Below are 50,385 nucleotides of genomic sequence, written 5' to 3' on the forward strand. Positions count from 1 at the left end.
TTAAATCCCAATTCCATGCCGGCTGCGATTCCGCCCGCCGTGGCGATACGTCTACTATCCACGACCCGTGCACGACTGATGCGGCAGACCACATAAATTCCTCATCACGATGGTTCCTCCTTGAAGATGTTGTTGGCTTGAGAACATCTTCATGTTATCATCGGTTTATCCATTTTAAAAACGAAAAGATATGATAGAATCCATTTGTTTTTTCGATACCTAGGAGGAAAAATCATGTTGGAGACCTTGGAAGGACGATCGTTGCTTACTTTTTTGGCAGTATTAGAAGAAGGAAATTTCAGCCGTGCCGCTGAAAAGCTGGGATATGTACAATCGACGGTTACTTCACAGATCCAGTTATTGGAGCAAAGCTGTAATAAAAAACTTTTTCACCGACTTCCCCGTGGCGTAAAACCGACTGAAGCGGGCGAACAGTTTGCACGTTATGCCCGAAAATTTGTACAGTTGGGTCATTCGCTCGAAGAAGCATTGGAAAATTTGGATCATCCCCGAGGCACGTTGCGTTTGGGATCATTGGAATCTTTTTTGGTGACACGAATGTCCAATTTTATGCATTCTTTTTTCACGGAATATACAGAAATCCATCTGCTGCTAGAAACGGGATTTCAAGCCGACATTGTTGAACAGGTTCAGTCTCATGTACTCGATTTCGGAATCGTACCGATGGACCCCAAAAAAGAAGATTTGATATTTGAACCGCTGATCGAAGAGGAAATGATCGTTGTCGCCTCCAAGAATCTGGCTCATTTGATCGAAAACGAAGGATGGGAAAATACTTCGGGGATTCAGATGATCGGTTTCGGTTCCCGCTGCGTATATCATACGGAAGGACTCAAACTGTTAAGCGAAATGGGGCTACCCCCCGGAATCCGTTCGACCGGATTTGCAAGTACCGAACTTGTACGACAGGTCGTGACTTGCGGACTTGGCGTTGCTCTTGTGCCGAAAATCTCTGTGGCGCAGGAACTTGCGGAAGGCAGCGTCATCTCGCTCCCGCTGCCTCGACAAGTCACCTTCGTTCACGGCATCGTCCGGCACAAAAAACGTGTATTGAACACGCCTTCCAAAGTGTTTTATAGGGCATTGATTGAATATTTTTCCAATCGAACTTCGATAGAATCGATCTGATATAAAAATGTCGCATAACGAACCGGAAAAATCGTTCCCAGATATGTATTATGGTATTTAATTAAGTTGTAAAATACTGTTATTAATGTTTAAATATGCACCTAATCAGCAATCGGACTATGTTCTTGTCCATTCCGGTAATCGGTATAAGTTCTTGTCTTTTGCTCGGGACAAGAACTTGTACCTTAAAATAAAAAAGCCACTAAAATAGCGACTTTAATAGGAGTATGTTCTTGTCCCTCGACACTTATTTATTTGGTCAGATCTAATGTTTTCTAAATTGATTGGGCGACATTCCCGTCTGTAATTTTAAAAATTTCGAGAAATTGGCAGGATATTCGAAGCCAAGCTTGTAAGCAATATTAGAGATCGGTTCTGAAGTACCGGACAGCAGGTTTTTGGCATGATGGATGATCTGATAATGAATATGTTCTTGTGTGTTTTTTCCTGTTTCTTTCTTCAACAGATCGCTTAAATAATTGGTGGAGTACCCCATTTCTTTGGCAAGCTCTTTCACACTGGGTATACCGTTCTCCCCAAGTTGCTGCAAGGTAAAGCTTTCTTTTAATAATTGCTCGAATCGATCCACCACATCATGATGAATCGTTTTTCGAGTAATAAATTGTCTTCCATAGAATCGCTGTGCATAATTAAGTAATACTTCAAGATTGGAAACAATTAAGTCCGTCGAGTATATATCTATATTCTGGCTGAATTCCTCGATGAGGATATGCACGATTTTGGTTACAATATCCTTCTCCTTCTCTGATACATGAAGCGCCTCATTCGCTGCATAAGAAAAGAAAGTATACTCATCCATTTTGTTTCCTAATGAACTTGTTCTAATTAAATCCGGATGAAAACACAGCATCCATCCTTCCGAACCATGATCACCCGGATCATAGTCAACCGTTAATCGCTGTTCCGGCGCCACGAAGATCATACTTCCTTCACTAAAATCATAGTAGCGACGTCCATATTTGATATCAAAATTCTCACCGTTCTTTAATGAGATCGTATAAAATCCGTTAATAAACTGTGTGTTCTGATATACCATGTTCGGATTAAATTTGTCTAGCTCTATACATGTGATCAGAGGATGTTTTGGTTTATCATACCCCAAAAGATCATGTAATGAAGAGATTGAATCAATCCGGATCATTTCGTTCATCGTATCACCCTCTTGTTATCACCTTTAGAATTTAATTCCTGTCATTTCCTCTGAACGTTGCCATAATTCTCTGGCAATGGTTTCATCATAGGATAGCTTGTTCGATGAGTGGGCAACGGGATATCCTCTCATATTCATTAATTTCGATGGTCCAAAAAAATCTCCGGCTTTAGCCTCTTCATCAAAAGCAGCTCGAAGGGTAGGTAAAACCCCCATATGCACACGCTGTGCAAAAAACCTATTCATTCCGCTCATAAAAGCTGAGTTTCTCTGTAAGTCTGTAGCTGTCCAGCCCGGATGTGCAGCCGTAATTCTGGGATGATCACCTTCTCTTTTGAGCCTTCTTGCAAGTTCATACGTGAAGTAAAGGTTTGCTAATTTACTATCACCGTAAGCTTTCTGTGTATCATATTTTCTCGCTTCCCAGTTCAAATCTTCAAAATCGAGTTTTCCCATCGTATGGCCTAAACTGGATAGTACGACAATTCTTGATCCTTCTGTCTTTTTCAAGAGGGGCATAAGTAAGCCAGTTAACGCAAAGTGACCTAAATGATTGGTTCCGAACTGATTCTCGAACCCATCAACCGTTTTAGAGTAAGGAGGAAACATAATACCCGCATTATTAATCAGTATATCCAACCGATCATAGTTTTCCACCATTACATTGGCAAAAGCTCGAATAGAACTCAGATTGGATAAATCTAATTTCCTAACGTCAATATCCGCATGTTTAAATTCCTTTTTGAGTTCATTAACAACTTCTTTACCTTTATCTACATTCCTTACCGCCATAATCACCTTTGCGTTCTTACCTGCAATGGTTTTTACGGCTTCTTTACCAAGACCGCTTGTTGAGCCGGTTACGATAATCACTTTTCCTTGTTGATCAGGTATTTTGGTTGCGTCCCAATGCTGTTTACTCATATTATTCTCCTACCCTTCTCTGTATCCAATGACTTCATCTCACATGGACTTCATTTGTTTCTTAAGATTAGGATACTACTGAGCTATAGCTTGGTACATATACGCATCCACTGTGGAATTATCCAAATCACTGTACTATTTTGCTTAATCTCAGAGATTTACTTAAAGAGTTAATACAATAAAAGAAGGCCCCGACAGAATACAGTCGACACCTTCTTTTACAACTAAATAATAATTTGAGATAACTTTCACTATTTTATAGGAATAGAGTTCTATTAATTGTTATCAAAACTTACCTCAGACTGGCCCATTTATGGGACGAGATAAAATACCGAAGTTTCGTCTTCCTGATCCAATCGTTCCCAACGATTAATCCACATTGTACGATATACTTGTTTTCACCAGCAACATCAACTGATACTGTCTCGCACTGCAAAGCAACTTGTTTATCCCTCCAAAGTCTCAGAATAGGTTTCTCGTAATTTTTTGAGCCATGTACTCCAGTTTGGGCAGGAATATTTGATCATCAACAAGATGAAGTTTTTCCGTTCGGAACAACTGGAATTTTCGAAGTTGATAATAATCGTATAGCGCTTGATAAACAGTCAAATTATTTTCCAGCAGAAATTGAGCATCTAGCATATATAACAATATTTCATCCTGCAGTGCAATGAGCTTGCCATTAACAGGATGAAAAATACCTTGACTCTGCCCTGCTTCATAAAAGCGAAGCTGCTGTTCATCTCTACGTTTCATCGTCTGCTTCAGCAGCTCATATTGCTCAGGATAGCCTTGTTCCAGATCCTGCAAGAAGATTCGGGTCAAAAATTCTCTTAACATAACCGATTTTTCGAAGATCTCCTGAAAACGGATACCCAGTCTTGTCGCCCCTTCTTCTTCGATTACTTCTTCAATGTTTTGCACAAATGCGTGGACCAAAAACTCAATAATATCATCCTTTGTAGAAAAATATTTATATAAAGTGGCACGACTGACACCAGAAATTTTGGATATTTCATCCATCGTCAACGATAGAAACCCATTCTTACGTACATAGGATAGCAACTTTTCAATAATTTTGTTTCGATTCTCATTACGACGTTCACTTATCTCTTTTTCACTCATTTCAGTTCAGGACCTCCCTCATCATCGCTATTATACTGCACAATACATGAAAAATACACATGAACGATTACAAAGTATACAAAATAGAACTTTTTTGTTTACTTTGTAATCGTTGCGTGGTATTCTCATCGCAGCAACACTAATCATAGACAATAAAGGAGGAGTCTTTTTATGAAGTATCGCAAATTAGGTGGACAAGGTTTGGAAGTATCAGCAATTGGCTTTGGATGCATGGGGATTTCCACGGCTTACGGTCCTACTACGGATGAAGATGGCATCAAGACTATCCAAAAAGCCTTTGATGTAGGAATTAACTTTTTCGACTCAGCCGAGGTCTACGGCGCAGGTCACAATGAGCAGGTTCTGGGTAAGGCGGTCAAGGGCTTCCGTGATAAGGTTGTACTGGCAACAAAGTTTGGAGTAGACATGGAGGCTGAGCCCTTCGGCTCTGGATTTAACAGTAGACCCGAGAACATCAAAAAAGTAGCCGAAAAAAGCCTGAAATATCTCCAGACGGACTATCTTGATGTATTTTATCAGCATGTTCCAGATCCTAATGTGCCTATTGAAGAGGTAGCAGGAGCCGTAGGTGACCTGATTAAGGAAGGGAAAGTTAAGTACTTTGGGCTCAGCAATGTCGGTTCTACAACTATTCGTCGTGCGCATGCTGTCACTCCTGTATCCGTATTGCAGAGTGAATATTCCGTTTTCGAGCGGGAACTGGATGAACGAAAAATTACAACTACACTTCAAGAGCTGAAGATCGGTCTTGTACCTTACTCCCCACTAGGCAGAGGCTTCCTGACCGATGCAGTCAAACCTGCAGAGGAGTATGCCGAGGACGATTATCGCCGCATTGATGAGCGCTGGAAGGGCGAGAATTTTATATACAATAAGCGTGCTGTAGAACAATTAAAGGCTCTTGCTGCAAGCAAAAATATAACCGTTGCCCAGCTTGCCTTGGCCTGGATCTTGGCGCAGGATGAGCAAATTGTACCGATACCAGGCTCACGCAGTCCTAAGCGTGTTGCTGAAAATGCCGGTGCTGCAGATGTCGATCTGACCACTGCTGATTTACAAGCTATCGCTGAGATCATTCCGAATGGATCAGCTGGTAGCCGCTATCCGGAGAGCATGCTAGGTGTTTTCACAACTGATTAAGAGTACTACATCTTGTATAGCATGAAAAAATCGTTGTGCTGGGCTCAGCTTTGCAATTCACATATATCGCCATTCGGAGCCATCAAAAAAACCGTTGAGCTCCATTGCTCAACGGTTTTTCTCATGATTAATTCTCGGAACTAATGCTAACCTGTTTATTGATTTACTGGATTAAATTAAATATATTACCCAAACGAAGCCTCGCTTTTGTGATATTTTCTTTTGTCTTCTTCCGTAATTTCTCTAAGCACTCTACAAGGGTTACCTACTGCAATCACACCGGAAGGAATGTCCTTATTAACAATGCTACCCGCACCAATAACGACATCATCTCCAATAGTTACTCCCGGTAATACCGTAACCCCAGCTCCGAACCATACGTTATTTCCAACTGTAATTGGATAAGCGAATTCAAGCCCCGCATTTCTTTGTTCAGAAACAAGTGGGTGTCCCGCTGTTGAAAAGCAACAGTTTGGTGCAATAAATACATATTTCCCGAAGGTTACTTTAGCTCCATCAAGGATAGTGCAATTATAGTTAGAGAAAAAACCTTCCCCTATCTCAATGTTATAACCGAAATCACAATAAAAAGGAGCAGTAACGACAAAATTCTCTGGTGTCTTTTCTAAAATTTCAGCTAAAATTTCTCGTTTCTTTTTCGTGTCTGATGGTTTTAATTGATTAAAGTCATGACATAAATCTTGGCATTTCTCTTTTTCTTTGAGTAGTTCCTGATTGTAATTAGCATCGTACAACCACCCTTTTTGTGCTTTCTCTTTTTCAGTGATGCTCATATTCTTCACTAACCTCCAACGCCCGATGAAACATTCCCCGGACATAATATTTTTCCATATCCTCTACATACACAAATGTTGGCAAATATTCTTCAGGAATACTATTAGCGCACGTTGTCTTTAATAGCTCAACTTCTCGCAAATTCAATAAATCACCACACAAAATCATTTTGTGCGGATTTAACGCTACAATAATAGATACAATTGATTTAGCCGTAAATTCCAAGTGAGAATCAGAAGAGAATTTGGTTTTTAATTCTTCTCTTGAAATCCCAAAGGGAAGGAAGCCGACAAGTCCAGCAATTTGATTAGCTCCGCGAATAATATGCCCTTTAACAATTGTGCTTGTCCCAGGCAAAAGATGTTCTGAGAATAAACCAAGGGTAACAATCTCGTTTTCAACACATTCTGCCTTAAAATAGCCGTATGCCTTCAGATGCATATCGTTTTCTATTGCTACTGGAAGTGAAAGTTCCTTAACAAAACTGCTGCCTTCAAGTTCCGGGATATCGCAGTATTTAATGATGTTATGTTCCGCAATACTCGGTGTACCGATACTAATTGAACAGATACGCGGATATTTAATTCTAATATCGGTAATGACTTTTAAAAGCATGGATTCGTCTAAAAAATCATGAGTTTCAACGCTACGCTCCAACACATGCTCATATATTGTCATAACATTCCATGTAAGCACCCGTTTTGTCTTAACAATAGAAAATTCAAGACATAAATAAAGTCCATAATGTTCGTTTAGTGAGTAAATAGATGTTGAACGTCCAACTTTACTTGTCAAGGATTTTTCAGAAATAACTTCTCCTTCGGACTCCATTTCATTTAGAAGTGTATTGCAGGTAGCAACACTCAAGCCAGTCATATTTGACATTTGCTGTTTTGAGGCTCTTATATTCTTACGAAGTTCTTGGCGAATCTTTTTCTTGTTATGTTTTCGAACTTCTGAATTATCGCGCATAATCAATGACCTCCCTTCTATAATTATAGATGTTATAATAATACTTGTAATAATTACGTTAAATCAAGTATTATATGACCAAGGACGCTCAAAATAACTGTAGGAAGAAGGAAACGTTCTATGACACAGCACATCTCATGGCAAAAGGGCAGTTGGTCCACTGAACCAAAATCTTCGAGTGAAACAGACAGCCATCTAGTTGTCGAAGCAGTGAAAGGTAGTGACTATTGGCAAAAAACAATGTATGGATTCCAGCATGACAATGGACATTCACTTTTGATACCTTGGGATACTGGACAATCGATGGAAGTGACTTTTATGTTTGAAGGCTTCTCAGAACTCTACGATCAGGCAGGCATCATGTTATGGCATTCTCCAAATCAGTGGATCAAGGCAGGGATTGAAATTAACGATGGGGTTCCGCATATCGGAGCAGTTGTTACTGATGAGTTTTCTGATTGGTCTTTATTCCCGTTGCCAGCTAATTGGAGTGAAAAAAAAGTGACTATTCGTGCTTCGATGTACAAAGATGCCGTTATCATCAGGGCTCGTGCCCAAGATAGCCATTGGCATACTATTCGTGTTGCACGTTTTCCTTATTCGGAAGGAAATCATGCAGGGCCTTTCCTGTGCGCACCTACTAGTGATGCATTTAAGGTTACCTTTACAAATTGGGTTATCAATGATCCTGATGAAGATATTCATACCGATCCTCCAATAACCGAAATTTAAAATAGATTTAATTTTCATAAAGCAAATGAAATTATATGTTTTAAGCTGCCCTTGGTACATTACCAGAGGCAGCTTATTTAATTGTAATCACTTTTTTCGAAAGACCCGATTGAATCACAGTTATAAATTAGATTTTTTCTGAAGAAAATCCGTCAAAAAAGGGGCTTAATTAAGCCCCTTTTTTTGACGGATAATTTATGAGGTCGATTCAAAACATGATTTTGCCCAAACATCTGAATCTCTCATTACCATTATATTAGTTGTCGATAATTAAATTGTCTGTTTGTATATCGTCCCGAAATAGTCTACAACCACCTTACGGAATTCGAGAGCAGCCCGTGAAATGTACCGACTCCTATGCCATAACAAAGCGATCTCCCTTACCAACTCATGGTTCTCTACTTTGAGATATTTGATATGTTCACAAAAATATCTTGCCGTACTTGGTATAAAGGCTATGCCAATTCCCGCTTCTACAAGAGAATTTAGCCTTGCGGGTTCATCCCCTTCATATACATAAGTAGGTATAAATCCAACTGATTTGCATATAGAATCAACCAGATCACGAGTACCGTAGCCTCTTTTTACACCAACAAAACTTTCATCTCTTAGCTCAGTCAAAGATATGCTGTTTCGGTCAGCAAGCCGATGCCCTTTTGGAACAGCTACAAGAATCGGGTCGATGAACATGATTTGACATTCAATGTCTTCCCCCCTTACAGGAGGTGAGGACAAGCAAAAATCAACCTCTCCTCTATGAAGAAGCGTAACCATTTCCTGCGTGGTGAGCATCTGCACATGAAATTGGATATCGGGTCGCTTGTTCCGAAACTCCCGAAGGATCTGAGGCAATGTGCTTGCGGTGGTCACCGCCAATTCGAGTATGTCATGTTCTGGGCTGGATAAATCACGAATCTCCTGCTTCCCCTGTTCCAATTCAAACAACGCTCTTTCTGCACGGCAATAGAATCTCTTTCCAAACTCATTCAATCGCAGGTTCCTCCCTATTCGATCGAATAACGAGACTCCCAAATCTTCTTCCAAACGCCCAATTGTTTTGCTTAGTGATGATTGAGTGACATGCAGACTTCGTGCCGCTTCGGTCATATGCTCCACACGAGCTACTTCGAGAAAATATTTCAGTTGAAGAAGTTCCATACTACACCCTCCACTCATTCCTTTGAGTCAATGAAATCATAACATAAAATGCATTGGAATAAATAAATGATTTCAAGTACGATGATGACACAAACATACAGATCGGGGGGATTGAAGTGAGTTTTCGCAATAAGTGGTTGATGATCTCCGTTGGACTAGGAATTCTATTGAACCCCTTAAATTCTTCAATGGTTTCAGTTGCAATTCCAAGGCTGCAAAATGAGTTCCAACTTGATTTTACCGTGGTATCTTGGATTATTTTTTCTTTCTACATTGCGAGCGCTATCGCTCAACCTATCATGGGAAAAGCAAGCGATTTATTCGGTCGGAGGAGGATATTTCTTACGGGACTTGTTATATCCTTCATTGCATCATTATTAGCTCCACTATCCCCAAACTTTGGGTGGCTCATCGTGTTCCGCATTGTGCAATCCATCGGAACAAGCATGATGGTTGCGGTTGGAATGGCCATTGTGCGAATTCATATTAAGGAGAAACAAGCGACTGCACTGTCATATTTGAGCATATTCCTATCCGGAGCAGCAGCGATCGGTCCCTTTATTGGCGGAGTCATCATTCACTGGTGGGGCTGGCCTGCTATTTTTTTGATTAATATTCCGTTCGTAGTGACAAGTTTTTTATTAGCTTGGAGGCATATTCCTAAGGATATTCCGTCTACGACATCCGTTGCTCGCAACATGTCCTTTCGTAAATGGTCTGATCTGATTGATGCGCCAGGAGTTCTCCTATTCACCGTGGGTCTGGTTGCTCTGCTCGTTGGATTATTGTCCACAAAAACGTCTGGTCAAATTACATTAAGCAACGTTATTGTGGAGCTGATTGGCTTCGTTGCACTGGGAGCTTTCGTGCGACATGAGTTAAAAGCGAAGGCACCCTTTATTCCTTTACGCACATTCGTTAAATATCCTGCAATGACTTGGGTCAATGTCGAATTTTTGATCGTTAACTTGCTTTTTTATTCTCTCTTTTTCGGGCTTCCGTCCTACTTGCAAATTGTTCGTCATGTCAGCGAGTTCCATACAGGGATGCTCATGCTAAGCTTAGGCTTGTGCTCACTCGTTACTTCACCAATGGCAGGACGATGGATCGATAAATCAGGTCCCGGGCCAGCATTGCTGATGTCCGGAATACTTATGACATTTGGGTCCGTGTGGATTGTAACACTTGATCAGACTTCACCAGTTATCAGTGTGTGTCTGGCTTTAGCTGCATTCGGTGTTAGCAACGGGTTGAACAGTGTCGCTATGCAAGCGGCCTTATTCAAAAGTTCACCAAAAGAAATGATAGGTGTAGCATCTGGAATATTTAATACCTCAAGATACCTGGGAACCATTCTCTCTTCTATACTGATTAGCACTGTAATGGGAGATAACTTCAGCTTCGAAGGATTTCGAGTGGTTGGGATGATCCTTACATTAATTGCTTTGTCTTTGGTATTTATAAATTGGCGGCGCAAGGAGCCAGGGCAGTCTCATGAGTTCTAGTTATCTAATAGATGTAAATTAATCCTCACCGAACTGTGGGACTATTCTTCTTTATCAAAGCTCCTCCGTACATGATCTTTGTTTTGTTTTTGTGATTAATCTTAAGATGTACATCTAATCGTTAATCGGACTATGTTCTTGTCCATTCCGGAAATCGGTACAAGTTCTTGTCCTTGGACATTCAACGTGTGACTGAACCTCGTCCTCTTCTTTCCATAGTTCTTTGAGCTCTTTTATGTATAAAGTATTTAATATCAGCATTAGCCTAAGCATTTCGTAAACAACATTTTTATAATTTAACGTTATCTCTTTCCTCTTTAAGCAAGGTTAGTCCCACTCAACTCTTCGACTTATTTGTTAAACTATCCTGCCCTTATAATGCGGTTCGGCGTAGTATCTTTAGAGCGAAATCGAAGGCACACAGAGGTGCCTTCGATGTTCTTATTGTCTCTCTTTGGCAAGTTGGATAAACGAACTCAAATCCATCAACCAACCTTGTTGGAACACTCGTTCATGGTAAAGAACGTGCAAGTGCTTCAACATAGCTGCGGAAATCGGATCTGCCATCAGCCGTCCACAAAAGCTCTGTCACAAATGTATGGCGATTCGGATCTTACAGCGGATCTCCTATAATGTTCTTGTACGTTCTTGCGTGAAACACAAATAGCGTCTCAGCGTCTTCCTCTGACACCATGAAGGAATTATGACCTGGACCATATATTGAGATGCTCTCATCTGTCGAGAGAACCGCTGTTAGCGACTTGAGCCATGAGGTGACATCGAGCAAATCAGCATCTATGTCGGCTTCAAATAAGCCCATGCAATAATTGAAATCGGTGGCGCTAGCCGAGTAAGAGAGGAACACCCGATGTTAATATATATTACCCTTTAACAGCACCGGCAGTCATACCGTCTATGAAATATTTCTGGAAGGCAATAAACAGTATGAAAATTGGAATGATGGAGAAGAAGGAGCCCACGATCAATAGGTCATAGTTATTGCCATATGGAGTTAACAACGTTTTCAAACCGATTGGAAGTGTATATTTACTCTGATCTCCGAGCACCATGAATGGCCACAACAGATTATTCCAGCTATTCATCCCATTCAAAATAGCCATTGCCGCAAAGGATGGCTTCATAATCGGCATAATTAGTCTGAAATAAATCGCATACTCGTTTGCGCCATCAACCCGCCCAGATTGAATAATCTCTTTGGGTATGCTTCTTAGATATTGCCTGAAGAAAAATATTGTCGCGGCATTAGCTATACCCGGTAGAATGATTGCCGAATAGCTATTCACCATTCCCAAATCATTAATTAGGCTGTACAAAGGAACCAGCAATATTTCGAAAGGCACCATCATAATGAGCAAAACACATATAAAGAGGAAGTTCTTACCTTTAAAATCATATGCAGCAAAACCATATCCAACAAATGCGCTTACAAAAAGTGTTAAAACCACTTGAACAATTGTTAGAATCATACTATTCCAAAACCACACAAAATAATCATGTTCTCCAGTAAACAGAAAGATAAAATTATCAAAACTCATGATTTCAAAATCCAAACTTAGGTTAAGACCATATCTAACTAATGATTCACCTGGTTTAAAGGAAGATAGGGCCACTGCATAGAATGGGATCATAATTATAACGAATAGTATAATGAATAAACAAATAATTACTATTCTAGAGATGAAATCACTCCCTGTCTGACTTCTGCCCACTCTAATCCTCCTCCCTTTTGAACATTCCACTAAATTTCAACTGCGTTAAATTGATAACCATAGCAATGACTAACAGAACGATACCAACCGCAGCTGCGTAACCCAGCTTATTCTGCTCAATCCCTTGTCTATACAGATATCCAACAATGGTTAAGCCAATATTTTGGGGTGATTTGTTACCGTTGAACATCATCAGACTCTCGGTAAACATGGCTAAACCTGCATAAACACTAATTGTGGTAACATATACCGTGGTCGGCTTCAATAATGGCATTGTGATCATTCTAAACTTCTGCCAAGCAGATGCCCCGTCAATTGAAGCAGCCTCATAATATTCATTGTCAATGCTTTTCAAACCGGATAGATAGTAAAGTATATTCACTCCCGTCCATCTCCAACATGCGAGGATTAACAGTGCTGTCATACTCCATGCTCCGTCTTTCAAAAATTTAATAGGCTCTACACCAAATAGACCCAGGAAACTGTTCATTAATGAACCTTCCATTTCACCGAATGTAAGACGGAAAATGGTCCCCGCAACTGCGACAGATGTCAAGGCAGGGAGAAAGAACGAAGATTTAAAAAACTCTCTTCCCACCATTAACTTACTGTTGATCATAACGGCGAATAACATGGGAAAGGGAATTAACAGCACTAAGGTTCCTAACATGTACACAACGCTATTTTTAATAGATATCAAAAACACTTTATCTGTAAGCAATTTCGAATAATTTGCTTCACCAATCCATTTAGGATCCTGCCCCAACATCCGATCTTGAAAACTCATTACGAATGAATTTACAAGCGGATATAACCAGAAGATCAAAAATATGAGTATAAATGGCAATACAAAAACATAAGGCGCAACTTTTTGAGAGTATACAAATTTCTTTATCATATTCTCAATCTCCCTTAACTATGGTTAAACCTGCCGACCACTATACCTGCCAACAGGTTTAATCGAATCATTTACTTATTATATTTATTTCAATTCTTGTTCAATTGCTGCTTGTGCTTCATCCAACGCTTCCTTCACGTCTTGGCCATCTTCAAAGATCGCATTCAAAGTAACCGTATTGAATATATTGCCGATGGTTGGTGAAGCTTTAACGGACTTTATCGCTCTAATTTCGTCCTTGATTTCATTCAAAGTATCAAATGCATTTGTTTTAAAGTATTGGACGTATTCATTTTCAGGGTTTTTCGTAACTGCATCATCTTTCCATACTTCCATGTTGATTGGGTCAAATCCAAGTGTATTCCAAATTTCAGTAGTAGCTTCTTTCGAAAGCTTAGCAAAGGCTACAAATTCTTTTGCCAACTGAACGTCTGTACCATTCTTAGTAACAACTGTGCCAGTACCGCCTAAGCCAACGGAACGAGGGTTACCTTCTTCGAATACAGGCAATGGAGCTATTGCATACTTCCCTTTAAGGTCTTTCATTTCGTTTACAAAGCGGGACATGTACCACTCAGGCATTAATGCACTTGCGTAGTTGCCTTTGTTATATTCGCCTTTTGCTTCTTCTGTGTCGGGTTGTCCGCCAGGGATCGTATGAATAACATTGTTCTTCTGTAGATCGACTAACATTTCAAGCGCTTTAATCATTTCAGGCGAATTCACTTTTGGATTACCATTTTCATCAGTAAAATCAGCATTTTGCTGAGCTAGTAGCAGCGATGCTTGGAACGAAGCTGACGTATCAGCAGTACCTAAGTACTTGCCAGTCTTTTCGTAAACCTGGATACCTGCTTGTTTGTAATCTTCCCATGTTTTGATGGTCTTGTAGTCAACACCTGCTTGTTCGAGAATTTCAGTGTTGTAGAAAGCAAGCGTAGCACCTACGTGATAATCAAAGCCATAAACCTGATCGGCTTTGGAGTAAATCTCGACACGTGAAGGAACAACAGCTTCTTTGTATGGTGCATATACATCATTCAAAGATTCCAGGGGAACGTTGTCACCTTCCAAGAATTTAGGGAATTTACCAAGCTCGATATCCGCGATATCAGGAGCACCTTTTCCGCTTGTAACTGCCAATAAGAGCTTGTTGTGCATATCATCGTAAGGCATAACCGTTACATTCAACTTAATCTGTTTGTCTGGGTTCTGTTGGTTCCATAACCCCAGCATTTTATCCAAATGCTTGCCGTGCAAATCTACGAATGTCCAAAATGACAATTCTGTTGCATTCTCACCGGCATTAGCGCCTAATTGCTTTGTTTCCGTTTTTGAACCAGAAGAATTACCACATGCAGTAAAAACAAGTGACATAATAAGGAGTGTAACGATGGAGATTAAAGCACTGCGTTTTTTCATTTGTTCGTCATCCTCTCTCTTTTGTTATGCATTTGAAAAGTCGGCTGACTAGTTAGTTCTGTTAATTTAAGCGGTAAGCGCTTTCCGTGCCGTATTATAATATATATGAAATAACCTTTATATAACCAATTGATTATAAAATCATAAAGTTTATGGGGAGACGCTACTCTTTGAAAAAGCTGGCCCTCTAACCTAAATGAAACAATGTTTTTGTCCGTTGACAAATCATGACTTACCAAGAACTTGTTAGTACTGATAAAATAAAAAAAAGCCGCTAAAAATAGCGACTTTAATGGGATCCTGTTCTTGTCCCTCGACATGATATGAGTGATGTTTTACAGCCCACCTATTCGAACCTTTTAATCTGTCTTTACTCCACTTCGCTGACTTTCATAATAATTCGCAATCTCCACAATTAAAGCACCCATTCGTTCTTGTTCTGAAGGTCTTTACTCATGGAAAGTCTCTCCCCCATTCTTCAGTAATCCAACTCGTACCTCTTCTACGTGAACCTGAACCGGATAAGTCCGAACCTGTCCCGTATCAGGATCAAGCACCTGACCATCCGTCAACGAAATCTTCCAGTCACAGATTGGGTCGAACAGGACGTCCCCGGATATAATTCCTTCTGCAATCGTGCCTCCGCGCGGGCCAGGGCTTTTATTCTCAAGAGCATAGATACGTCCGTCCGTTGTCTTAAATATCGCAATCTCTTCATTACCTAAGCGCACTACTCGTCCCAGTCTCTCTGTGAAATCATCTACATTGCCAACAAGATAATACGTGTATTCATTTTTATTCAGTTTCGGTTCCATCATGCAGCCCCTTCCTGTTTCTAGTCCTGTTTCGTAGAGATACTAATCTCTTCAAACATCCTTTCCCTTAAATTCGAATTATTCAAGATTTCACTCCATGGTTCCTTCACCTGCGCCAGAGCGACCTCCATTCGCTCAGCTAAAACCCGGCGGTTATCCAGATCATTGACTACAGCTTCCGTGACGGATTCCAATCCCATCCTTTCAATCCATTCCGAGGTCCGCTCCAGATATTTGCCTGTCTCCCGGTAATGCTGCATGAACGCCGCGACAATCTCCAGAAGTTCTTCATCTGTTCGCACCTTACACAGCAGTTCAGCAAGTCGGGCTTTAATTCCGCCATTACCGCCAACGTAAATTTCCCAAGCTCCCTCATTACCGACGATCCCAATATCCTTGGTTGTTGACTCCGCGCAGTTACGCGGACAGCCGTTAACGGCAAGCTTGAACTTGGCCGGCATATCTAACCGCTCGAACTTCTTCTCAAGCATTATTCCCATCCCCATCGAATCTTTCGTACCAAAACGGCAGAACTGTGATCCCACGCATGTCTTGACCGTACGAAGCGCCTTCGCATACGCATAACCGGACGGCATGCCAAGGTCCTTCCAGATCTTTGGTAGGTCCTCTTTTTTGACCCCAAGCAGGTCCAGCCGCTGACCACCGGTTACTTTAACCAGCTTGACGTTGTATTTCACCGCAATATCAGCAATAAGTCTGAGATCGTCCGGAGTGGTTACCCCGCCGTACATTCGCGGCACAACGCCAAATGTTCCATCCTTTTGAATGTTCGCATGCATCCGTTCATTCACAAAACGTGAATCCTTCTCGTCCACATGCTCAGTTGGCCAGATCATACCCAGATAGTAGTTCAGCGCAGGACGACATTTAGAGCAGCCCTCCGGGTTATCCCATTCCAGCGCATATCTTACTTCTTTAGATGTGATCAGTCCCTTTTCTTTAATCGCCGTCACGACTTCATCTCTGCTCAGTGTGGTACAGGAACAGATTGCTTCCTGTTTCGCCGCCGCTGAATCATACTTGTCTCCGAGCACATATTGAAGAATCTGCTCTACAACCGGTCGGCAACCTCCACAAGAACGCGATGCACTTGTGGCCACCTTGATCTCTTCTACCGTGGTTAATCCTTTTTCGTTAATGGCATCCACAATGTGTTTTTTCGTCACACCATTACAACCACATACGATTTCCTCATCCGCCAGCTCTGCGGCTGTATTCCCGGTTTCGACCGAGGCTTGTCCCATAATCGCATTATGAATGGCTTCTGTCATTACCGTGCCTGTTCGAATCCACTGCTGCAGTCTGGAAGATTCCTTTCCGTCACCAATCAGAACACCGCCGACGATCCGTCCGCCGCGCAGGAGCACTTTTTTGTAAATACGTAACCACTCATCATGCATCCGCACTATAGATAGTCCTTCTGCATCCATAAACTCACCAGCGGAGAACACGTCTACACCAGATATTTTTAGTTGAGTAGATACCACAGATCCTTCATATGGCTTCGTATCCACTCCGCACAGATGCTTCGCAAGGACAGCTCCCTGTTCAAATAGTGGAGCTACCAGCCCATATGTAATGCCCCGATGTTCGTTACACTCCCCTACCGCATAAACATCCGTTGCTGAAGTACACATATAATCATCCACAAGAATCCCGCTATTAACCACAATACCGCTTTTCTTGGCTAATGCAGTGTTTGGTCGAATTCCCACCGCCATGACTACGAATTCTGCATCCAGCGTTGTTCCGTCGGTAAAACGAATCCCGCTAACTCGATCATCTCCTAGAAACTCCTTAGTCTGTTTGCCGGTAGCAAATTTCAATCCTTGGCTTTCCAGCTCTGCCTGAAGCATCAGTGAGGCGGTATGATCGAGCTGACGTTCCATTATCTCCTCAAACAGATGGACCACTGTCACATCCATCCCCAGTTTGAGCAGCCCCTTGGCAGCCTCCAATCCGAGCAGGCCCCCACCAATAACAGCAGCCTTCTTGTACTGATCTGCTGCATGCAGCATGTTTTGGCAATCTGCGATATCTCTAAAACCTACAATCCCCTCTTTATCTGCTCCTGGTACCGGAAGCATAAACGGATTGGAACCGGTTGCAACAATGAGCTTGTCATATGGAACCTCCATACCATTGTCTGCCTTCACAATTTTTTGTTCCGTATCAATATGTGTTACAGTCGTTCCGGTATATAGCTCTATTCCATTCTCTAAATACCAGTTCCTGTCATTCAAAATAATGTCTTCTACTGCTTTACTCTTCTCTAGCACATACGATAACTGAATACGATTGTAGTTGGGATAAGGTTCACTCCCAAATACGGTAATTCTGTAGGTGCTGGGTGCCAGTTTTAAGATCTGTTCCACCGTGTTGATCCCAGCCATCCCGTTACCAATCAAGACTAAATGCCGACGTTCTTGTACTTTTACCATGCAAAAACCTCCTACTACCTATATATTCCTATCCATGACAAAGAAAACTTGTAACCTACTAAACAACAAACCTACAATCGAACCATTTTTGGCAGTATTTATTGTATTTATATCAAAGAAGGTTATATAGGGCAACTCTTTTTTTGTTAAAATACAGAGTGACAAGAAAACACTGATTCTCTCTGCCTACTTGTCATGGAGGATATTAGTTCTTATGAGAAAGCTGTATGTTCAATAAAGATTAATTATGAGGTGAACAATGAACAGAACATTAGATCAATTGCGATACATCGAAAAATATGAAAGTTGGGAAGGGTCATTGGAGGTTAAAGCTTCGGTAGATTTATTTAATACGGAGATATATTCGCTTAATACGTTTATTGATACTAAATATGCACTAACCACGGAAGATCTAAGTACAATTCATTTTGTTAAAAAGCATTTTCACGAGATATATACAATCTTCTTAGAAAGTCTGTTGGAATGGCAATTATACGGTATTGCTTATGAGATATATGATGAACAAAATCACTCGTTTCAATCGATTTATCCTAAAAAAATAGAGGATCTCCATTCATATGTAGGTCTTCCTATACTTCAGATTCTACATGAACATGCTAAAGATGGGCATTCATACTTTTCCCTTAATTTTAACAAAAACTGCAGAATTTCTATTGAACACGGCTTTACAGCCCTATTCCATAAAAAAGAACTCATCGATCTCTCCCCTTCTGATATTGATTCTGTAATTAGCGGACTTCAATATATTGAACCCGATTGTTCACAGTGGGAAAAAGGTTTTTGGAAGTTAAAACCAAAACTTGATAATAGTCACTACAATGAGCCTGGAGTGATTAGAAACAGGTGGAAATCATTATTTAGTGGCTGAACGTTATCATAAACAAAAAAAGGCACCTCTATGGAGAGGTACCTTTAGCTAATTTATCCGCAAGATATGTTTCTAACTGAGCAAAGGATAAACATTGAATAATGCTACAGATTTCAAACACCATAAATAGATTTAGTTGTCATTGTATACAGCCTCTCTTTTTCGAAGGACCACTACGATATCTGTCTGAGGTACAAATAAATTATAATTCGTTACATGCACTTGTCTCGTTTCGGTTACGGATTCAATCTTTAATTCAGGAGGAAGACAGCGCTCTATGTGAGTAATTAATGTTTCTTTGGTAAATCTCCAAATTACACCATCAATCGAAGAGTTCGCCATATATCCACCGTCCGTTACAGAACCTGAAAGAGACTTGAGAACGACCGGGTCTGCAATAATAATAGATCCACCTTCACGTAACAGTCTGCAGCTCTCTAAGAAGGCTTTTTTGTGATAGCGAATGTGATGAAAGCTTCTTGCAAACAAAATCATATCGCAGCTATGGTCAGGTAAAGAAGTCGGCTTATCAATGAAAGCATGGATATAAGAATCAAACCTTCCCCACTTCTTTCCAAGTTTTAGAGCATTTAAATTCGGATCCATGTTGAGAAAACGAACATCCTTCTGCTTGCGAAGATACTTGTTCAATAAACCTGTACCACAGCCCACTTGTAGAACATCGCCCTTTAAAGGGGGTAGAACTTTGTAGACATTACGAGGAATAGGGAAATTTTGAACGTACATGGCCAATTCGTAGAAAATCGGATAACGCTCTTGCAATCGAACCAATTTACTAGTGTAGAAAGGTTTCCGTTTTTTGTGACGTTTGAAGTCCCATTTGTTCAAATAGTAGACAGGGGTTAACAGCAAGAACAAAATAATAAAAACACTTTGGACGCTATAAATTCCAAGTTTACTAAAAAGATCATTGGAATTCTGAGGCATCGTTTGTTTAGATGTATTCAAAATGACCCAATCCCCTCTCACAACACTATAAATGGTGTAGAAGCTGTTCTAGCATAACAAATAATTCAAAAAAGAGCCGTTTACGATGATGCATCACCATGATTTTGTTGAAATCGCTTATGTATACGAAGAAGAAGGCCTTCATTAGATTGGGGCCAATGTATTTTTGTTTTCCAAAGGTGACTTGTTTGTCATCCACCTTGGTGTATCACAGGTGTTTCAACCATTGGATTTGAAGGAACAAGCTCCGCTATATATTATGAACTGTCTGTATAAGCCTTTTTTGGAGAAATAATTTTTTTGTGGAAGCATCAATTAGACAATGTTTGTCGAGCCGCGTAATGAATTACGCAACATATTCTTGTCCCTCATCATAGCATCGAAAAAGCCGCCCACAGGCGACCTTTTGAGCAAGAATACGATTTTCAACTTGAGGACGCTGGATTATAGAGGTCTGCATCATGTTCGGAGATCCAATCAATTTGTTTGTATCCACGGCCAGCCATCGTTTGCTGCCGCACATCCAGAACCTCTAATTTCGGTTCCCGCCAAGGCGCTTTTTTCGTTTCCATCAGTTGTCCCCTCCTTTCAACAAAAACTAGAACCAAGACGCGAGCACTCTTACATTACTTGCGCACTACAAATCTTTTGGGATACTATATGTATCTTTGTGAGAATTATAAGACACAATACGTATCGAAGTAAATAACTATTTCATCCCTTTCTATATGAAGTGCGACACCCCACATAAAGACGGTGCTAATTCATCTATTGGTTACCTTGATCGGAACCATCTTTTCGTAATTCTAGTCCCTTACCCCATTTTTGTTGTATTTACAACAAAAATATCATCATTTATAATTAACTAAAAGAACGTTTAATTTGTTTATAATTACAAAATGAATTTCTGAAAGGATTATTAGAAATGAAATCAAAAAAAATAGATTCCATTGAAGAACTCAAGATCTCTTTGCAAATAAGAGAAGAAGTGTTTGTAAAAGAACAAAATGTACCACTTGAAGATGAGTTTGATGATCATGATAATTTAGATGGACAATGTGAGCACATCCTGGTTTATTTTAATGAACTACCCGCCGGAACAGGCAGAATTATTCTTCGAGATGGCGTAGGTAAACTCGATCGAATATGTATCTTGAAACCTTATCGCCAATATGGTCTGGGTAAATTAATCGTTACATCACTTGAAGAAATTGCAGAAAATAAAGGAATTTCCAAAGTTAAATTACACGGACAGACACATGCAGAGGGATTTTATCACAAGCTAGGATACCAGACGACCTCCGATGTATTTATGGAAGATGGAATACCGCATTATCTAATGGTGAAAGATTTATTATCGAAATGATGCCGTTATCACGTGTAAATCAATATTTAATTTATGCAATAGGTATCTTAATTTTAACTCTTGGCATTACATTGACCATACAATCAAAGCTTGGAAGCTCTCCATTCGATGCTCTTCTGGTCGGATTGTCCCTAAACGTAGGTTTAACTGTTGGCAGCTGGGAGATTATCATTGCCCTAGTTATGATATTTTTTAATTCGTTGCTACAAAAACAAAAACCTGAATATTTGGGTTTAGTAACTGCACTTATAACAGGCATTTGTATTGATTTCTGGCTGTTATTGTTACGGACTTGGGTGGCACCTGATCTAATGTTTTTGAAATTTTTGTGTTTCGGCTCTGGTTTGGTTGTTGCAGGAATAGGAACGGCCATGTATCTACAGACCAATTTTGCACCGATTCCGATCGATCGATTAACACTCTCACTACAAAAAATAACTCGAACGAATATATTTTTTGCGAGAACTCTGATTAATGTTGTAATCCTGTTCATGGCATTCATTTTTAATGGACCCATAGGTATAGGAACTGCACTGGCTGTCTGCTTCAGTGGGGCCATTTTAAATGTTTTTATGCCATGTATTGGAGAAATGATAGAAAAATGGAGTTTAACAGAATCAGGAAGTAATAAGGTCGATGGAAACCATTCCGTTTAGAATATATCGCGTATATAAAGACTTTTAGTATTTATGAATTGTCGCTAATCAGGAATTGAAACAGGTTCGTGTCCCTCAGCGGCTAGTTTTATTACTAAATTTCAATTTTGTAATGCTTAGCAGCCTTTGTTTACCTTCAAAAACACAGTTTGTTAATCTATAATGCGTATTTCTCCCAAAAAATCCTTACCTAAATACGCTTTTTGTCCTTGGCGTAGGATAAGAACTTGTAACGACGAAATAAAAAAGCCGCTTATAATAGCGACTTCAATAGGAAGATGTTCTTGTTCATCGTTTATAACTTTTATAATACACGTACATTATACATGTTACTTAATTAATTATTTCCTACTTCAAGTAACCACCAGGCAATTGCACTTTTTATAAATTCGCTTTCTTGACTTAGTCTCTCATTGTGAATAAAGTCGTTTACCTTTTCACGGATTTGATACTGTACACGTTCAAAAGCGACTTTATCACTTTTAATACCAAGTAGTTTTGCTGTTTTATCCAATTTATTTCTATCAGCTATAGTAGTAAACAGCTGCGGAAAAATCATAATCTCTAAACGATGTACGTAGAAAAGTGGTCTACCATTTTCAAACGGGATTCTATTTAGTTGCTCAATTAATTTAACATTTGCAATTTTACTAATAAGACGGTAGTCAAGCGGTTCTTGCAAGCGAAGTAAAATTAAACTTTGAATCTTATTCTGCACATCTTGATCTTTAAGAAATATATTATTGAATTCTGAACGGAAAATTTTAGCTGTGCCCTCTTTTGAAATATCATTGGCTCTTGTGGCTGTCCAATACTTATCGAATATGGAGATTGTATCATTAATATTCCAGTTAAGAACTTCTTGGCTTAACTCATCCAATAACTGCACAGCAGAGCGCTCAATATATTGGTTTTCAGGTTGAGATAATTCAATCTTCAGTTTTTCATAAGCTTTACGTAAAAGCAATTCATTATCTTTCTCCATACTTCCCCTCCCACATCAAACTATGTACATTAAAAAATTCAAGTTATCTACTTTGTAGATCATCACTAAAGAAATTATCATTTTTTTAATGTAGGTATAATTTTTTGTTTCACTTCTTGTTGCAAAGATTCGTAGACCTTGAATACCAAGGTTCTCATATAACCACTCTCAAATACATAATCACAACAAGCTTCAATAGCTCTATAAAAACCACTTAGAAATTCTCCACTGAAGTAATGATAGCAGAAGACAGGAACTTCTTTCTCTCCAAATAAGCCTTGCTTCCATGTAATAGATTCTATTACATCATAGCTTAGATCACTATAAGAGAAGTAGTTTTCCTTATCTATCCCTCTGCCCCAGCCTATTACATTTTCATCTATGAATTCGCGAATACCCCCATTTATGTGAGAAGTTACTTGATTATAATCTGACAGATCTACAAGTATGATATACGCTCCGCAATCAAGCTCCAATGTGAAATTAGGATAAGCCATACCATGTTTATCATAAATCGCTTGTAGCTTCTTCTTAAATGTATTGACCGTACTTTCCAGTTGAGTCTGATACTTATTTGCTAAGTCAAAACTAATTCTATCTGCATTTCCAATTTCTAAATAATTTGAGCATTCTTTATACAGCCGCCAAACACGATTTTGTGCTGCCTCACTCGCTTTACTGTGAGATGAAAAACGAAAAGAGCTGTCATAATCTGTATCAATTGAGCGAAAGACAGATTCCTTTTTTAATGGGATTGACTTAGTTTCATTCACGAGAGATTTAATTTGTTGAATAATTGCATCTTGATTGACATTTGGTGAACTTTCTAAATTAATGTGTTTTTTCAGTTCGGATTTTAAAAGGCTTAACTTTTTATTTAATGTCTCCTGGAATACTTCTGAATATTTCTTATACAATGTTTCAATTTTCGGATCTAACTCTTTATACATTTGCATAGAGAGCCCAAATACAATGTATTCACGGAATGTCTTTTCGGCCTCGACTAGTGAATATTTGTAGCCATCTCCGTAATCTTCAACGTTGATGTAAGTTTTGAAAAATTCAGCCTCTTTCATTCCGGTATTCCAATCGTATCGCTCCAAATGCCTCAACCGATAACAATAAGATTCTCCTTCAAAGCCAAAATCAGGACCAACGTCAAACTCACTAAAATCGGCAGGGAGATTTAGCTGATTGTTAGAGATCGCTTGCCCTAATACAACTACTTCTCCTAGCGTTTTAGCTATTTCTCGATTGATATCATAAAAGTAATTTCCTTCAGTTTTATTATAATAGGAAAACTTCTTGAGTTGTTTAGTCTTGTAATTAATACAAACTGCCTGAATAAGTGCTTTTTGCTGGGAGTACATCGTATCTTTAAAGGCATTAAAGCCTTCTCTATCTGCCTTATCGTATGAGTTATACACTTTGGCAGACATGTCTTTAGTTAATAGTGGAGGAGCTTCATAGTTGTTCTCAACAAAATCATAATCTGATTGGGAGGGATAAGGAATTGAAAAGTTATCCAGTTTTTCGGAGATCAAAGCTTTGAGCTTTACAAGTGCCTCAGACCCACTATGTCCTGTGATATATTCATCTTCTACAGATATGGCCTGAACGGGACAGCTTACCTCTACTTCTTTAAAATCAAGATACTGCACTTCGGTAATTAATCCTGGATCAACAGGTATGGCAAAACCCTCAGGGGTTTCTGTTAGAAATTCAGAATTTACAACACATGATCCACAAGCTACACATTTATCTGATACGGCAATTCTTTTCATTAACTGTTGCATTCAATTTTCTCCTTATATCAAATATTTATTTTCTTCATTTTGTTAAGAAAAGCCTCTCCTGTTTCTATCAATTCAAGTGATTTCAAGTTAATTTCACCAGTCTCATCAAGTAGAGGAACATCCAATATATCTTTGATTCCTTTGGCAAAGTTGAAACAAATCATGAAAGCTTCCCTGTCTTTTTGCGAATATTGATTTTTTTCGTTATCGTTACGTTGGATAATTGATCTACATTGTTGCAATGATCTGATAAATAATGCATTTAAATTCCGTAGAACATCACAGATATGTTCTGAACGCTGGAATATAGCATCCAGAGCAATGCAAATTGTCTCTGCTTGTTTTTCAATCATGAATGATTGCGAGCTACGGGCATTAGCTGCAGACAAGTTCATCTCTGCTTCTTTTTTTATCACTCCGGCAATTCCTGAAAATATGTAAGTAGAAAAAACTTGAGAATCAGATAGTTCACTTTTAGATACTCCAACCATCTTATTCATTGATTCAACAGCAATTGGAGATAGAAAAGAAGAACGCAATTCCTTTAATCCCGCTCCCTCCTCCATTTCAATTTTCTGTAGATTTCTGTACAGCTCTAAAAAGTTTACAATTGAAGTTTTATATATACCCCGTTTTCGATTGATAAGCTTTTGAATGCTGGCTTGCGTTTTTGAACTTTGTATTTTGACCTTTTCTTCTGCCTCCACTACTCGTTCAAACGAACGGACATTAACACTTTCAGCCTTTTCATTTAACTTATCTGCCTTTATCATCCTCGCTACGGTACTGCTGACTGCCCCGCCGAGCAAAATACTTTCTAACAACATAAAAACGCCCCCTAGCCTACATTTTGAATACTGAATTGTTATCAAAGAACATATCATCAAATGCCTTTTGATTTTCAAAAGAGACATTCTTTGAGAAAACAGAGAGAATTGTACTTAAACCTTCGTTGATTTGTTCTGGTGAATCTGATACAGATCCATTAAATATCATGTTATATCCTTTAATAAAATGTGCATTCCACTCGGCATATTCTTCTTGAATTAGCTGTTTTAATACGGCTTGTTGTCTGTCCATCTCCTGCAAAGCTTCAGATGCAATCTTAGCTGATGCCTGCTCAAGCTGTTTATATTCATCCACATTACGGTATGAGTGATAAAGATCCATGCATACCGTTGAAATGATCAATGATCCAAGAGCCGCACCAACAACCGGAATTGGAATAAGTGCTTGACCTGCTATTGCTCCGATAGTTCCTGCAAGCATTCCTACTCCCTTCTCTCCGACTTCCTCGAAAAATTGTTTTCCATCTATTTCTCCCTTTACATATTTGAAAATTGAATCTTTTAGCATTAGAGAGATAGTAATTACCTGCATCACTTGATTTGAATTTGCTAGTTTACGAATTGCTTCTTTTCCACTATTTTCAAGTAAATGTGTCACTCCTGTAGAAACAACTCGTATTGTGCCCCCTGTAGTTGCAACAGATAGAGTTAGATTCCCCATATCTTTGGCAGCATCTTCAAACTTTTTCTCTCCTAAGGCAACTTTGTACAAGTTACCCACACCTTCAACTACTAATGGGACAGCAGAGGATTGCAGTGAAAATAGTGCTCCTTCTGTAAAGTCTGCTCCAGCATTTTTCATAGATCTAGACAAAATATCCGTATTGACTTTGGCCTCCGCAACGACCTTACCTTGTATTAGCTTGACTCTCCCTGGGGTTGAACTCTTACTGTCAGGCGCGAATGCCAATTCAAAATCACTTTTACTACCTTTAGATGTATTCAATGACTTGGAAGTGACCCTGAAATTACTCTTTTGATTTGCGATTTCCTTCATATCTTTATCGCTAAAGAATGGGTTATATTTGACACGATTATGTATTTCTTTTAAGGAAACGACATGATCAACCTCAGCAGAATGTCTCGCCCAAGCTGATGAAATATTCTCTCCTGCTTCATTTTTCATGCGAAACCTACGTTGAGCTGCTTTTTGTGAGAAATGCAATTGCTGTCCGCTTATTGGGTCATCGTAGATTTTCCGATCCTTAAAAGTAGATTGCTTAAATTTACCTTTTGCAGATGCTGAATCCCATAATTTATTTCGATTTACACTGTTATACTCCTGAGTAACTCCATACTGCTTCTGATTATGAATTTTCATTTCTTGCAAAATTGGATTAGCTGTTAGACTGTACATTAATCGAACTGTTTTATCTTCCATTTCCATCTCCCTTTCGCTCTTCTAAAACTTGGATATACTGGCCTTGGCTTCGGAGCCACATATCGATTCCTGTACCGTAAACTTCAGCTTGAATGGTGTAAATACCATTGTTTTCTGAGATGATTTCTGCTGTAGGGAGTCTATCAAGTACGGCCTCTAATGAAGGACCTGAGAAATTAAATACAATTTTCATTAATTCACCTGAATACATAAATTGTACTCGCTTACGAAACTCTCCCTCATTAAATTTATCTCTGTAAGGAAGATTAAAATGACGTTTTGTTTCCGCTAAACCTGAAATTCGGTCTACACGAAATGTTTTTGGAAACTCATTATTGCCATCTTCCATATAAGCAATTAAATAAAAGTAATATTCTGAAAACATAATGGCCAAAGGTTTGACAAATCTAGTTTTCGAACTGCCATCTTGACGGGTATAGTTAAACTTTATAATCTTTCGTTTACTGATTAACAATGATAGTTTCCATATGGTTTTTATCAAAGGTTTGTTGTGCTTCAGAGGAACATAATGGTGTTGCTCATTGCTAATTACTTGTTGAATTTGTTTACGGTCGTTTGGTACAACTTGTTTAAGTAGTTTTCCAATTAATGCATCTAGCTCTTCCCGTGCGAATGCACGGCTCTCAAGTAAGATTTTACACAACGCCATGACTTCACTATTTGCAAGCCATTCTCTCTCAAAACGAACTAAATAATAGACATTTTTACGTCTATCATATCTGATAGATACATCACTTTCAGAATAGTGCATCTCAGCCAAATACGCTCGTAAATCGTCAATATCTCGCTGTATTGTCTTTTGTGTCACTCCAAAGTCTGTAGCAAGGTTAGCTTTATCGATCATTTCTCCCTTGTTTAGACGCTCGTAAATATTTAATAAGCGAAATCCTTTATTACTCTTGTAATTCATTTGTACACCACCTAAAGGCCTAATTCATTTTCATTATAACAGGTTAAATGGACACATATTGGGGTGCTTCAAAATAACTATGAGAAATCTCCAAGTTTATATTCTATAAACCAGCAAGTAATAAATGAGATACAGTTTGCAGTGCTGTTGTTTCTGCTGAATGTTTAGCTAATCCACATTTATATCTCGCTTTTCTGAAGGAATGCTCAAGATCATTCTGTTCAACATAAATAAATAAGGGATTTAGTCCCTCTATAATTTTTTTCAGCTCTTTGATATAGCTAGTAACATCTTCGTTCGTATCACCATATTTGATCATTCCTATTGTTATCGGATTTTGCATAAAGCAACAACAAAAATGTAAGTGTCTGAACCATTCAAGGCACGCTTACTAAACCGCTTCCATCTTTCTGTAATGATTTCCTTGCAGTGATCTAATGTTAATACATAAACATCACAACATACGCGCATAACATGTACGATTCTTTCTATATATCCTTAGAAAATAACTATCTGATTCAAGATAAAATAAGCTTAGTCTGTACAATGCTAACAATCAATTGATTGCGACCAAGACGTTTGATGATTTACCTGCACAAGGATTGCTACAGCAACTCAATGATCAGAGTATTGTCTTCGGACCACTGATCGATCACAAGCTTGGTATGATTCAACTAAACCAGAGCCGAAGAAGGCGATCTACTACATTTTCGATTCACGTACCTTAAAAGTAAAAAACACACTTGAAATCGATGATGCTCTTTTTCACCAAGCTGATATTCGTTTTCACGATGCAAACACATTTTATATTCACATGGATAAAACAATCACAAAATACGTTTTAAAATAAATTATGAAAGCTTGCACATTCTACCGACTAATGACGTATGACTTCGCTCCTTGATAGAGCTAGGCATACGTCGTTTTTTATTAGGGTATTTCATATTAGTCATCGAATTACTACTCGTAATCCCTCCTCCCCCGTCAATTGTAGCTATCCAACATATTGAAGAATTAGCTGGTATATTGCTATGGAAAGCCCTAGAAGACTCGCCTTCATTTTTGACGGGTGGTACCTCTCTCGGTTTGATAGATATAATATAATCAATAAAAATCCAATGGGAAGCGATAGCTGAAAGTCACCTTCTGATGAACCATAGGAATAGATTGGTATAACTAGTGTACTGATCCAAAAGTATAAGAATACGGTAAAACGTCTTGTCTCTAATTGTTTGCTCCACCGTACTAACAAGAGTATAATGATGATCCCAATAATTGTGATTTGTAAAGGGGGTAGAACAATAGCAACGTTCCCAAATTTGAATTCCATTCTGCACAGCTCTCCTCTTCATAATCATTCGTAACGTACTTTTCAGATGGTCTTATATCATATGTCTCCTGCCTTATTGGTAGTAATGTAAATGGATTGGATGAAAGGTGGCTAGAACTTCTTATATGTTGATAAAACCAACCTTACATAAGTATAGATATCTGAATTTCACAATCAAAAAAACCTCCACTCAGGAGGATTTTGATTTATCCAATTTAATTGAATCTTTGTAATACTTAGTGGAAACAGAGGGAAGGCAAAGGCTTAACTCGATATTCGTGAAAATAAATTGTATAAGAAGTTAAAATAGTTAGTACCCTTCTCATATTCATTAACATAATATTGAATAACTCTGTCTACTTCATTCTTATTCATACCTAATTATTTCAGTTCACCAATTCTAATACCAAGTTCAACCAACATTTTATACCAAGAATGCACTATCCTTATTTTGTTTTAAATATCTATTATATACCAATGTATTTATCAGTCAACAGGATTACAGCCCTCCCATCATCTGCACAACCTCCTGTAATCTCAATTGGGAATTAACCAGTTACTTTCAATGAAACACATATCTATGTATTATTCATATGTTTACAATTCGACAAAATGGTTGTTCTTATCTCACATAATAGCGTGAATTAAACGAGATTATCAATAATGAGAATCAAGTCATTTTGACGCAAGAAAAGAATCTGTCCAGATAAAATAAAAACCCGTTAATTTTCAGTTCATGAAAATAACGGGAGATTAACAATTTAATCATTACAAAACGTATTCTTCATCATTTCTGGTGAATTCTTGATTTTTAAAGCTGGTGCTTTTTTAGTTTATTGCGCTTCAAGTATTCGTCGTAGCAGTTTCTTCCTACCCTACTATAAGCATAACAATAGAAAGTTGTCTATTCCATCAAATCGGTTACTGCACCTTTTGAAGCAGAAGAAACTAATTTAGCATATTTGGCGAGTACACCGGATTTTACTTTCAGCGGAGGTTGTACCCACGCTTTCGCTCGAGCGGCTAATTCTTCTTCTGATACTTCAACCTTCATTTCCTGAATATCACTGTTAATGGTGATAATATCCCCATTTTTGAGCAACGCGATCGGTCCGCCTACTTGTGCTTCAGGTGATACATGTCCGACTACAAATCCGTGTGAGCCACCCGAGAATCGACCATCCGTGATGAGAGCCACTTTCCCGCCGAGTCCTTTGCCTACGATAAGTGCTGTAACGGAAAGCATCTCTGGCATACCTGGGCCGCCCTTCGGACCACAGTAACGTATGACCACGACATCGCCTTCTTTAATTTCATCATTCGTAATCGCTATTGTTGCTTCATCTTCGCTATCGTACACCTTGGTAGGGCCGGAGAACTGCTGGATCTTCATGCCTGACATTTTGGCAACAGCACCTTCGGGAGCGAGGTTTCCTCGAAGTACAACCAATGGTCCATCAGGTTTCAGCGGATTATCGAGTGGTCGTATAATCTCTTGATCATTCGGAAGTGGATCAGCTTCCGCTAAATTCTCCGCCAATGTTTTACCGGTTACGGTGAGGCAATCCCCATGTAGTAATCCCTCAGCAAGCAATAGCTTCATTACCCCTGAGACGCCACCGATATCATTCAAATCCTGCATCACATATTGGCCGCTTGGCTTCAAATCCGCCAAATGAGGAACACGGAGGCGAATGCGTTCAAAATCATCTAAGGTTAAATCGACTTCTACCGAGTGCGCAATCGCTAGCAGATGGAGAAATGCGTTAGTTGATCCTCCCAGAGCCATAACAACGGTGATCGCATTCTCAAATGCTTTCTTCGTCATAATGTCTCTTGGATAGATTTCCTGTTCAAGCAGTGAGATGACCTGTTTACCGGCTGCTTCGCATTCTAATGCTTTATCCGCTGAAATCGCTGATGTCGAGGAAGAACCTGGCAAACACATACCCATGGCTTCTGCAGCTGCGGCCATCGTATTAGCGGTATACATCCCCCCGCAAGCCCCTGGGCCTGGGCAAACACTACATTCAACCTTATGTAGCTGTTCATCTGTTATTTTGCCATCTTGATATTGACCAACGGCTTCAAAAGCGGAAACGATATCCACTTTTTTTCCATCGAGATTACCTGGTTGAATGGTTCCCCCATATACATAGACAGAAGGAATGTTCATTCGTCCAATAGCCATCAGACATGCAGGTGTATTCTTGTCACAACCACCAATCGCAACAACGCCGTCAAAACGCTCAGCTCCGGTCACAATTTCAATTGAATCAGCGATAGCTTCCCTACTAGGCAGTGAGAACAACATCCCGCCATGACCCATTGAAATTCCATCTGAAACGGTAATTGTATTAAAAATTAGTGGAGCACCACCGTTATCGCGTGCGCCCTGCTTAGCTTGTACCGCTAAATCATTGATGTGCATATTACATGGTGTTACCTCACTCCAGGTACTCGCTATGCCGATCATTGGCTTTTTAAAATCTTCATCCTGAAAACCAACCGCACGCAGCATTGCTCTGTTTGGTACCCGGTTAGCTCCTTCACTGATTACCTTACTTCGAATACGAAGATCTTTTTTATTCTCCATGTTTCTTCCCTCATTTCAAAGTATTTCGTTCAGTTCCTGCATAGGCCTGATAAAATTTTGTTTCATTAGTACGTGAGCATCCTCACTATTTTTGCCTTCAAAAGCTTGAATAATCAAATCATGCTCTTCGACTGAAGCTAGTGTAGCCGTAATAGGTTGTTTTAAAAACACATATTTAAATCGCCTAATGTGAATCTGAAGAGATGCATTAAATGTGGCCACATAAGGATTATCTGAGAGCTCCACAATATAATTATGAAATAGCTCATCTACCTCCATGGCCTGATACACTTGACCATTTTTAATGGAATTTGCAAATTCCAAATTAATAGATCTTAGTTTCTCGATCTGTTCTGGAACAATAATCTGGGCGGTGATTTCAGCAGCTAATGCCTGAAGAGCAGCCATCGTTGAATACATTTTAAAAATATCGTTTTTCTCAATATTCGTTACCTTTGTTTCTTTCCCTGGATGCATCGACACGAGGCCTTGAACTTCGAGTAACTGAAATGCCTCCCGAATCGGAGTCCGGCTGACTCCAAGTGATTCAGCCATTTCCGCATCAATAAGCTTCTCACCTGGCTGCAGTGTTCCATCAATAATCCATCGCTGAATCTGAGAAAACGCTCTTTCTTTTGCGGACATACGGACCGGTAAGGCAAAATCTTTAGGAATTGGCATGGTTTTCATCCTCATTACAATTATTCTTATATGCAATATATCGCATACAGGATTGAGAAGCAATTATTATTTCATTTTAACTCGCTTATTTAAGTTTATTCTGATAACTACCTGTTTTTTTGGCGCGTTCGAATGCATGAAAAAAGCAACCAATCATAGATCAGTTGCCTCCTTGATTTATTAAGCACGGTTAGATTTACATTCATCATTGAATCTGTTAGTTAGTTAAACCAAAATGTTGTGTTAAAATGTTCACTAAAACTTGCTTATAATCGTTAAAATCATACGAAGGGTTCCTGAGATGCTTGTTTAAGAGCTTTTAAAAATACCTCTGTTGGTTGTGCGCCGGATATCGCGTATTTTCTATCAATGACAAAGAAAGGCGCTCCTGTTATGCCTAATTGTTTTGCTGTGGCTTCATCTGAACGCACTTCGCTAGCATATTTGGAGGAATCATGGAGAACTGCGATTGACTCGTCCCTATTCATTCCAACTGATTCTGCAATACTGGCTAAAGTATCATGATCACTAATTAACTTGGCGTCCGTGTAATAAGAATAGAACAGCTTCTCAGCTAATTCCTGATCTTTACCCACAGATTTGGCATACTGGGTTAAACGATGCGCATCAAACGTATTGGTGGGCTTTATTTGGTCGATATTATACACGAGACCCATCATTGCTGCTTGTTGTTCAAGTTCAGCATGTGCCTTTTTCGCTTGTTCGAGACTCATACCATGTTTCTCCGAAAGTATTTGATGCATACTTTTGCCTGAGTACATGGATGTTTGCGGATTAAGTTCGAAGCTTTTATATTCAATAAGCACTTCATTCGGAGTAGCGAATTGCTCCAGTGCAGATTCTAATCGTCGTTTACCAATATAACAAAATGGACAAACATAATCCGACCATATCTCGATTTTCATTTTGAATCCTCCCTCACTAACCACCTTAATCGGTGAATACTACATTTAAATTTATTTGTTATAAATAATAGGCATTTTCCTAATCAATGCGTTGTCACGAGCGGCAGAGTACATGAATTTAGCAACATTTTCTCTGGAAACACCTAATTTAGCTGGTTTATCACCGAATGAATAATCATAAGATTGCCCTTTGTATTTGACATTGGGATTAATAATTCGAACGACTGTCCAATTCAGTTTGGATTCCTTAATCATTCCTTCCAGTTTCTTCATTTCTGCATAACCGTTTGGTAGGAAAACTTTCGCTAAGACACCTGGAAGTATCGTGGAAATGTTTTTCTTATCGTCATCGGATTGCAAAGCCGGCGTCGCAAGTGTAATGAGCCTTTTTTTGTTAAGTTTGTTCATAGCCTTAATGATCCGTTCGTGCCCGTCAGCAATCGGCGTGCTTTTAAGCTTTCGTGACATATCGGATGCTGGCCCCAATGTGCTGATTACGACATCTGATTCGGCAACGGCCTTCTCGATGGTTGAAGTATTCGAAAGATCCCCTTGTACAAGGCTCAAATTTGGATGTTTGAGGCTGATTTTTTGGGGGTTTCTAACATATGCCGTAACGAAATCTCCGTGATCCAAAGCTAGTTGTGTTACAAGCTGTCCAATTGCACCACTTGCACCAAAAACAGTGATATTCATATTTTTCTCTTGTATCTCCTTTAAAATAAATTATTCAACTCACACTTTATCTTCAGTTATAAACTCTTCTACTCTATCTCTTTTGGTGTACATGTCGTACCAAATATCAGCGATTTTATCCTGAACTCCTGAATTCGGCTGCATCCAGATTCCGATCGAAAGATGACCTGCATATACTCCTTTGTCCGCTAATTCGCCGTTCAAATTAAAGATATAATTACGAAGTCCTGAGATTGCAATTCCTACATTACCCATCATCGGTACCGGGTGGACTGAAGCACCTCCAGTTGTAAATAACAGAGCACCGCTTTGCTTATCCAGCATATCCGGAAGTACTTGTTTAATGCTCGATAAAGCACCTAAAACATTATATTGAAATTGGTATAACGCATTTTCTTCAGTTACATCTAATGTTGGCGCTACTGTGTCAAAGCTCGGCGTTGGACTGTATTCAAGAACATCGATAAATCCGTATTTCTCTTTAATAGCAGCAAATGCCATCTCAATTTGTTCTTTGTTTAATATGTCCGCCTGAAAAGAAGCCGCTTCGATTCCCAATTGTTCTAATTCAATAACCAGTTGGTTCAATTTGTCTTCATTTCGCGCAATAAGAGCTACGCGGAAGCCATTTTGTCCGAATTTCTTTGCAATGGACATCCCTAATCCTGCTCCTGCTCCAACAATCGCTATCGTTTTCATTTCATATCTTCCCTTCAAATAGAGTTAATGATCAACAAGATAAATAATGGACAACGTGTTGTATATTTATCTTTTGTTTATTATGATTAATAAAGGATCTGCATTCAATGTTTAATAATTTTGATTTTGAGAGATAAAATACAGTTTCAACTCCAATGTCGTATATCTAACAAAAAAAAGTTAAGGGAACGGGTCATGATGAAGAAAAAAACTGATTTGCGTATCATTCGCTCCAAACATTCGATAAAAAAAGCATTTATAGAACTTCTCAATGAGAAGGGATACGAGGGGATTACGATCCAAGATATAGCCGATAAGGCGATGATTAACCGAAATACATTTTACCTTCATTATCAGAACAAACCCGATTTGTTAAATGTATCTATGGACGAATTATTAGATGAGTTAAAGAGTACACTCAAGCTTTGTTCGAGTAGCACATCTACTATAAGTGGCTCTATGCTTGAACAACTGATGCAAACCATACTGGAGAAAATTAAGGACAATATCCCCTTTTACAAAGCATTCTTACTGGATGAGAACAGAATTTATGGTTTTCAATCAAAAATGGAGGAGATTATAAAAAATACTGTGGAAGATGGCTTGGATCATACCCCTCTGAAGATTTCAAAGGAATTATTACTTCAATATATCGCATCTACTTTTATGGGCATTGTAATATGGTGGGTTAAAAATGATTTTTCGTATACTCCGAGTGAACTTGCCTCTCAATTTGGAAAAATTTTAACTCACGGACATTTAACAGCTGCGGGGATTCCAATCAATGATTAAAGTGATCCATGCTTACGTACGGGGAGACATAACAGAAGAGAAGCCCTTCGAATGAGGGCTCCTCTTCTTTACAAGATCTACAGTTCCTTCGTCATAAATGTACTATTCCCATCTGGGATATAATCTGCAAATGGCTCACAATACGTGAAACCAAAATTTTCATACAACTTGCGAGCTGGAATAAATGAATCCGTGGAGCCAGTCTCTAGACTGATCCTTTTGTATCCACGGTTGATAGCTTCTTCAATAATGTGGGCAAGAATATTTCTAGCAACACCTTTACGCTTATGATCTTTAGCAGTCCGCATCGATTTTAGCTCTGCGTGTTCCTTGTCCAATTCCTTAATAGCCCCACAGCCAAGAAGCTCATCTTCCTCCCATGCCTTCAAACCGTCCAGATTAAGGGCATGAATGCTCTCTGGTGGAGAGTCATCTGCCATTCCTTGCAAATGTTCTGCAATTAACCCAATCACTTGTGCCCCGGTCAAATCATCTACACGAATATCCATTGTAACCACTCCTGCGTTAATGTTAAGTATGAACCTCATAAATCAGAACCCAATATTTCGCTCCAGGCTCTCCTTCCTCAACAACAGCTGCCCGTTTGAGTAACAGATCGCCAACACCTTTGCCAGCAGCAGTGGGGTGTACAAACAAATTATGAATAAATCGGTTAGGTACATACAATGAAGCAAATCCGAGAATATGGGCGTTCTCCTCTGCAAGAAGGATTTGTTCTTCCAATGTGTCCCTGTCAAAATCATCAAGTGTCATTTCATCTGTGTTAACCCAATGAAAACTCTCACGACGGGAATCCAGATAAATTTGTCTCAATTGTGGATAGTCTCTTATATTCGCTTCTCTGATTAGCATCAGATCAATCCCCCTAATTCTTCTACGCTTAGACTCACCATGAAGTCGAGTGTTTGCCTTTGTATTTTTCATCAGAGTCAAACTCATCGTAATCTAAGAAATATGTTAGCATTTTAATTTGGGATCAAGTAAGTACCATTTTTATTCTTTTACAACATACCAATTCTGCTATTTGGTCCACCAAAAGATCTTCACGTTTGTCTGCTAAAGTATTTTGATATGAACTTGCTTTTATAAACCGATCGGTTTATACTGACACAAACAGTTTAGAAAGTGAGGAAAAACTAATGAATAATTTAACTCCCCCATTCACACTTGAGACAGCAATTCAAAAAACTCGTATGGCAGAAGACAGCTGGAATAGCCGAGACCCTCAGCGTGTCTCACTTGTGTATACTGAAGATTGTTATTGGAGAAATCGGAGCGAGTTTATCACAGGCCGCCAAGAAATTGTTTCTTTACTAACTAGAAAATGGGCCAAAGAACTGGAATACCGCCTTATTAAGGAGCTTTGGTCATTTACGGATAACCGTATTGCAGTGAGATTCGCATATGAATGGCATGATGATAGCGGTAACTGGTTCAGATCGTATGGAAACGAGAATTGGGAATTTGCTGATGACGGCTTGATGAAGCGGAGATTCGCTTCGATTAATGACATGCCGATTAAGGAATCGGAACGGAAATTTCATTGGCCTCTAGGCACACGCCCTGCTGAACACCCAAGCCTAAGTGAGTTAAACCTATGACTCGTACTGTTTTTGAAAAATCTGACGTCGTCCCTCTCGTTACGGAGGTATTCCGTGAATTAGGTTATGAAGGTGCATCGTTAAGTAAAATTACAGCCCGTACGCGTCTATCTAAAGGAAGCTTATATTATTTCTTTCCAGGTGGAAAAGATGAGATGGTTGCTGAAATTCTTACTCATATTGATCAATGGTTTGTCAAAAATATTTTTGAACCGCTAGAAAAGAATGAACCTCGAGCAGCCATTGATCATATGTGGCAAGAGGTCGATACTTATTTTCAATCGGGACAGCGTATATGCCTTATTGGTGCATTCGCTTTGGACGGAACAAGAGATCGATTCGCTACTGTAATACAGCAATATTTTATAAGATGGATTGAAGCCTTAAGCGCGGCGCTAGTTCAAACAGGTATCTCTAAAGAGACTGCTGATCAGCTTTCAGAGGAAACAATTGCTAGTATTCAAGGAGCATTGGTTCTGAGTAGAGCGCTTAATGATGAATCCTTTTTTGAACGTACGTTGGCAAATCTTTCACAACGAGTCTCAACTTATGTTTCTAAAAGCAACTCTGGTCACTGACACAAACGTGTTCTCTTTAGCGTTTTCATTGGCGACTTTATTTTATGGGAGGTCAATATCATGAGCCATTTTGTCGCAGATCAATTGAAATTTGTTCGCCGACAGGCAGTTGATTATGTAAGGAATATAACTGACTCTGCATCCGAAATCATTCCAACAGGTTTGAAAAACAATATAAAATGGAATCTCGGCCACATGTATGTTATACATGAGAAGTTCGCTTTCCAGCTTACTGGTGAAGATACCAAATATCCTGCTAATTTTAGTAAATTGTTTGATCCAGGAACTAACCCGTCTGACTGGGATACAGAGCCTCCGACATTGTCTCAATTAATCGACTTGTTAACTGAACAAATGGAAAGGGTCGAATCGGTACTTTCAAGCAAATTGAAAGAAGAAATCAATCCTCATTACAAGTCTTCTACAGGACTTAGCTTTACGAATGCAGAACAATTACTGAGTTTTCTGATTTACCATGAAGCAATGCACTTTGCAACAATTAAAAATATCAAGAGCATAATTGAATCCGACTAAGGAAACGACTGGGCTGGAGGATAAAAAAAAGAAGCTACAACAAAAGGTCTTGGTAACGCCCAACCTCTTGATGCAGCTTCTTTTGTATTTTTACTCGCTTTACACAGCGAATTCAACATAACTTTAAGCTTTGCGAAGCATTTGTCTGTCGCTTAGGTGTGAAAGCATATCCTTCGTCATGGCCCTCAAGTCGTAGCGGGCATGAAATCCCCATTCTGTTTTCGCCGCCGTAGCATCCATGGAATGCGGCCAGCTATCGGCAATTGCCTGTCTCTTCGGATCAACATCATAATCCAGGATGAAGCCGGGAATTTCTTCACGGATCGCGGCAGCGATCGCCTCTGGATCGACGCTCATTGCGGTGACATTAAATGAGTTTCGGTGTATCAACCGTGATGAATCCGCTTCCATTAAATCAATGATAGCGTTTAGGGCATCCGGCATATACATCATGTCCATGTTAGAGTTTTTGGCTATATAAGATGTATACCGACCAGTCGTCACAGCTGCATAGTAAATTTCCACCGCGTAATCCGTCGTTCCTCCACCGGGAGGCGTCATATAAGATATCAATCCGGGGAATCGTAACCCCCTCGTATCCAGACCGTACTTATAAAAATAATAATCACAAAGCAGTTCGCCGGACACCTTGTTCACGCCGTACATCGTATTGGGCCTCTGGATCGTATCCTGCGGTGTATTGTCTTTGGGAGTCGAAGGGCCAAAAGATCCAATGGAGCTTGGAGTGAAAAATTGGCAACCGAGCTCCCTGGATATTTCAAGTGCATTCATCAGTCCGCCCATATTCAAGTTCCAGGCAAGCAGGGGCTTATCCTCTGCCGTAGCCGACAGTAGCGCAGCCAAATGCATGACGGTATCTACTTCGTACCGCTTGGCGATTTCAAACATCGCCTTATCATTTGTCACATCCAGCAGTTCGAATGGTCCGGATCGGGTAATTTCGTGGGACGATGACCTGAGATCCGTAGCAACGACGTGATCTCCACCATAAATTTCACGTAATTTAACAACTAACTCAGAACCGATCTGGCCCAGTGCTCCGGTCACCAATATCTTCTTCATAAGACATTCCTCCCGAAATAGACTCCCGTAGGTGCAACTAAATCAGCTTCATTTCTTTGCCAACTTTCTCATAAACGGAGATCACCTGATCCAGCATCTCCTTGGAATGTGCAGATGTCGGCATGTTGCGTATTCTTCCGGTTCCTTTCGGAACCGTAGGGAACAGGATTGCCTTGGCGTAAACGCCTTCTTCATAGAGCCGTTTGCTGAACTGTTGGGTGGTTACTTCATCGCCAATGATACAAGGTGTGATCGGTGTTTCGCTTTGGCCTACATCATATCCAAGCCGGCTCAAGCCATTTTTCAAATGATTGCCGTTTTTCCACAGCTTCTCGATCAGTTCTTTGTCATTCATCAAAATGTCAACAGAAGCGCTACAAGAAGCGATTACAGCCGGAGGCAACGATGTTGAGAACAAAAACGGACGGCTTCTCAGCTTCAACCATTCAATCAGTTGTTTCTTACCCGCGACATAACCGCCGACAACGCCGATCGCCTTGGAAAGAGTGCCAATTTGAAAGTCAATACGGTCGGACAATCCAAAATGCTTCACGGTTCCAGCACCTGCTCCGAGAACGCCTGAACCGTGAGCATCATCCACATAGGTAATCAGATCGAATTCTTCTGCTATTTTCACGATTTCGGGCAGATTTGCGATATCACCATCCATGGAGAAAACCCCGTCGGTAATGACCATAATTTTATGGTACTGACCGGATTCCTTGGCCTCTTTCGCCTGCTGCCTTAAATCATTCATATCCGAATGCTTATAGCGGATCACCTTGGCTCTCGACAGACGGCAGCCATCAATAATCGAAGCGTGATTCAACTCATCTGATAAAATCGCATCATGCTGGTCCATTACCGCGGATATAGCAGCCATATTGCAGTTAAATCCCGATTGATACACGATAACGGCTTCCGTTTTTTTGAAAAGGGCCAGTTTTTCTTCAAGCTCAATATGAAGATCCATCGTACCATTAATGGTTCTCACAGCCCCAGCACCTGCCCCGTATGTCTGAGCTGCCTTAACTGAAGCATCAATCAGGCGATTATCTGTTGCCAGCCCCAAATAGTTATTAGAAGACAAATTGATTAGAGACTTTCCGTTGATTCGAATAACCGGACCATTTGCACCCTGTAGCGTATCGATAACGTTATATAGACCTTTAGACTTTAGATCTTCGATGTTCGAACTTAAAAATTGATCCAATGCTTGACTTGACATTCTATTCCCTCCTCGATATACGTATGTCCTCGTACAGGAGACAAGAAATTTCTGTTTTAAAACCTTGTTATAAAAGGAATTTTCCTGATTTCAATGTAGCATCTTTTTTGTTTTTTGTACACATATGGTGGACAAAATGACAGAAAAATCCGCAAATAAACATAGCGATTGCATCGCTGGACTAGTATAATATTTTGACAATATAACCATGTACTATGCTCCAAATCATGGTATATTCTTTATTATTAAATCATATAAGGAGTGGATCATGAATCGTACATAGTCATACATAGTTGAGAGAAAGAGATCGAAGAATGAATGTAGAACCTAATTTTAAGGAGTGCACTATGCCTAATCCATTCGTAAAACGTTTAATCGTATTTTGTTTGATGCTTTTAATATTACCGACATCCACAACTTTGGCAGCTTCAGTCGTTAAAGATCCCGTTTTAACACAAATCATTCGAACAGAATTAAAGCTATCGGGTAAAAATGAACTGAAAGCAGCCGATTTAAAAAAAATGAAATCCTTGTATTCATTGGATGAAAAAAGAAAAATCTCAAATTTGCAAGGACTTGAGTATGCAGTTAACATAACGGAACTAGTTCTACCCGGCCATAAAATCAAAAATATAAACCCCCTCTCCAAGCTGACAAAAATAAACCTATTGGCTTTAGATGGAAATCAAATTACAGATATATCTCCAATTTCAGGATTGCGCAATTTGGAAAGTTTATTGATTAATGATAACCAAATAAAAGATCTAGGACCTCTAAAAAATTTACGCAATCTTACAAGTTTGCTTGCCGGCGGCAATCAAGTATCAGACTTAAGACCACTCCAAAAGATGAATCTTGAATGGCTTAGTATGGACAATAATCGCATTAAGGATCTGACACCATTAAAAAACCATCCAACTTTACAACATCTTTATCTGCAAGATAATCTTATTCAAGATATTGCTGTGCTTGAAACGATTCCTCATTTAACCGAGGTATATCTGGGAAACAACCCGCTAAATGAACATGCGAAGCAGATCGTTAAAGATTTGGAGAAGAACGGAGTGATTGTGAGCCTGGAGATTGATAAAGTGGATTAGTCTAATCAACTTAAATTTAGATTTTTTTAGTGAGTAATTAGACCATCTTTCTTTCAAATAGGACAAAAAGGCCGTTAATATTAACGGCCTTTTTTGTGCATTGCAGTATATATAAGTCACACGAGCGCTTCTCTACCTGTTAGTCTATATCTCCATTCATTTTTCGTTGTTACCGCATTGGCACAAAATGGCTGATGGAAGACAGGATTTTTTCTGTTTCCGAGATAATATCCGGTGTAAGCTTAAGCTCAATTGCTTTGAGATTCTCTTCAATCTGAACGGGTCTGCTGGAGCCAATAATGGCAGAGCTTACTGCGGGTTGTCGGAGAATCCATGCTAATGCGAATTGGGATAAGGTTGCCCCGAGTTCGTTAGCCATTTCCGATAGTTGTACAGTACATTGGAGCACATCCTCACGTAAATAACTGTTGATGACACCATTTGTTTGATCATTCGCAGCCCGTGTGCCTTCTGGAATTTGCTGTCCTGGTTTGTATTTGCCTGTGAGTACACCCTGTGCTAATGGAGAGAACACAATGAGACCAAGTCCCTCCTGCTCGCATTGCTCAATCACACCTTCTCTCTCGATATATCGCTCAAACATATTGTAGATTGGCTGATTTGAAATCAACGGGCGCAGATTCAAACTTTTGCTGATTCCGGAGGCTTCCGCAATCTGTGCGGCCGTCCATTCACTGACACCTGCATATAAAATCTTACCTTGCGCTTGCAGATCATCCAATGCTCGAAGCGTCTCTTCAACAGGAGTTTCGGAATCAAAACGATGACATTGGTAGAGGTCAATGTAATCTGTGCCCAATCGTTTCAAGCTCGCCTCACACTGCTCGACGATATGTTTACGGGACAATCCACGTTCATTCGGTCCCGATCCTTGCGGGAAAAACAATTTTGTAGCAAGGACATAACTACTGCGTGAATACGACTTCAACGTACTTCCCATGACCTCTTCAGCACCTGTATATGAATTCGACGTATCAAAAAAGTTGACACCGAGTTCGTATGCTTTATGCATACATGCACGCGCTGCCTCCTCAGAAGTGGCCGATCCATAGGTCAGCCAGCTTCCTAATCCAATTTCACTAACTTTCAATCCACTTCTACCCAGCTTTCTGTATTTCAACTGAATCACTCCTTTTTGAGAATGGTTTGACTAGAGGCTATTTATGAAAACGCTCTATTGTACTATCTTAGGATAGTAGTTAAACTTAGGTTTAAGTCAATACCTTCAACCTTTTTTTTGAAAGGAAGATTTGTTTGGAATTTACGATTAAACAAGTTGCAGAACGCACCCAGTTGCCTGCTTCCACGTTGCGGTTCTATGATCGGACAGGTCTGATGCCTTTGTTGAAAAAGACAGAATACGGTACCCGTAAATATTCCGAGATGGATATATGTTGGCTGGAATTAGTACGCTGTCTGAGAGATAGTGGTATGCCACTTGAGGATATAAAAGCATTCATGCTGCTCTGTCTGGAAGGTTCAAGTACTAGTGAGCAGAGGAAAGAAATGCTACAGCAACATCGGCAAAATATCGTGAAGCAAATGGACGTGTTGAACTGTAGCCTGGGAACCATTGATCACAAGCTGGATCACTATAATGAGATTGGCATCTTTCATATCGATACCCCATAATATGATTGTTGTTTATCAGACGGGTGGCCTTTTCAAGTTTAGCTCTGAAAATACGGTTACGAGGAGTGATTTTCATGCGACAACCGATCCAAGACGAATCATGGTACTCATACCCCGGAATGGTTGCAATAGTGACTGCGCGTCATGAGGGAAAGCAAAATATTATGGCTTCAGGATGGCACACGTACATCGGCTCTTTACCAGGAATATATGGCATATCTCTTCGCAAAGAGACCTATACCTATACACTAATAGAGCAAAGCGGAGCATTCGGTGTACACTTTTTGCCTGCACATTGTTCAGAAATAATTCAAGCCGTTGGAACATACAGTGGAAGAGATTTGGACAAATTCAAGGAATTTAATATTGAGTATGAAGAAGGACTTCAAGTCGATATACCTGTTCTCACGGATGCCTACTTTGCATATGAATGCCGTACGCTGAGCATTACAAGTTTTGGCGACCATGAGTGGATCGCAGGAGAAATTGTTCAGCGCTATAGAGATGATTCATGTTTTTTAGAGAATGGACTCCCCGACTTCTCAAAGCTTGAGATTCCATTATATGCAGGCCGATCAACCTACAAAATACTAAATCAGGAAAGCGCGGAAAAGAACCATCCATTGCATCTCAATCGATCGAAGTAGAACTAAATCGACTGATTAGAGCTAAATAGAAGGAGTCCCCTTTTGGGAACTCCTTCTATCATTCCGGGTTTTTGCGGGTTGTTGTATTGATAATACTGGGTTTGACATGCTCACCCACATTTTTTTGACTTCGTCGTTCGAGGCCTCACTCTCCCACGGGCTTTCTCACATTAACTTTAATATTTACGAATGATTCATCTGTTTCTTGGTATAGTACATTTCCATCACTTGATAAATAGTTTCACTTTTAATGGGTTTACTGATGTATTCATCCATTCCTGCCTTCAAGCATCGATCCCTATCCCCTCTTAGAGCATTTGCAGTCACTGCAACGATATAGGGACAGTCTTCAGGAGATAGATTCTCTTTGATCGCTTGGGTCACTTCAAATCCATTTAATTTTGGCATCTGCACATCCATAAATACTATATCGTATGCATTTCTCTTGACAGCTTCTAACGCTTCTTTTCCGTCCACGACATGATCTACGAAGTGTCCCTTTTTTTCAATCATTTTACTAAGGACAAGCTGATTCATATCATTATCCTCTGCAATCAGAATATGGAGAGGGATGTCTCTGTTCTTTTTTGGGGACAGATCTAAGCGCTGGCTGACTTCCTTATTGTTTTTTTTAAAGCAGGCTGTAAATATAAACGTTGTGCCAGGCTCATCTGCATCCTCAATCCATATATCTCCATGCATAAGTTCTATCAATTTTTTGCTGATTGCCAGTCCCAATCCCGTTCCTTGTGTTTTGCGGGTCATAAAGTTATCCAATTGGTAGAATGGCTCAAATAATTGTTGCCTTTTCTCTACTGGAATTCCCACTCCCGTATCTTTGACTTTAAACTCGAGAAACACGTTCTCATCACATTGTTCTTTAACCCGTACTTCAATTTCAACGCTACCTTCGAGAGTAAACTTCACGGCATTACCGATGAGATTAGTCAGTACTTGCTTTAAACGAGATGCATCACCATAAAGCGGAATTGGCAGCGTCTTATCCAAACAAATAAGAATGTCTAACTTCTTTTCGCGGATCAAAGGTTTCACGATTTGCACCGTTTCTGTCACGATTTCTTGAAGATCGAATGGATCAACCACTAAATCGGTTTTCCCTGACTCGATCTTAGAAAAATCAAGGATATCATTGATAATAGTAAGTAAGGAATCTCCACTTTTTTGAATAATTTGAATATATTCTGTTTGCTCCTGGCTCAGTCCCGGGGTATCTAGAAGAAGATCTGTCATTCCGATCACACCATTCATAGGTGTCCGTATTTCATGGCTCATCATCGCCAGAAAATCGCTTTTCGCCTGATTCATCCTTTCAGCTGTTTCTTTGGCGATGAGAAGCTTTTTCTGTTCCGTTATGTCCTTGGCTATTAAATAGTAGCCGACATTGACATTATTAATAATAATTGGGGCAAGCGTTACCAATACTTCCGTTTCACGGCCGTCCTTGTGCAAAACAGTGTTCATTTTCTTCTCAGCCAAACCATAGTGACTCCGCAGAATGAGGCCTAAATTACTAGCCCCAATAAATCTCCCTATACTTTTTCCAATCATTTCGTTTACTGCATAACCTGTCATCTTGACGGATGCAGGATTAGCATTAATAATGTTTCCACTCATGTCAAATGAAATAATAGCATCATGATTATACTTTTTGAGCGAGGTGTAACGTTCGATGGTTTCTTGAAGCCTGAATTCGATCTGTTTCTGTTCGGTAATATCCTGAAGTACACCTTTTAACTCTACGGGCTGTTGATGTTTGTCATAAATGATTAACCCACGTAATTGAATATACTTTACTCTAGCTTCGGACCGAGCGTATTTAAATTCAAAAACAAATGGATCTCTTTGTTCTACGTTTCTTATTTTTTCTCGCAAAGATGCAACATCTGCAGTACTCATTACCTTATAGATATCTTTTGCGCAATAATATGGGTTTGTGCGCTCAAGTTCAAAGATTTCCATTACCTGTTCAGAAATGGTGATCTGATCATGAACTACATCCCACTCCCAGCTTCCAATCTTCGCCAAGCGTTCGGCATTTTCAATAATGCCTTTACTGTGCGAAAGTTTCCGTTCAGATCGGATACGATCAGTGATATCTACAATAAAGCAAATAAAATAAAGGAGTTCAAACGTTACGTCGTCGCTGACGGGAGTTACATGAAAAGAACACCATAATTCTTCGCCATTCTTTTTAATGCAACGCCTTTCATATATATTTTCTGTTACTTTGTTCTCAAAAAGTCCAGCTTCTTCAACGTGATCCTTCGAGGAATCCTCGGGATGCGTTAAATCCTGGCAACGGAGCTCTATCAGTTCTCCCCAAGTGAAACCGGTCATATGACAAAAAGCAGGATTCACTTTCAGCCAATTTCCCGCTGGAGCTATGAGAGCAACTCCAATCGGTGTATGGTCATATATTTGTTCGAAGAATTCATGATGATTAACCTTCTGAACCTGCATTGAAAGCTCTCCCCTACTTCATTTTATGATTTAGAACCATTTTCCCAAAAACTTTATTCTTTGTAAATCAAAATAAAACGAGATAAAACGTTTTTAAATATTAGCCTTTATCACATATGTAATTTGACTTCCAGTAACGGACAAGATGACACTGAATTTAGCATTGGACTACATTCTAATCCTCAAGTTTACGATAAGATAGTATAGGCTCATAAATAATTATGCTTTATTTACTTCCGAGGGGGAACAGAACGTGAAACACAAGCGCAACAAAAGAATGGATTTAAGATTAAAACTATATTCGATCATCCTTGTCCCACTACTGGCTATGGGCGGCCTGATTTTGTGGGCAACGAACTACTCCAGTGAAAATTCATCCTTGATGACAATGCAGCATAACAACCAGAAGCTTGCAGTGAACATCGCTACTGAGATGGGTAAGGAATCAGCATTAATCAACTCGTTATATACTTCAGGTTCGGAGGAAAGCTCTGAATACAAAACACTTAGAGAACAGCTTGTTAAGGCTCGCCTTCAATCGGGGGCCCTTTATGTTTATATGTATAATAAAACACCGAATGGATGGGTCTACACCGTGGATGGCGCGGATTGGGACGATCCGGAATACAGTCCTTACGGGACTGCGTTTGAGCTGAACTCTCAAACTCTAGAACGTTTGGCAAGCGGTGAAGTTGTAACGACTGGCATTGTCGAAGATCCTGTCTGGGGACTGCTTATGTCCTCTTTTACACCAATTAAAGATTCGCAAGGAACGATTATTGGTTATTTGGGTATGGACCAGTCTGCAGCAGAAGTTGAAGGCGTTTCTGCATTAACGTTGAATAATACGTATGGTAAAGTTATCCCGATTTTTGCAGTAGTTTTAATTTTATCGTTCATCATCATGTGGCTTGTCGTAAGAGGGATCCTTCGTCAAGTATCTGACATTAAGTCAAGCCTGGAACAGGTCTCTTCCGGAAATCTCCGGGTTGTATCCACTCAGATGACAAACGACCAACTCGGGGACATCAGTAACCTAATTAATACTATGGTTGTTCAACTAACGAACATTATGAAGGGAATACAACAAGGCTCCGCTACACTGCAACAGTCTTCTAAAAATATTGCCAAAACGTCTCTTACCAATCAGCGTCAGTCTGAAGAGCTTTCCAGAGCTATCGAAGAAATTGCCATAGGCTCCATGAAACAAGCTGAAGAGACAGAACACTCCGTCCAGCATTCTGAAAATCTGGGCAGTATTATGAATGAAGTAGGTTCTTATGTGGAACAGTTCACCCGTACTTCCGATCAGTTATCTGCATTGCAAATACAAGTGACACGCCAACATGAGGTTCTGCTAGAAAAGGGCCGTGAGAACGCCAAACTTGTTGAGGATCAACAGAGTATTTCCAAGTCGCTGACGACACGTTCGGAACTTGCTTCTTCCATCAGTGGACAGATTCACAACATATTAAAACAAACTCAAATCTTATCTTTGAATGCTTCGATTGAAGCAGCCCGTGTTGGTGAAGCAGGTAAAGGCTTTGGAGTTGTTTCTAATGAGATGGGACATCTCGCTCAAGAATCCGAACGTTCGATTCAGGAGATTGATGAGATACTGAGTTCGTTTGTTCAAGAAATTCATCATATGGGAACGCATCTGGATTCAAATATGTTAGCTGCCAAGGAGCAGGAAGAACAGATCGCTGAATGTCTTCAAAGCTTCAAACAGGTAAGCCGGTTATCCTCTGAAGTGCATGAGCTTGCTCAACGTCTGGAAAATCGGACAATCCATATGCAATCCATTCGCCAAGAGGTGGAGCAACATTTGAGTTACATTGCTTCCACAACTGAGGAAACATCAGCCATGTCCGAAGAAGTTTCCGCCAGTGCTGTAGAGCAACAGCGTTCGGCCAATGAACTATCAGGCATTTCCGGAGAGCTAACCCTCCTTGCTGATAACCTCAAATCGTATTCAGATCAATTTCAAATCGAAATCCATGATACGGATAAATAATAAGTAAAGACCGATGCTTGATTCAATAAAGTGTCGGGCTTTTTTTTATCGTTTTGACATTTTGTTTTACTTCATAGTTTGAGTTACGGTTCTCTGTAACTAAAATTCAGCCGGCCAGTGTTTCATTACATAGCGGTTTGTTTTAAATTATCAACAGCTGGCTTTTCGCATGATTACAAGCCGGACTAGCAATACTAAGGATTAGTTGGCTATAGCTTACATAACGGAGGTCTCATCATGGTATTCACAATCACAATTATCATCGTTGCACTCTTTGCAATATGGGGAGCCGTTGCTCCTGATCAGCTGGCTGATGTGGCTAACGTGGCCTACAACTTCTCGATTCACAATTTTGGCTGGTTTTATCTGCTGGCGACACTGTTCTTCCTGATCTTCGCCTTCTATCTGGCGTTCAGTCGATTCGGCAATATCAGACTGGGGGATGACGATGATGAACCGGAATATTCTACGATTTCCTGGCTGTCCATGCTTTTTAGCGCTGGTATGGGGATTGGACTGGTTTTCTGGGGAGTTGCCGAACCGCTGTCCCACTTTTTATCTGCACCGGAAGGAGCAGAAGCCGGAACCGCTCAGGCAGCAAGACTTTCCATGCGGTATTCCTTCTTCCACTGGGGGCTGCATCCTTGGGCGATCTATACCGTTATCGGCTTAGCGCTTGCTTACTTCCAGTTCCGAAAAGGGTATAAAGGGTTGATTAGTTCCACCTTTATCCCTTTGATCGGAGAGCGTCTTGCGGCAGGCTGGCTTGGCAAGGCCATCGATATTTTGGCGGTCATCTCCACCATTTTTGGTGTAGCGACATCACTTGGACTGGGTGCACTGCAGATTGGTGGAGGACTGAATCACTTATTCGGTATCGCTAACTCCACGACGGTACAGGTGATCATCATTACGGTAGTAACCGTACTTTATTTAATCTCGGCAACCTCCGGACTGGACCGAGGGATTAAAATTCTAAGCAATACGAACCTCGTTATAGCTTTGCTATTGATGTTATTTGTATTGGTGACCGGACCGACTACGTTTATCTTTGACACATTTACAACAACCTTAGGTAATTATTTGCAAAATATTGTTAACATGAGCTTGAGACTAACGCCGTTCTCAAGAGAAACCTGGATTGGAGCATGGACTTTATTCTACTGGGCATGGTGGATCGCGTGGGCTCCGTTTGTCGGAACTTTTATCGCAAGGGTATCCAAAGGAAGAACGGTAAAAGAATTCGTGATTTACGTGATGCTCATTCCAAGCCTCTTCGGATTTGTCTGGTTCTCTGTCTTTGGTGGAACAGGTCTTCACATGGAGTTGTTTAATGCTGCAAATCTGGCGGAAGCTGTCAAGCAAGATACGACAACGGCTCTATTCCTTATGTTGGAGCAACTACCTTTAGGCACGATTGTAGCTTTCATTGCCACAATCTTAATCATGATTTTCTTCATTACGTCAGCGGATTCGGCTACGTTTGTTCTTGGCATGTTAACAACAGATGGTAATTTGAACCCGAGTGCAAGAGTCAAATTAACCTGGGGTATCTTTCAATCGGCAATTGCGGTCGTACTGCTGATTAGTGGGGGATTGAATGGTCTTCAGACAGCCTCTATTGTAGCTGCGCTGCCATTCGCAGTTGTACTTATTGGCATGTGTGTGTCCCTTCTCAAAGCTCTGCAAGCTGAAGATCGAGAGCGCCGTCAGAAGGAAAAACGACAGCGCCAAAAACTGAAACGACTGCTGGAAGAACAGGAAAACCTGCAGATCTGAATAGCCGGCAGGTAATGTATCCTTGATCTCTAACGTATGCAATCTCTACAGAAAGAAAGGACACTCACTTTTGTAAAATGTACCCTATAAGATGGACACTTAA

At 39.9% G+C, this 50,385-nt stretch carries 49 protein-coding genes (1 of these 49 only partly in view); 17 read left to right on the forward strand and 32 right to left on the reverse strand.

Annotated features, from left to right (window positions below; translation table 11 throughout):
* Positions 1-92: the 5' end (the start) of a type 1 glutamine amidotransferase family protein gene (locus tag H7T88_RS17555; RefSeq protein WP_260510972.1), read on the reverse strand. 112 nt of this gene lie to the left of the window's left edge; only the first 92 of its 204 coding nucleotides appear in the window; its start codon is at positions 90-92; its stop codon lies beyond the left edge, outside the window.
* A gap of 142 nt (positions 93-234) precedes the next feature.
* Between H7T88_RS17555 and H7T88_RS17560 the strand changes: the two genes are divergently transcribed.
* Positions 235-1,149, forward strand: a complete 915-nt coding sequence (locus H7T88_RS17560; protein ID WP_221789561.1) for a LysR family transcriptional regulator — start codon at positions 235-237, stop codon at positions 1,147-1,149.
* A gap of 265 nt (positions 1,150-1,414) precedes the next feature.
* On the opposite strand, the gene H7T88_RS17565 is transcribed toward H7T88_RS17560, so the two are convergent.
* The 3 genes from H7T88_RS17565 to H7T88_RS17575 all read right to left on the reverse strand — a co-directional run bounded on the left by H7T88_RS17565 (position 1,415) and on the right by H7T88_RS17575 (position 4,369).
* Complete coding sequence (locus tag H7T88_RS17565) at positions 1,415-2,320, reverse strand: helix-turn-helix domain-containing protein (RefSeq protein WP_260510973.1); 906 nt, start codon at positions 2,318-2,320, stop codon at positions 1,415-1,417.
* Between the two features lie 24 nt (positions 2,321-2,344).
* Entirely contained in the window at positions 2,345-3,244 is a 900-nt protein-coding gene (locus H7T88_RS17570) for an oxidoreductase (RefSeq protein WP_221789562.1), read from the reverse strand.
* A 462-nt stretch (positions 3,245-3,706) separates the two neighbouring features.
* Complete coding sequence (locus tag H7T88_RS17575) at positions 3,707-4,369, reverse strand: TetR/AcrR family transcriptional regulator (RefSeq protein WP_221789563.1); 663 nt, start codon at positions 4,367-4,369, stop codon at positions 3,707-3,709.
* A gap of 171 nt (positions 4,370-4,540) precedes the next feature.
* Between H7T88_RS17575 and H7T88_RS17580 the strand changes: the two genes are divergently transcribed.
* Positions 4,541-5,530 (forward strand): aldo/keto reductase, encoded by a 990-nt coding sequence (locus H7T88_RS17580; RefSeq protein WP_221789564.1) that lies wholly within the window; start codon positions 4,541-4,543, stop codon positions 5,528-5,530.
* 185 nt (positions 5,531-5,715) lie between these two features.
* On the opposite strand, the gene H7T88_RS17585 is transcribed toward H7T88_RS17580, so the two are convergent.
* Together H7T88_RS17585 and H7T88_RS17590 are read right to left on the reverse strand one after the other, a co-directional pair.
* On the reverse strand, positions 5,716-6,318 hold the full coding sequence (locus tag H7T88_RS17585) for a sugar O-acetyltransferase (RefSeq protein ID WP_221789615.1): 603 nt from the start codon (positions 6,316-6,318) through the stop codon (positions 5,716-5,718).
* Positions 6,311-7,297, reverse strand: a complete 987-nt coding sequence (locus tag H7T88_RS17590) for an ROK family transcriptional regulator (protein ID WP_221789565.1) — start codon at positions 7,295-7,297, stop codon at positions 6,311-6,313. Before H7T88_RS17590 ends, H7T88_RS17585 begins: the two co-directional genes overlap by 8 nt.
* A 120-nt stretch (positions 7,298-7,417) precedes the next feature.
* Here H7T88_RS17590 and H7T88_RS17595 point away from each other — a divergent pair, with 120 nt between their 5' ends.
* Positions 7,418-8,029 (forward strand): DUF1349 domain-containing protein, encoded by a 612-nt coding sequence (locus tag H7T88_RS17595; RefSeq protein WP_221789566.1) that lies wholly within the window; start codon positions 7,418-7,420, stop codon positions 8,027-8,029.
* Positions 8,030-8,299: 270 nt separating this feature from the next.
* Here the strand turns inward: H7T88_RS17595 and H7T88_RS17600 are convergent, their stop codons facing one another.
* Positions 8,300-9,187 (reverse strand): LysR family transcriptional regulator, encoded by an 888-nt coding sequence (locus tag H7T88_RS17600; RefSeq protein ID WP_221789568.1) that lies wholly within the window; start codon positions 9,185-9,187, stop codon positions 8,300-8,302.
* A gap of 116 nt (positions 9,188-9,303) precedes the next feature.
* On the opposite strand from H7T88_RS17600, the gene H7T88_RS17605 reads away from it, so the two are divergent.
* Positions 9,304-10,692, forward strand: coding sequence for an MFS transporter (locus H7T88_RS17605; RefSeq protein WP_221789570.1), 1,389 nt, complete (start codon positions 9,304-9,306; stop codon positions 10,690-10,692).
* 613 nt (positions 10,693-11,305) lie between these two features.
* On the opposite strand, the gene H7T88_RS17610 is transcribed toward H7T88_RS17605, so the two are convergent.
* The 6 genes from H7T88_RS17610 to nirB all read right to left on the reverse strand — a co-directional run bounded on the left by H7T88_RS17610 (position 11,306) and on the right by nirB (position 18,019).
* Positions 11,306-11,557, reverse strand: a complete 252-nt coding sequence (locus tag H7T88_RS17610; protein ID WP_312027634.1) for a family 43 glycosylhydrolase — start codon at positions 11,555-11,557, stop codon at positions 11,306-11,308.
* A 16-nt stretch (positions 11,558-11,573) separates the two neighbouring features.
* Positions 11,574-12,392 (reverse strand): carbohydrate ABC transporter permease, encoded by an 819-nt coding sequence (locus tag H7T88_RS17615; protein ID WP_423246145.1) that lies wholly within the window; start codon positions 12,390-12,392, stop codon positions 11,574-11,576.
* A 31-nt stretch (positions 12,393-12,423) separates the two neighbouring features.
* Positions 12,424-13,320 carry a carbohydrate ABC transporter permease gene (locus tag H7T88_RS17620; protein WP_221789574.1) on the reverse strand — a complete coding sequence of 299 codons (897 nt, stop codon included), beginning with the start codon at positions 13,318-13,320 and terminating at the stop codon, positions 12,424-12,426.
* Positions 13,321-13,404: 84 nt separating this feature from the next.
* Positions 13,405-14,742 (reverse strand): ABC transporter substrate-binding protein, encoded by a 1,338-nt coding sequence (locus H7T88_RS17625; RefSeq protein ID WP_221789577.1) that lies wholly within the window; start codon positions 14,740-14,742, stop codon positions 13,405-13,407.
* 449 nt (positions 14,743-15,191) lie between these two features.
* Positions 15,192-15,557 (reverse strand): nitrite reductase (NAD(P)H) small subunit, encoded by a 366-nt coding sequence (locus H7T88_RS17630; RefSeq protein WP_221789616.1) that lies wholly within the window; start codon positions 15,555-15,557, stop codon positions 15,192-15,194.
* A 20-nt stretch (positions 15,558-15,577) separates the two neighbouring features.
* Complete coding sequence (gene nirB / locus H7T88_RS17635; RefSeq protein WP_221789579.1) at positions 15,578-18,019, reverse strand: nitrite reductase large subunit NirB; 2,442 nt, start codon at positions 18,017-18,019, stop codon at positions 15,578-15,580.
* 259 nt (positions 18,020-18,278) lie between these two features.
* Between nirB and H7T88_RS17640 the strand changes: the two genes are divergently transcribed.
* On the forward strand, positions 18,279-18,908 hold the full coding sequence (locus tag H7T88_RS17640; RefSeq protein WP_154891876.1) for a hypothetical protein: 630 nt from the start codon (positions 18,279-18,281) through the stop codon (positions 18,906-18,908).
* Positions 18,909-19,040: 132 nt separating this feature from the next.
* Here the strand turns inward: H7T88_RS17640 and H7T88_RS17645 are convergent, their stop codons facing one another.
* A complete protein-coding gene (locus tag H7T88_RS17645; RefSeq protein ID WP_186809848.1) occupies positions 19,041-19,856 on the reverse strand; it encodes a class I SAM-dependent methyltransferase in 816 nt (271 codons plus the stop codon).
* Positions 19,857-20,302: 446 nt separating this feature from the next.
* Positions 20,303-20,449, reverse strand: coding sequence for a paeninodin family lasso peptide (locus tag H7T88_RS17650; protein ID WP_154891878.1), 147 nt, complete (start codon positions 20,447-20,449; stop codon positions 20,303-20,305).
* A gap of 353 nt (positions 20,450-20,802) precedes the next feature.
* Between H7T88_RS17650 and H7T88_RS17655 the strand changes: the two genes are divergently transcribed.
* Together H7T88_RS17655 and H7T88_RS17660 are read left to right on the forward strand one after the other, a co-directional pair.
* On the forward strand, positions 20,803-21,243 hold the full coding sequence (locus H7T88_RS17655) for a GNAT family N-acetyltransferase (protein ID WP_221789580.1): 441 nt from the start codon (positions 20,803-20,805) through the stop codon (positions 21,241-21,243).
* On the forward strand, positions 21,240-21,899 hold the full coding sequence (locus H7T88_RS17660) for a YczE/YyaS/YitT family protein (protein ID WP_260510975.1): 660 nt from the start codon (positions 21,240-21,242) through the stop codon (positions 21,897-21,899). Before H7T88_RS17655 ends, H7T88_RS17660 begins: the two co-directional genes overlap by 4 nt.
* Positions 21,900-22,236: 337 nt before the next feature.
* Here the strand turns inward: H7T88_RS17660 and H7T88_RS17665 are convergent, their stop codons facing one another.
* From H7T88_RS17665 to H7T88_RS17690, 6 genes are all read right to left on the reverse strand, one after another.
* Complete coding sequence (locus tag H7T88_RS17665; RefSeq protein ID WP_090916363.1) at positions 22,237-22,884, reverse strand: hypothetical protein; 648 nt, start codon at positions 22,882-22,884, stop codon at positions 22,237-22,239.
* Positions 22,885-22,961: 77 nt separating this feature from the next.
* Complete coding sequence (locus H7T88_RS17670) at positions 22,962-24,680, reverse strand: ferredoxin (RefSeq protein ID WP_090916361.1); 1,719 nt, start codon at positions 24,678-24,680, stop codon at positions 22,962-22,964.
* A 17-nt stretch (positions 24,681-24,697) separates the two neighbouring features.
* Positions 24,698-25,507 (reverse strand): hypothetical protein, encoded by an 810-nt coding sequence (locus tag H7T88_RS17675; protein WP_090916359.1) that lies wholly within the window; start codon positions 25,505-25,507, stop codon positions 24,698-24,700.
* A gap of 16 nt (positions 25,508-25,523) precedes the next feature.
* Complete coding sequence (locus tag H7T88_RS17680) at positions 25,524-26,915, reverse strand: hypothetical protein (RefSeq protein WP_221789582.1); 1,392 nt, start codon at positions 26,913-26,915, stop codon at positions 25,524-25,526.
* Positions 26,899-27,840, reverse strand: a complete 942-nt coding sequence (locus H7T88_RS17685; RefSeq protein ID WP_145414274.1) for a helix-turn-helix transcriptional regulator — start codon at positions 27,838-27,840, stop codon at positions 26,899-26,901. Before H7T88_RS17685 ends, H7T88_RS17680 begins: the two co-directional genes overlap by 17 nt.
* A gap of 103 nt (positions 27,841-27,943) precedes the next feature.
* Complete coding sequence (locus tag H7T88_RS17690) at positions 27,944-28,183, reverse strand: hypothetical protein (protein ID WP_090916353.1); 240 nt, start codon at positions 28,181-28,183, stop codon at positions 27,944-27,946.
* Between the two features lie 217 nt (positions 28,184-28,400).
* On the opposite strand from H7T88_RS17690, the gene H7T88_RS17695 reads away from it, so the two are divergent.
* Positions 28,401-28,568: a hypothetical protein gene (locus H7T88_RS17695; protein WP_186809640.1), complete on the forward strand. Its 168-nt coding sequence runs from the start codon at positions 28,401-28,403 to the stop codon at positions 28,566-28,568.
* 1,506 nt (positions 28,569-30,074) lie between these two features.
* Here the strand turns inward: H7T88_RS17695 and ilvD are convergent.
* The 5 genes from ilvD to H7T88_RS17720 all read right to left on the reverse strand — a co-directional run bounded on the left by ilvD (position 30,075) and on the right by H7T88_RS17720 (position 34,768).
* Positions 30,075-31,766 carry a dihydroxy-acid dehydratase gene (ilvD, locus tag H7T88_RS17700; RefSeq protein ID WP_090916349.1) on the reverse strand — a complete coding sequence of 564 codons (1,692 nt, stop codon included), beginning with the start codon at positions 31,764-31,766 and terminating at the stop codon, positions 30,075-30,077.
* 15 nt (positions 31,767-31,781) lie between these two features.
* Positions 31,782-32,447 carry a GntR family transcriptional regulator gene (locus H7T88_RS17705; RefSeq protein WP_090916347.1) on the reverse strand — a complete coding sequence of 222 codons (666 nt, stop codon included), beginning with the start codon at positions 32,445-32,447 and terminating at the stop codon, positions 31,782-31,784.
* A gap of 281 nt (positions 32,448-32,728) precedes the next feature.
* Entirely contained in the window at positions 32,729-33,373 is a 645-nt protein-coding gene (locus H7T88_RS17710) for a DsbA family oxidoreductase (RefSeq protein ID WP_090916345.1), read from the reverse strand.
* Between the two features lie 51 nt (positions 33,374-33,424).
* Positions 33,425-34,069, reverse strand: a complete 645-nt coding sequence (locus tag H7T88_RS17715; protein WP_090916343.1) for an NAD(P)-dependent oxidoreductase — start codon at positions 34,067-34,069, stop codon at positions 33,425-33,427.
* Positions 34,070-34,108: 39 nt separating this feature from the next.
* The gene (locus H7T88_RS17720; RefSeq protein WP_090916341.1) at positions 34,109-34,768 is read right to left on the reverse strand and encodes an SDR family NAD(P)-dependent oxidoreductase; all 660 of its coding nucleotides are present in this window, start codon (positions 34,766-34,768) and stop codon (positions 34,109-34,111) included.
* Between the two features lie 195 nt (positions 34,769-34,963).
* Between H7T88_RS17720 and H7T88_RS17725 the strand changes: the two genes are divergently transcribed.
* On the forward strand, positions 34,964-35,560 hold the full coding sequence (locus H7T88_RS17725) for a TetR/AcrR family transcriptional regulator (protein WP_260510976.1): 597 nt from the start codon (positions 34,964-34,966) through the stop codon (positions 35,558-35,560).
* 77 nt (positions 35,561-35,637) lie between these two features.
* Here H7T88_RS17725 and H7T88_RS17730 read toward each other — a convergent pair whose 3' ends face one another.
* Together H7T88_RS17730 and H7T88_RS17735 are read right to left on the reverse strand one after the other, a co-directional pair.
* Positions 35,638-36,069, reverse strand: a complete 432-nt coding sequence (locus H7T88_RS17730; protein WP_145331120.1) for a GNAT family N-acetyltransferase — start codon at positions 36,067-36,069, stop codon at positions 35,638-35,640.
* A gap of 22 nt (positions 36,070-36,091) precedes the next feature.
* Complete coding sequence (locus H7T88_RS17735; protein WP_221789583.1) at positions 36,092-36,433, reverse strand: GNAT family N-acetyltransferase; 342 nt, start codon at positions 36,431-36,433, stop codon at positions 36,092-36,094.
* 287 nt (positions 36,434-36,720) lie between these two features.
* On the opposite strand from H7T88_RS17735, the gene H7T88_RS17740 reads away from it, so the two are divergent.
* The 3 genes from H7T88_RS17740 to H7T88_RS17750 are packed head-to-tail and all read left to right on the forward strand — an operon-like array spanning position 36,721 to position 38,294.
* Positions 36,721-37,182, forward strand: a complete 462-nt coding sequence (locus tag H7T88_RS17740; protein ID WP_154888700.1) for a nuclear transport factor 2 family protein — start codon at positions 36,721-36,723, stop codon at positions 37,180-37,182.
* Complete coding sequence (locus tag H7T88_RS17745; RefSeq protein ID WP_221789584.1) at positions 37,179-37,760, forward strand: TetR/AcrR family transcriptional regulator; 582 nt, start codon at positions 37,179-37,181, stop codon at positions 37,758-37,760. Before H7T88_RS17740 ends, H7T88_RS17745 begins: the two co-directional genes overlap by 4 nt.
* A gap of 60 nt (positions 37,761-37,820) precedes the next feature.
* Positions 37,821-38,294, forward strand: a complete 474-nt coding sequence (locus H7T88_RS17750; RefSeq protein WP_221789585.1) for a DinB family protein — start codon at positions 37,821-37,823, stop codon at positions 38,292-38,294.
* A 123-nt stretch (positions 38,295-38,417) separates the two neighbouring features.
* Here H7T88_RS17750 and H7T88_RS17755 read toward each other — a convergent pair whose 3' ends face one another.
* Both H7T88_RS17755 and kbl read right to left on the reverse strand, forming a co-directional pair.
* Positions 38,418-39,377 (reverse strand): L-threonine 3-dehydrogenase, SDR-type, encoded by a 960-nt coding sequence (locus H7T88_RS17755; RefSeq protein ID WP_221789586.1) that lies wholly within the window; start codon positions 39,375-39,377, stop codon positions 38,418-38,420.
* Between the two features lie 37 nt (positions 39,378-39,414).
* On the reverse strand, positions 39,415-40,605 hold the full coding sequence (gene kbl / locus H7T88_RS17760) for a glycine C-acetyltransferase (protein ID WP_221789587.1): 1,191 nt from the start codon (positions 40,603-40,605) through the stop codon (positions 39,415-39,417).
* A gap of 314 nt (positions 40,606-40,919) precedes the next feature.
* On the opposite strand from kbl, the gene H7T88_RS17765 reads away from it, so the two are divergent.
* Complete coding sequence (locus H7T88_RS17765) at positions 40,920-41,705, forward strand: leucine-rich repeat domain-containing protein (protein WP_221789588.1); 786 nt, start codon at positions 40,920-40,922, stop codon at positions 41,703-41,705.
* Positions 41,706-41,874: 169 nt separating this feature from the next.
* Here the strand turns inward: H7T88_RS17765 and H7T88_RS17770 are convergent, their stop codons facing one another.
* Positions 41,875-42,846 (reverse strand): aldo/keto reductase family protein, encoded by a 972-nt coding sequence (locus tag H7T88_RS17770; RefSeq protein WP_221789589.1) that lies wholly within the window; start codon positions 42,844-42,846, stop codon positions 41,875-41,877.
* Positions 42,847-42,980: 134 nt separating this feature from the next.
* Here H7T88_RS17770 and H7T88_RS17775 point away from each other — a divergent pair, with 134 nt between their 5' ends.
* Together H7T88_RS17775 and H7T88_RS17780 are read left to right on the forward strand one after the other, a co-directional pair.
* Positions 42,981-43,358 carry a MerR family transcriptional regulator gene (locus H7T88_RS17775; protein ID WP_221789590.1) on the forward strand — a complete coding sequence of 126 codons (378 nt, stop codon included), beginning with the start codon at positions 42,981-42,983 and terminating at the stop codon, positions 43,356-43,358.
* A 74-nt stretch (positions 43,359-43,432) separates the two neighbouring features.
* The gene (locus tag H7T88_RS17780) at positions 43,433-44,005 is read left to right on the forward strand and encodes a flavin reductase family protein (RefSeq protein WP_221789591.1); all 573 of its coding nucleotides are present in this window, start codon (positions 43,433-43,435) and stop codon (positions 44,003-44,005) included.
* A gap of 183 nt (positions 44,006-44,188) precedes the next feature.
* Here the strand turns inward: H7T88_RS17780 and H7T88_RS17785 are convergent, their stop codons facing one another.
* The gene (locus H7T88_RS17785; RefSeq protein WP_221789592.1) at positions 44,189-46,486 is read right to left on the reverse strand and encodes a PAS domain S-box protein; all 2,298 of its coding nucleotides are present in this window, start codon (positions 46,484-46,486) and stop codon (positions 44,189-44,191) included.
* A gap of 253 nt (positions 46,487-46,739) precedes the next feature.
* Here H7T88_RS17785 and H7T88_RS17790 point away from each other — a divergent pair, with 253 nt between their 5' ends.
* Positions 46,740-48,503 (forward strand): methyl-accepting chemotaxis protein, encoded by a 1,764-nt coding sequence (locus H7T88_RS17790; protein ID WP_221789593.1) that lies wholly within the window; start codon positions 46,740-46,742, stop codon positions 48,501-48,503.
* Positions 48,504-48,740: 237 nt separating this feature from the next.
* Complete coding sequence (locus H7T88_RS17795) at positions 48,741-50,282, forward strand: glycine betaine uptake BCCT transporter (protein ID WP_154959215.1); 1,542 nt, start codon at positions 48,741-48,743, stop codon at positions 50,280-50,282.
* Positions 50,283-50,385: the final 103 nt, after the last annotated feature.

Source organism: Paenibacillus cucumis (ex Kampfer et al. 2016) (genome assembly GCF_019748695.1).
GTDB lineage: Bacteria > Bacillota > Bacilli > Paenibacillales > Paenibacillaceae > Paenibacillus > Paenibacillus polysaccharolyticus.

What these genes read in the sequence shown, in the direction of transcription:
- H7T88_RS17710 (WP_090916345.1), bottom strand. Translation starts at nt 33,373, where the DNA reads ATGAAAATCGAGATATGGTCGGATTATGTTTGTCCATTTTGTTATATT.
- H7T88_RS17755 (WP_221789586.1), bottom strand. Translation starts at nt 39,377, where the DNA reads ATGAAGAAGATATTGGTGACCGGAGCACTGGGCCAGATCGGTTCTGAG.
- H7T88_RS17785 (WP_221789592.1), bottom strand. Translation starts at nt 46,486, where the DNA reads ATGCAGGTTCAGAAGGTTAATCATCATGAATTCTTCGAACAAATATAT.
- H7T88_RS17560 (WP_221789561.1), top strand. Translation starts at nt 235, where the DNA reads ATGTTGGAGACCTTGGAAGGACGATCGTTGCTTACTTTTTTGGCAGTA.
- H7T88_RS17795 (WP_154959215.1), top strand. Translation starts at nt 48,741, where the DNA reads ATGGTATTCACAATCACAATTATCATCGTTGCACTCTTTGCAATATGG.
- H7T88_RS17740 (WP_154888700.1), top strand. Translation starts at nt 36,721, where the DNA reads ATGAATAATTTAACTCCCCCATTCACACTTGAGACAGCAATTCAAAAA.
- H7T88_RS17575 (WP_221789563.1), bottom strand. Translation starts at nt 4,369, where the DNA reads ATGAGTGAAAAAGAGATAAGTGAACGTCGTAATGAGAATCGAAACAAA.
- H7T88_RS17600 (WP_221789568.1), bottom strand. Translation starts at nt 9,187, where the DNA reads ATGGAACTTCTTCAACTGAAATATTTTCTCGAAGTAGCTCGTGTGGAG.
- nirB (WP_221789579.1), bottom strand. Translation starts at nt 18,019, where the DNA reads ATGGTAAAAGTACAAGAACGTCGGCATTTAGTCTTGATTGGTAACGGG.
- H7T88_RS17765 (WP_221789588.1), top strand. Translation starts at nt 40,920, where the DNA reads ATGAATGTAGAACCTAATTTTAAGGAGTGCACTATGCCTAATCCATTC.
- H7T88_RS17780 (WP_221789591.1), top strand. Translation starts at nt 43,433, where the DNA reads ATGCGACAACCGATCCAAGACGAATCATGGTACTCATACCCCGGAATG.
- H7T88_RS17570 (WP_221789562.1), bottom strand. Translation starts at nt 3,244, where the DNA reads ATGAGTAAACAGCATTGGGACGCAACCAAAATACCTGATCAACAAGGA.
- kbl (WP_221789587.1), bottom strand. Translation starts at nt 40,605, where the DNA reads ATGTCAAGTCAAGCATTGGATCAATTTTTAAGTTCGAACATCGAAGAT.
- H7T88_RS17640 (WP_154891876.1), top strand. Translation starts at nt 18,279, where the DNA reads ATGAACAGAACATTAGATCAATTGCGATACATCGAAAAATATGAAAGT.
- H7T88_RS17670 (WP_090916361.1), bottom strand. Translation starts at nt 24,680, where the DNA reads ATGCAACAGTTAATGAAAAGAATTGCCGTATCAGATAAATGTGTAGCT.
- H7T88_RS17630 (WP_221789616.1), bottom strand. Translation starts at nt 15,557, where the DNA reads ATGGAACCGAAACTGAATAAAAATGAATACACGTATTATCTTGTTGGC.
- H7T88_RS17650 (WP_154891878.1), bottom strand. Translation starts at nt 20,449, where the DNA reads ATGGAAACGAAAAAAGCGCCTTGGCGGGAACCGAAATTAGAGGTTCTG.
- H7T88_RS17665 (WP_090916363.1), bottom strand. Translation starts at nt 22,884, where the DNA reads ATGGAGAAAGATAATGAATTGCTTTTACGTAAAGCTTATGAAAAACTG.
- ilvD (WP_090916349.1), bottom strand. Translation starts at nt 31,766, where the DNA reads ATGGAGAATAAAAAAGATCTTCGTATTCGAAGTAAGGTAATCAGTGAA.
- H7T88_RS17745 (WP_221789584.1), top strand. Translation starts at nt 37,179, where the DNA reads ATGACTCGTACTGTTTTTGAAAAATCTGACGTCGTCCCTCTCGTTACG.
- H7T88_RS17685 (WP_145414274.1), bottom strand. Translation starts at nt 27,840, where the DNA reads ATGAATTACAAGAGTAATAAAGGATTTCGCTTATTAAATATTTACGAG.
- H7T88_RS17675 (WP_090916359.1), bottom strand. Translation starts at nt 25,507, where the DNA reads ATGTTGTTAGAAAGTATTTTGCTCGGCGGGGCAGTCAGCAGTACCGTA.
- H7T88_RS17655 (WP_221789580.1), top strand. Translation starts at nt 20,803, where the DNA reads ATGAAATCAAAAAAAATAGATTCCATTGAAGAACTCAAGATCTCTTTG.
- H7T88_RS17565 (WP_260510973.1), bottom strand. Translation starts at nt 2,320, where the DNA reads ATGAACGAAATGATCCGGATTGATTCAATCTCTTCATTACATGATCTT.
- H7T88_RS17580 (WP_221789564.1), top strand. Translation starts at nt 4,541, where the DNA reads ATGAAGTATCGCAAATTAGGTGGACAAGGTTTGGAAGTATCAGCAATT.
- H7T88_RS17750 (WP_221789585.1), top strand. Translation starts at nt 37,821, where the DNA reads ATGAGCCATTTTGTCGCAGATCAATTGAAATTTGTTCGCCGACAGGCA.
- H7T88_RS17690 (WP_090916353.1), bottom strand. Translation starts at nt 28,183, where the DNA reads ATGCAAAATCCGATAACAATAGGAATGATCAAATATGGTGATACGAAC.
- H7T88_RS17705 (WP_090916347.1), bottom strand. Translation starts at nt 32,447, where the DNA reads ATGCCAATTCCTAAAGATTTTGCCTTACCGGTCCGTATGTCCGCAAAA.
- H7T88_RS17715 (WP_090916343.1), bottom strand. Translation starts at nt 34,069, where the DNA reads ATGAATATCACTGTTTTTGGTGCAAGTGGTGCAATTGGACAGCTTGTA.
- H7T88_RS17680 (WP_221789582.1), bottom strand. Translation starts at nt 26,915, where the DNA reads ATGGAAATGGAAGATAAAACAGTTCGATTAATGTACAGTCTAACAGCT.
- H7T88_RS17735 (WP_221789583.1), bottom strand. Translation starts at nt 36,433, where the DNA reads ATGCTAATCAGAGAAGCGAATATAAGAGACTATCCACAATTGAGACAA.
- H7T88_RS17725 (WP_260510976.1), top strand. Translation starts at nt 34,964, where the DNA reads ATGATGAAGAAAAAAACTGATTTGCGTATCATTCGCTCCAAACATTCG.
- H7T88_RS17590 (WP_221789565.1), bottom strand. Translation starts at nt 7,297, where the DNA reads ATGCGCGATAATTCAGAAGTTCGAAAACATAACAAGAAAAAGATTCGC.
- H7T88_RS17660 (WP_260510975.1), top strand. Translation starts at nt 21,240, where the DNA reads ATGATGCCGTTATCACGTGTAAATCAATATTTAATTTATGCAATAGGT.
- H7T88_RS17720 (WP_090916341.1), bottom strand. Translation starts at nt 34,768, where the DNA reads ATGAAAACGATAGCGATTGTTGGAGCAGGAGCAGGATTAGGGATGTCC.
- H7T88_RS17620 (WP_221789574.1), bottom strand. Translation starts at nt 13,320, where the DNA reads ATGATAAAGAAATTTGTATACTCTCAAAAAGTTGCGCCTTATGTTTTT.
- H7T88_RS17645 (WP_186809848.1), bottom strand. Translation starts at nt 19,856, where the DNA reads ATGCCTCAGAATTCCAATGATCTTTTTAGTAAACTTGGAATTTATAGC.
- H7T88_RS17595 (WP_221789566.1), top strand. Translation starts at nt 7,418, where the DNA reads ATGACACAGCACATCTCATGGCAAAAGGGCAGTTGGTCCACTGAACCA.
- H7T88_RS17625 (WP_221789577.1), bottom strand. Translation starts at nt 14,742, where the DNA reads ATGAAAAAACGCAGTGCTTTAATCTCCATCGTTACACTCCTTATTATG.
- H7T88_RS17730 (WP_145331120.1), bottom strand. Translation starts at nt 36,069, where the DNA reads ATGGATATTCGTGTAGATGATTTGACCGGGGCACAAGTGATTGGGTTA.